Raw genomic sequence first — 52256 nt, forward strand, 5'->3', positions numbered from 1 at the left:
TTTGTCGTAAGTCGCTGCCTGCAAATGCTGGCAGCGGCGAGCTTCGTATACCCCGAATGGGTTTGCGAGGTTTCACCAGAAAAAGGAATCAGGCTTCTCATGGGCGAACTGGCCAAAGAAATCCTCCCGGTCAATATCGAAGACGAGCTGAAGCAGTCCTACCTCGACTACGCGATGAGCGTAATCGTCGGTCGGGCACTGCCCGATGCACGCGATGGCTTGAAGCCCGTGCACCGGCGCGTGTTGTTCGCAATGAGCGAGCTGGGTAACGACTGGAACAAGCCGTACAAGAAATCCGCCCGTGTGGTTGGTGACGTGATCGGTAAGTATCACCCGCACGGCGATACGGCTGTTTACGACACCATTGTTCGTATGGCTCAGCCATTCTCGCTGCGTTACCTGCTGGTAGACGGCCAGGGTAACTTCGGTTCCGTCGACGGTGACAACGCTGCGGCCATGCGATACACCGAAGTGCGCATGACCAAGCTGGCTCACGAGCTGCTGGCCGACCTGCACAAGGAAACCGTGGACTGGGTGCCGAACTATGACGGCACCGAGATGATCCCTGCGGTCATGCCGACCCGTATTCCCAATCTGCTGGTCAACGGTTCCAGCGGTATTGCCGTGGGCATGGCGACCAACATTCCGCCGCACAACCTCGGTGAAGTCATTGACGGCTGCCTGGCGCTGATCGACAACCCCGAGTTGACGGTCGACGAACTGATGCAATACATCCCGGGCCCGGATTTCCCGACTGCGGCGATCATCAACGGTCGCGCGGGCATCATAGAAGCCTATCGCACGGGGCGTGGGCGCATTTACATGCGTGCCCGCTCCATCGTCGAAGACATCGACAAGGTCGGTGGTCGCCAGCAGATCGTCATCACCGAACTGCCTTACCAGCTTAACAAGGCGCGTCTGATCGAGAAAATCGCCGAGCTGGTCAAGGAAAAGAAACTCGAAGGCATCACCGAGCTGCGCGACGAGTCCGACAAGGACGGTATGCGTGTGGTCATCGAGCTGCGACGTGGCGAAGTGCCCGAGGTTGTTCTCAACAACCTTTACGCCCAGACCCAGCTGCAAAGCGTTTTTGGTATCAACATCGTTGCCCTGATTGACGGTCGTCCACGCATCCTGAACCTCAAGGACCTGCTGGAAGCCTTCGTTCGTCACCGTCGTGAAGTGGTTACCCGTCGTACCGTGTTCGAGCTGCGCAAGGCACGCGAGCGTGGCCATATCCTTGAAGGTCAGGCCGTTGCGTTGTCCAACATCGATCCGGTCATCGCCCTCATCAAAGCCTCTCCGACACCTGCCGAAGCCAAGGAAGCGTTGATCAAGACGCCTTGGGAGTCGAGCGCAGTGGTCGAAATGGTCGAGCGGGCCGGTGCCGATTCATGCCGCCCCGAGAACCTCGATCCGCAATACGGTCTGCGTGAAGGCAAGTATTTCCTGTCGCCGGAACAGGCTCAGGCCATTCTGGAACTGCGTCTGCATCGCCTGACCGGTCTGGAGCACGAGAAACTGCTGGGCGAGTACCAGGAAATTCTCAATCAGATCGGCGAGCTGATCCGCATCCTGAACAGCGCAACGCGGCTGATGGAAGTGATCCGCGAAGAGCTGGAACTGATCCGCTCCGAATACGGCGATGCCCGTCGTACCGAAATTCTCGATGCACGTCTGGACCTGACCCTGGGTGACCTGATCACCGAGGAAGAGCGTGTGGTCACCATCTCTCATGGCGGTTATGCCAAGACTCAGCCACTGGCGGTCTATCAGGCTCAGCGCCGTGGCGGCAAGGGCAAGTCGGCCACCGGCATCAAGGATGAGGACTACATCGCTCACCTGCTGGTCGCCAACAGCCACACCACGCAGCTGATGTTCTCCAGCAAGGGCAAGGTCTACTGGCTCAAGACCTACGAGATTCCGGAAGCGTCCCGCGCTGCCCGTGGTCGTCCGTTGGTCAACCTGTTGCCGTTGAGCGACGGCGAATACATCACCACCATGCTGCCGGTCGACCTCGAAGCCATGCGCAAGCGTGCCGATGAAGAAGGCGAGGCTCTGGAAGGCGAGCTGGACGACGCGGAAAACAGCAGCGAGACCGAAGAAGAGCGCAAGGCCCGTATCAAGGCCGCCGACAAGAAGAAAGCTCCGTTCATCTTCATGTCCACCGCCAACGGTACTGTCAAGAAGACCCCGCTGGTTGCATTCAGCCGTCAGCGCAGCTCGGGCCTCATCGCCCTCGAGCTGGACGAAGGTGACATCCTGATCTCTGCGGCCATTACCGATGGCGAGCAGGAGATCATGCTGTTCTCCGACGGTGGCAAGGTGACACGCTTCAAGGAATCCGACGTACGCGCTATGGGTCGTACCGCTCGCGGTGTTCGCGGCATGCGTCTGCCAGAAGGGCAGAAGCTGATTTCGATGCTGATCCCGGAAGAGGGCAGTCAGATCCTGACCGCTTCCGAACGCGGCTACGGCAAGCGTACGGCCATTTCCGAGTTCCCCGAGTACAAGCGCGGTGGCCAGGGCGTCATCGCCATGGTCAGCAACGAGCGTAACGGTCGTCTGGTCGGCGCGGTTCAGGTGCTCGATGGCGAGGAAATCATGCTGATTTCCGACCAGGGCACGCTGGTTCGTACCCGCGTCGGCGAGGTCTCCAGTCTTGGGCGTAACACTCAGGGCGTCACCCTGATCAAGCTGGCCAGCGACGAGAAGCTGGTTGGCCTCGAGCGCGTTCAGGAGCCGTCGGAAGTCGAAGGCGAAGAGCTCGAGGGTGAGGAGATCGTTGATGGCGTCATCGTCGATGTCACCGAAGTGGACGATGCAGGTGAAGACCTGCAGGCGGATGCTGCGTCAGACGAAGACGAACCACAGAACTGAGCGATAACGTAAATCAGGTAAGGGCTGGCTCGTCTGTGCATGCATCTGCATTCCAGGCAAGTCCAGCCCTTGCGGCATTCGGCCAGCCCTGCAGCCGGATCAGAATTCCCGCAAGGAGCTATCGGTCGCTGCGGCGGCTGTCTGCTCGTGGCAAGCAACCCGAAACAAGCGCGTACAGACCCAACGTATTTGACGAGAGTGGATATGAGCAAGCGAGCCTTTAACTTCTGCGCAGGTCCTGCTGCGCTTCCTGAAGCTGTTCTGCTGCGTGCCCAGGCGGAACTCCTCGACTGGCACGGCAAAGGCCTTTCCGTCATGGAAATGAGCCACCGCAGTGATGAGTTCGTCTCCATTGCCACCAAGGCCGAGCAGGATCTGCGCGATCTGCTGTCCATCCCCTCGAATTACAAAGTGCTGTTCCTGCAAGGGGGCGCGAGCCAGCAGTTTGCTCAGATTGCACTGAACCTGCTGCCGGAAAACGGCAAGGCCGATTACATCGATACCGGGATCTGGTCGCAGAAGGCTATCGACGAGGCGTCGCGTTACGGCGCAATCAACGTCGCGGCCAGCGCCAAGGCCTACGATTACTTTGCCATTCCCGGCCAGAACGAGTGGAAGCTGTCCAAGGACGCGGCTTACGTCCACTACGCGCCAAACGAAACCATTGGCGGCCTGGAGTTCAACTGGATTCCGGACGCCGGCGACGTGCCGCTGGTTGCCGACATGTCGTCGGACATCCTCTCGCGTCCAGTGGATATCTCGCGTTTCGGCATGATCTACGCCGGTGCCCAGAAGAACATCGGCCCCAGCGGCATCGTGGTGGTGATCATTCGCGAAGACCTGCTGGGTCGCGCGCGCTCGCTGTGCCCGACCATGCTCGACTACAAGGTCGCGGCCGACAATGGCTCGATGTACAACACGCCGCCGACCCTGGCCTGGTACCTGTCCGGGCTGGTCTTCGAATGGCTCAAGGAGCAGGGCGGTGTCGAGGCGATCGGCAAGCTTAACGATATCAAGCAGCGCACGCTGTATGACTTTATCGACGCCAGCGAGCTGTACAGCAACCCGATCAACAAGCCTGATCGCTCGTGGATGAACGTGCCGTTCCGTCTGGCGGATGATCGCCTCGACAAGCCGTTCCTGGCCGGTGCCGATGCAAATGGGCTGCTCAACCTCAAAGGCCATCGCTCGGTGGGCGGTATGCGCGCGTCCATCTACAACGCGGTCGATATCAACGCGGTCAACGCGCTGGTGGCCTACATGAAAGACTTCGAGAAGGAGCACGGCTGATGTCCGAGCAAGAACTCAAGGCGCTTCGCGTCCGTATCGACAGCCTCGATGAGAAGGTCCTGGAACTGATCAGTGAGCGAGCTCGCTGTGCCCAGGAAGTGGCCAGGGTGAAGATGTCCTCACTGGCAGAAGGCGAAGCGCCTGTGTTCTATCGCCCAGAGCGGGAAGCTGCTGTGCTCAGGCGAGTCATGGACCGCAATCGCGGACCGTTGAGCAACGAAGAAATGGCGCGTCTGTTCCGCGAAATCATGTCTTCCTGTCTCGCGCTGGAGCAGCCGCTCAAGGTCGCCTATCTTGGCCCTGAGGGGACGTTCACCCAGGCCGCCGCGATGAAGCATTTCGGGCACGCAGTGATCAGTCTGCCGATGGCTGCAATTGACGAAGTGTTTCGCGAAGTGGTCGCCGGTGCCGTGAATTTCGGCGTGGTTCCGGTGGAAAACTCCACCGAAGGCGCGGTCAATCACACCCTCGACAGCTTTCTTGAACACGACATGGTGATCTGCGGCGAAGTCGAACTGCGCATTCACCACCATCTGCTGGTGGGCGAAAGCACCAAGACCGAAAGTATCACGCGTATCTATTCCCATGCCCAGTCACTGGCCCAGTGCCGTAAATGGCTGGATGCCCATTACCCGAATGTCGAACGAGTGGCGGTAGCCAGCAACGCCGAAGCCGCCAAACGGGTCAAGGGGGAGTGGAACTCGGCGGCTATCGCTGGCGATATGGCGGCAGGTCTGTACGGCCTGACCCGTCTGGCGGAAAAGATCGAAGATCGTCCCGACAACTCCACACGCTTTCTCATCATCGGTAATCAGGAAGTCCCGCCGACCGGTGATGACAAGACCTCGATCATTGTTTCGATGAGCAACAAACCGGGCGCTCTGCATGAGCTGCTGGTGCCCTTTCACGAAAACGGCCTTGACCTGACGCGAATCGAAACCCGGCCTTCGCGCAGTGGCAAGTGGACCTATGTGTTCTTCATTGACTTCGTCGGGCACCATCAGGACCCGCTGGTCAAGGCCGTGCTGGAAAAGATCAGCAGCGAAGCGGTTGCCTTGAAGGTGTTGGGCTCCTACCCGAAAGCGGTTCTCTGAGGGCGTGGTCCATGATCCGTTTGTTTTTCACCTTGTCGGGCTGTCAGGTATGTTCGCGTGGTTGATGTGATTTCAGAACAGTCCGTACGGCCTGTGATCGGTCGCCTGGTCGTAGTCGGTCTGGGGTTGATCGGCGGCTCTTTTGCCAAGGGTGTGCGTGAAAGCGGCCTGTGTCGCGAGGTGGTCGGTGTCGATCTTGATCCGCAATCGCGACAGTTGGCGGTTGAGCTGGGTGTTGTGGACCGTTGTGAGTCCGATCTTGCCGCCGCCTGTCATGGCGCCGACGTGATCCAGATGGCGGTTCCCATCCTGGCGATGGAAAAGCTGCTTGCGCTGCTGGCACCGATGGATCTGGGTAACGCAATCCTGACCGATGTCGGCAGCGCCAAGGGCAATGTGGTCAGGGCTGCGCGCCAGGCATTCGGCCACGTGCCGCCGCGTTTCGTGCCGGGCCACCCGATTGCCGGGTCCGAACAGAGCGGCGTCGAGGCGTCCAACGCAGCGCTGTTTCGGCGTCACAAGGTAATTTTGACCCCGCTGGCTGAAACCGATCCTCACGCGGTGACCATCGTCGACCGGTTGTGGTCCGCGCTGGGTGCCGATGTCGAGCACATGCAGGTCGAGCGTCACGACGAAGTGTTGGCTGCGACCAGCCATCTGCCGCATTTACTGGCATTTGGTCTGGTCGACTCGCTGGCCAAGCGTAATGAAAACCTGGACATATTCAGGTATGCCGCTGGCGGTTTTCGTGACTTCACTCGGATCGCAGGCAGCGACCCGACCATGTGGCATGACATCTTCATGGCCAATCGTGAAGCGGTACTGCGCACGCTGGACAGCTTTCGCACCGATCTCGACGCCCTGCGCGACGCAGTGGATGCCGGCGATGGCGCGCAGTTGAAGGATGTATTCACTCGCGCTCGTGCAGCCAGGGAGCACTTTGGCAGGATCCTGGCCAGTCGTGCCCGTGTCGATACAGTGCCCGGCGACCATCGCGACATTCGCAGTGTGTCGGCGGATGGCGTCAGTCACCGTATCAAAGGGCCGGTGGATGTTACCTCTGCAGTGCTGTTCATGGTCGCCACGTCGATCAGCGAAGGGTGTGACTTGCTGCTTGAGGACGTTCCCGTCAACGCCCTGTGTGAGGGGGCAATCGACATCCTGCGCCTGATGGGCGGGGACATTGTGCTGCAGAATGCCCGCAACACGGCGAGCGGGCCGGTCGCCGACCTGCATGTCCGCTCGGCGCAGCTCAAAGGCGCCGATATCCCGGATGCGCTGGTGTCGCTGGCGATCAGCACGTTTCCGGTGCTCCTTGTTGCCGCAGCATGTGCAGAAGGGCGTACCATTCTGCGCGGCGCACAGGCGTTACAAGCCGATGAAGCGGAATGCGTCAGGCTGATGGCCGATGGTTTGCTGGCTCTGGGTATCGAGGCCGAGCCTGTGCTGGATGGCATCATTATCGAAGGCGGTGTGCCGGATGGCGGCGAGGTTGATGCGCGCGGCGATCAGCGTATCGTCATGGCGTTCAAGGTTGCATCGTTGAGGGCTTCGGCGCCCATCCGTATTCAAGCGTGCGCGGATGCCGCCGCATTGTTTCCCCATTTTCTGGCGCTGTGCGCTCAAGTCGGCATGCGTGTAGCGCAAGAGGACAAAAAGTGAAAATCAAAGCTCCCGTTATCACCATCGACGGACCCAGCGGTTCCGGAAAGGGCACTGTAGCTGGCTTGCTGGCCAGAAAACTGGGCTGGTGCCTGCTTGATTCCGGTGCGCTGTATCGCCTGCTGGCCTTTGCCGCACGCAATCATGGCGTCGACCTGACCAATGAAGAGGCGCTCAAGCTTCTGGCCGCTCATCTGGATGTCCAGTTCGAAGCGACTGCGGCAGGGCAGGGGCAGCGCATCATTCTTGAAGGCGAAGATGTTACCCACGCCATTCGCAACGAGCAGATAGGCAGCGGCGCTTCGCAGGTCGCCTCGCTACCGGCGGTGCGCGACGCCCTGTTGTTGCGCCAGCGTGCTTTTCAGGAAGAGCCAGGCCTGGTCGCGGATGGGCGCGACATGGGCACCGTGGTGTTTCCGGATGCCCCGCTGAAGATATTCCTCACGGCCAGTGCCGAGGAGCGTGCACGTCGGCGTTACTTGCAGTTGAAGGCCAAGGGCGATGATGTTAGTCTGTCGAGTCTGCTAGATGAGATATGTGCACGCGACGAGCGTGACACCCAGCGAGCGGTAGCACCGTTGAAGCCGGCGCACGACGCCATACAGCTGGATTCCACCGAATTGTCCATCGAACAGGTGCTGGAACGCATTCTGAGCGAAATCGCGCTTCGCGGTATTGCCGGGTGACGAAGAAGCATGCGGGAGACCAGTCATAGTCCCGCAGGCTTTCTTTTACTTGAACGAAACCCACGTTGTCTGGAGCGTGGCAGATGGGCGTATCCTTCGCCCTTGATCAACAGGAATTAAAATGAGCGAAAGCTTTGCAGAACTTTTTGAAGAAAGCCTAAAGACCCTCAACCTTCAGGCCGGTTCGATCATCACCGCTATCATCGTGGATATCGATTACCAGGCAGGTTGGGTTACGGTTCACGCCGGTCTGAAATCTGAAGGCCTCATCCCGCTGGAACAGTTCCACAACGACGCTGGCGAGCTGACCATCAAGATCGGTGATGAAGTTCACGTTGCGCTGGACGCGGTCGAAGATGGCTTTGGCGAAACCAAGCTGTCCCGCGAAAAAGCCAAGCGTGCCGAGTGCTGGATCGTTCTGGAAGCGGCTTTCGCGGCTGAAGAAGTGGTCAAGGGCGTTATCAACGGTAAGGTTAAAGGCGGCTTCACTGTCGACGTTAACGGCATCCGTGCGTTCCTGCCTGGTTCTCTGGTTGACGTCCGCCCTGTGCGCGACACGACTCACCTGGAAGGCAAAGAGCTCGAGTTCAAGGTCATCAAGCTGGACCAGAAGCGCAACAACGTTGTCGTTTCCCGTCGCAGTGTCCTGGAAGCCGAGAACAGTGCCGAGCGCGAAGCTCTGCTCGAGTCCCTGCAGGAAGGTCAGCAAGTCAAAGGTATCGTCAAGAACCTCACCGATTACGGCGCATTCGTCGATCTGGGTGGCGTCGATGGCCTGCTGCACATCACCGACATGGCCTGGAAGCGTATCAAGCATCCATCGGAAATCGTCAACGTTGGCGACGAGATCGATGTAAAGGTCCTGAAATACGATCGCGAGCGCAATCGTGTTTCCCTGGGTCTGAAGCAACTGGGTGAAGACCCATGGGTTGCTATCAAGGCTCGCTACCCGGAAAGCACTCGCGTTACCGCGCGTGTCACCAACCTGACCGACTACGGCTGCTTCGCAGAACTGGAAGAAGGCGTGGAAGGCCTGGTACACGTTTCCGAAATGGACTGGACCAACAAGAACATCCACCCTTCGAAAGTCGTTCAGGTTGGCGACGAAGTGGAAGTCATGGTTCTGGACATCGACGAAGAGCGTCGTCGTATCTCCCTCGGCATCAAACAGTGCAAATCCAACCCGTGGGAAGATTTCTCTGGCCAGTTCAATAAGGGCGATAAAATCTCCGGCACCATCAAGTCGATCACCGATTTCGGTATCTTCATTGGTCTGGACGGCGGCATCGACGGTCTGGTTCACCTGTCCGACATCTCCTGGAACGAAGTGGGCGAAGAAGCCGTACGTCGCTTCAAGAAGGGCGACGAGCTCGACACCGTGATCCTGTCTGTTGATCCTGAGCGTGAGCGTATCTCGCTGGGTATCAAGCAACTGGAAAGCGATCCGTTCTCCGAGTACGTCACTGTCAATGACAAAGGCGCTATCGTTCGCGGTACCGTTAAAGAAGTTGATGCCAAAGGCGCTATCATCACCTTGGCCGACGACATCGAAGCGACTCTGAAAGCTTCCGAAATCAGCCGTGACCGCGTTGAAGACGCGCGCAACGTTCTGAAAGAAGGCGAAGAGATCGAAGCGAAGATCATCAGCGTTGACCGCAAGAGCCGCGTAATCAGCTTGTCCATCAAGTCGAAAGACGTTGAAGACGAGAAAGAAGCCATTCAGAGCCTGCGTAGCAAGCCTGAAGTCGCTGAAAGCACTGGTCCTACCACCATTGGTGACCTGCTGCGCGCGCAAATGGAAAAACAGAACTAAGTTCTGCTTCTCCACAAAAAAGGACGACTTCGGTCGTCCTTTTTTATTTCCGTTGCTCAAGCCTCACAGACCCGTACATTACGAATGTCGGCGGTAGGCACAGCATAGCCCGCTAAATGCCCTCAGTAGCCTCTCAAGACCGTCCTGTTTTCTTTGATTGCTCCAGCTCTGTTCCAAGAGGGTTCGGCTGTAATGCGGGTGTAATCTGCTCATGCCCTGTAGACAGGGTTGAACATAAGTCAATAGATGGGCTGTTCAAAATCATCCGGTCATGCTAAAACCTTCCAAGCGCTGATCTAGCTGCTTGAAAAAGAAGGGAAAAATATGACGAAGTCGGAGTTGATCGAACGAATTGTCACCCATCAAGGGCTGCTCTCATCCAAGGATGTCGAGCTGGCCATCAAGACCATGCTTGAACAAATGTCCCAGTGCCTGGCGACCGGTGACCGAATCGAAATTCGGGGTTTTGGCAGCTTTTCGCTGCATTATCGTGCACCGCGAGTAGGGCGCAATCCGAAGACCGGTCAATCGGTCAGCCTCGACGGCAAGTTTGTCCCACATTTCAAGCCGGGCAAGGAGCTGCGAGATCGGGTCAATGAGGATGAAGAAGAGGGCTTTTAAAGCCATCCACCACAGGATCACCAGATGCGTATTTTCAAACGAGTCATTTTGATCGTCGCCCTATTGCTTGCTGTTTTGGCAACAACTGTATTCGTGCTCGAAAACCGGCAATCCGTTGCGGTGACCTTTTTTGGCTGGTCAGCGCCTCAGCTTCCTTTGGCATTACCCGTAGTCCTTGCTTTGCTTCTGGGCATGGTTATCGGTCCGGTGCTGACGTGGATAGCCAGCTTCCGTAAAAAACGTACGCCTTCCCCTCGCTCCGTCTGAGCAGCGCAGATCAAGTGTCGCCGGAGGCATTCCTGGCGGCGTGATAGTGCGCATTCTTCACGCCCTCGTACTCAATGAGGTTGCATGCATTGTTTTGCAGTCAGCCTGCACTCCATGCATGTTTCCGTTTTTATCAAAATACAGGCCTTATAGTTGAGTCAGTTTAGTCCTCTGCTTTATAGGGGATAGTTACTTCTCTATGTAGGAATATTCTCTTTTTTAATTTGATCTCCCATTCTAAAGGGCTGGCGAGTAGTCTTCACTGACAGCATTTTTTGTTGTTGTTCTGAAGGCCTTATGTCAAGTCTTGAAAATAAGCCGTTCACGTGCAGAATGCGCCCAAACTACTGTCCAGATCCGAAGCCGGATGTTGCAAACATCAAGTACAGGCTGGCAAGAAAAGGTAACTGCATGTCTTATCCGGAAATCATTCATCACGGTGCTGTCGATACGGTGACGGGCTCTTGCCATCAGCTGAGCATGGACGCATCAAGTAGTCTGTTGATCGACTGTGGGTCGGTGCAGGAACGCGGCGAGCGTGCAGGGCCTGTCTCGTTCGGGTTAGACCCAGTGAGCATCAGGGCGCTACTGATTACCCATGTCCACAATGATCATGTCGGGCGTATTCCCGAGTTGCTGGCATCCGGTTACAAGGGGCCCATATTGTGCAGCGAGCCCAGCGCTCATCTGTTGCCACTGGTTATGGAGGACCTCTTGAAGATCGATTTTGCACACGACCCCGGGCAGGTCGAGCGCTACCTGGAAGTCATCAACAAGCGAATCATCGCCCTGCCATTCGATAACTGGTTCAGCCTGGTGGACCATGAGTCGCTGCGCTGCCGGGTTCGGTTGCAGCGTGCCGGACACATACTGGGGTCGGCCTACATAGAGTGCGATCTGCAATACCCTGCACAAGAGCGTTCGGTCAGTGTGGTCTTTTCCGGTGATCTTGGCGCAAGCCATACCCCCTTTCTGCCTGCCCCGAAGTCTCCCGGGCGTGCAGATGTGCTGATTCTTGAAAGCACCTATGGCGATCGTCTTCATCAGGATCGCAGCATTCGCCAGCAAGCGCTCGAGCGGATCATAGACAAGGCGCTAGAAGATAACGGCACTGTTCTGATACCGGCTTTCAGCATCGGTCGTACTCAGGAATTGCTCTATGAGCTGGAAGATATTCTGCAGCGTAAAATGCTGTCGAATCATTCGGCTGAACCTCGCGGGCATGTGGGTGGAGAAGAAGTGCCGACTGCTGATTGGTCAAGATTGCCGATCATCCTCGATTCTCCGTTGGCCAGCCGTTTCACAAAGGTCTATCAGTCATTCGAAGACTATTGGGACGAACATGCCCGGTTGAAGCTGGACGTCGGCAGAAAGCCGTTGGGCTTTCAGCAGCTGATTACCATCGATACGCATGAGCAACACCTGCGCACGGTCAATTACCTGTCCAGCACTGCGCGTCCGGCCATTGTTATTGCCGGCAATGGCATGTGTGCGGGAGGCAGAATTGTCAATTACCTGAAAGCCATGCTGGGCGACACTCGTCATAACGTGGTGTTTGTCGGTTATCAGGCCAAGGGAACGCCAGGTGCGGCCATTCAGTTACATGGTCCGCTGGGTGGCTATGTCGAGCTGGATCGCGAGCGCTTTTATATTCGTGCCGGCATCCATACCGCCAAAGGCTATTCTGCGCATGCGGATCAGGCCGAGCTGGTGGAGTTCGTCACAGGTATGAACCAATGGCCAGCGCAGATCCGGCTGGTACACGGCGAGGCCGCTGCGAAAAGGGCGCTGGGGAATATTCTGAATCGCAAATATGCGCTGGAAAAAAGAGCCCTGGAACTGCTTATACCCTGACAGTGTGCCGGGCACGCTAGTTACCGGCTGGGCGGGTAATAAAATCCACTGTCTGCACCGGAGCCAGATAAGCGTGTGTCACTCCGGGCAGACGACGGTATGTCGGAGAGTCTGTTAGTTCGGTAGTTATACCTCTCGGTCAGGTTTCATCGCTGCACCGTCTTTTTAAGGCAGCGGGAAAGTTATAAAATCAATTTAAGATATTTTTATTGTCAAATAGCGCCACATAAGGAATATTTGGCGCTATTTGGAGAGGCATTCTTGCATGAGTGGTGATGTTGCATTGGTTGCGATAACAGGTGCGACAGGTTTCGTGGGCAGTGCTGTGGTTCGCCGATTGATCGAGCGCACCGGCTATTCTGTCCGGGTGGCGGCTAGAGGCGCCTATGCCCGCACGCAACGTATCAATGTCGTCACCGCGCAGTCTCTGGCACCGGATAACCAATGGGCAAGTCTTGTGACCGGTGCGGATGTGCTTATTCATTGTGCCGCCCGGGTTCATGTTCTCAATGAAACTGCTGACGAGCCCGATCAGGAGTATTTTCGCGCCAATGTCACTGCGACGCTGAATCTCGCCGAGCAGGCGGCAGCGGCAGGGGTCAGGCGCTTCATTTTCCTCAGCTCGATCAAGGCCTGCGGCGAGTTCACGCGCCCCGGCGAACCGTTCAGGGCGGACGATCCTTGCCATCCTCTGGATGCTTACGGCGTCTCCAAGCAAAAGGCCGAAGAGGGCCTGCGCGCGTTGTCCGTCCGGACCGGCATGGAGGTGGTGATCATTCGCCCGGTTCTGGTCTATGGTCCCGGGGTCAAGGCTAACTTTAGAAGCATGATGCGCTGGCTCGACAAGAGGCTGCCTTTGCCCCTCGGGTCTGTCGATAATCGCAGAAGCCTTGTGGCGGTGGATAATCTGGCCGATCTGGTAGTGGTCTGCGTCGATCATCCTGCTGCGGCCGACCAGACGTTTCTGGTCAGCGACGGGGACGATCTGTCCACCACCCGGCTTCTGCGCGAAATAGGCAAGGCCCTCGGCAAACCGGCCCGGTTGCTGCCGCTGCCTGCGCCACTGCTGAAAGGCGTTGCGGCACTGCTTGGCAAGAAAGCTTTTTCACAACGGTTATGCAGCTCTCTACAGGTCGACATCAGTAAAACCTGTAGGATGCTGGACTGGCATCCACCTGTGAGTATTGAAAAGGCCATGCAGGATACTGCTCGATATTATCTGGAACATGACAAGCATGATTGAGTGGCTGTCAGTAATCGTCATTGCCTTTCTGTCTCTGATTCTAACGGCGTTGCTGCGCAAGTATGCCCTCGCCAGAAGTTTGATCGACGTACCGAATGCCCGCAGTTCGCATTCCATTCCTACGCCTCGGGGCGGCGGCGTTTCCATCGTCGTCGCGTTTGTCATGGCGGTGGTCATCCTGGCTTGGATGGGGCATTTGTCTGCCCCGGCTCTTGCCGCAATCGTCGGCTCGGGTGGCCTGGTCGCTGTGATCGGTTTCATGGACGATCATGGGCACATCGCGGCACGATGGCGCTTGCTGGGGCATTTTGTTGCCGCCGCCTGGGCGTTGTTCTGGCTGGACGGGCTTGCTCCGATTGACGTCATGGGCTGGACGTTTACGCCTGGTCCGGTCGGACAGGTACTCGCGGCGTTCTATCTGGTATGGATGTTGAATCTCTATAACTTCATGGACGGTATTGACGGGATCGCCGGTGTAGAGGCGGTCACAGTGTGCATGGGGATGAGCATCATTTATGCCTTGGGTGGCTATGTCGGCTTGTCGTGGGAAGCACTCTTGCTGGCCGTGGCTGTCGCCGGCTTCCTCTACTGGAACGTTCCTCCAGCGAAGATATTCATGGGCGATGCGGGCAGCGGATTTCTTGGAATCGTACTCGGCGTGCTATCTATTCAGGGTTCCTGGGCGTCGCCTCAGTTATTCTGGTCCTGGCTGATTCTGCTGGGTGTGTTTATTGTCGATGCTACCGTAACGCTTGTCCGGCGTCTGTTACGTAGAGAACGGCTCTACGAGGCTCATCGCAGCCATGCGTATCAGTTCGCGTCGCGCCATTACGGCAGCCATTTGCCGGTTACGCTGACTGTGGGGCTGATCAATCTGGTCTGGCTGTTGCCTGTTGCGATGTGGGTGGCGCTCGGCGGCGGTGCAGGGCTGATGTGGACGGTAATTACCTACGTGCCCTTGATTTTTCTGGCGCTCAGGTTCCGCGCCGGCGAGGCGGAAATCACGTAACGAAGCCGTTTTCCGGTTGTCTCACACATGTAGCTGTTTCATAAATGCCGGTTTAAGTGATGTTCAAACCGGTAGCACAACGGAGCATTATAGAATTGATGAGCAGGTTGCGGGCCAGTTTGCTGGCCCTACCACGCCGCAAAAAGAGAATAATTCAGGTAGCTGCTGACGTTCTTCTTGTCTGGCTCGCCCTGTGGATGTCGTTTGTCGTACGGCTGGGGATCGACGAGTTGGTCAACCCGCTCGAGAAGCACACGTGGCTGTTCATCAGTGCGCCGCTGGCGGCTATTCCGTTGTTCATTCGTTTTGGCATGTACCGCGCGGTAATGCGCTATTTTGGCAACGACGCCCTGATTGCGATCATCAAGGCGGTCACGATGTCGTCGTTGATTCTCGGCTGCATGGTCTACGTATACAGCAATCACCAGCAATTGGTCCCGCGTTCGGTCATCTTCAATTACTGGTGGCTAAGCATGGTAATGATTGGCGGCTTGCGTCTTGCCATGCGCCAGTATTTTCTGGGTGACTGGTTCGCGGCTGCGCAGCACGTACCCTTTGCCAAGAGTGACAACGGTTTGCAGAAGGTTGCCATCTACGGTGCAGGCGCAGCAGGAAACCAGCTGGTCGCTGCATTGCGAATGGGGCGTTTGATGCATCCGGTGGCGTTCATCGATGATGACGAATCGATTTCCAATCGGGTGATTTCCGGCCTTCAGGTCTACAAGCCACGAAATATCCAGCGGATGATAGATTCCACCGGTGCCCAGGAAATCCTCTTGGCGATCCCGTCTTCATCGCGCGGGCGTCGTCGGGAAATTCTGGGTTTTCTGGAAGGCTTTCCGCTTCACGTACGAAGTGTTCCCGGCTTCATGGATCTTGCCGCTGGCAGGGTCAAGGTCGACGATCTGCAGGAGGTCGATATCGCTGACCTGTTGGGGCGAGATTCCGTCCCGGCCCGAGACAACCTGCTGGAGCATTGCATCAAGGGTAAAACGGTCTTGGTGACCGGCGCAGGAGGCTCGATCGGTTCAGAGCTGTGCCGGCAGATACTGCTGCTGCAGCCCACTCAGTTATTGTTGCTGGACCATAGCGAGTTCAACCTCTACAGCATCCTCTCCGAACTTGAGCAGCGTGCAGCTCGCGAGTCTCTTTCGGTCAAGTTATTGCCCATACTCGGTTCGGTACGCAATCATCCAAAACTGCTGTCGATCATGAAAACCTGGAAGGTCGACACGGTGTACCACGCAGCGGCCTACAAACATGTACCCATGGTCGAGCACAATATTGCCGAAGGGGTCATCAACAATGTCGTCGGTACGCTCAACACCGCACAGGCAGCGTTGCAGGCAGGGGTTTCCAACTTCGTTCTGATTTCCACCGACAAGGCGGTCCGTCCGACCAACGTGATGGGCAGCACCAAGCGCCTTGCCGAGTTGATATTGCAGGCGTTGAGTCGCGAGACGGCCCCCGTGATTTTCGGTGACAAGGCTAACGTGTACCAGGTCAACAAGACGCGCTTCACGATGGTTCGTTTCGGCAATGTACTCGGGTCGTCCGGCTCGGTCATTCCGCTGTTCCACAAGCAGATTCAGTCGGGCGGGCCGCTGACGGTTACGCATCCCAAGATCACCCGCTACTTCATGACCATCCCCGAGGCTGCTCAACTGGTCATACAGGCAGGCTCAATGGGGCATGGCGGAGATGTGTTTGTTCTGGACATGGGCGAGCCGGTCAAGATTGTCGAACTGGCCGAGAAAATGATCCATTTGTCCGGCTTGTCCATTCGTTCCGAGAAAAACCCGCAAGGCGATATCTCCATCGAGTTCACCGGGTTGCGTCCTGGCGAAAAACTCTATGAAGAGCTATTGATCGGGGACAATGTCGTCGCCACCGAACACCCGATGATCATGAGTGCGAATGAAGATTGTCTGCAGTGGGATGTCCTGAAGGGCCGTCTTACAAAACTGCTGGATGCGGTAGATCGTGACGACTACAACAGTGTGCGTCAATTACTGCGGGAAACCGTCAACGGGTATGCGCCGGAAGGTGAAATCGTTGACTGGATGTATCAGGAACGCAGCGGCGAAACCTGATCTTATCAGTCATTACGGGGCCTGATCAGCCACAGACATACGTTGATTGATCTGGACATAGTCGGCAACGCTCGACTTCTTTTCCAGGACGCAGCAGTGCTCTAAGTTTCAGGCACAGCATGTGGAATGCTGCCTTGAACTGCTATGGAGCTTTAATCTATGCGAACCAGTATCTTCAGCGCCTTGATCTTTGCTTTGCTCACCAGCACCTCGGTCGCGGTCAACGCCGATCCTTCGTCTCAGCCTCCGGTGTCTCAGTCAGCCATGATGGAGAACGCAGCGCCCGCTGCTGCTCTTGAGCAACGTAACGACAGGGTCAATCTCAATACCGCTGATGCACAAACACTTCAGAAAGAACTGGCGGGTATCGGCAAGAACAAGGCCGATGCCATCGTTGCCTATCGGGACGCCAACGGCGAATTTACCTCGGTCGATGAGTTGATCGAAGTGAAAGGCATCGGCAAAGCCATTCTGGAGAGGAATCGCGAGAAACTTGCAATCGACTGACGGTCCCGGCAACTGAAAACACACAGGCCGATGGTTGATCGGCCTGTGTGTCTGGGAACTTTCAAACGGGCGTTATTGCTCCCGAGAAAGTCTTGTTTTCAATCGTCAATTGGCGCTCCTTTTTATCTCCTGTTTGAGATAGTCCCGGGTCGTGTCGAGAATGCGCAGTGACAGTTCGTCGTCAAACGCACTACGGGCCAGTACCAGGCCACCTACCAACGCAGACAGTACCGGAAGGCTTCTGGATTCCAGACCGGTCGGCGTCAGGGACTGATCGAACTGTTCCAGCAGGTGAAGGATGATTTTATCCGTCGTCGCGCTGGGTTGATCGCGCTGGCCCAGTTCCAGGCACATGGTCGGTAACGGACAACCGCCGTCCGACGCATCACGACTGGTGAGTGATAAGTAGAGATCAATGAATTCACTGAGCGAGTCCTGTCTGGCGAAAACCTCGCTGGTGATTCCTTTTACATTGTCGAGGGCGTGACTCAATGCCTGTTCAACAAGATCATCCTTGGATTTGAAATGCGCGTAGAAACCGCCGTGGGTCAAGCCTAGTGCCTTCATCAAAGGTTGTAAGCCCGTAGCACCGATGCCATCGCGACGAAAGCGCATAGACGCTTCCTTGACGATGCGTTGGTGCGTTTGGGTCTTATGATCGAGCGCGTAACGCATGCGCTGAGTCTCCAGAGATTGGCCAAGGTGTCAGCGCATTTATACATGGATAGATGAAACGATGCAGCAGGCTTTCGCTCGCAATGAGAACTTCAGCTCAATAAGTCAGGTGAATACCTGACTATTTATCCAGATAATGAGTGAGGCTGGCTCTGGACAATTCGCCCAGATGACTGCCGATCAGGCGTCCGTCAGGCGAATAGAAAAGAGTGGTGGGCAGCGCCGCTGAACCGACCTGGCGGGCGAACTCGCCGTGCGGATCCAGAAAACTGTTGCTCAGCACCAGTTGCTGTTGAGACAGATAATCGCTGACTGCCCCGGCGCTTTCGGCCTGATTGACGAATAGAAATGTAATGTCCTTGCGTTGCCGTTGCATATCGCGCAGTACCTGCATTTCGCGGCGACACGGAGGGCACCAGGTGGCCCAAAGGTTGATGACCACCGGTTTACCCTGGTAGTCGGAGGCCCTGGCCGGCTCGCCAGTCAGCGTCCGAAGCGTTGTATCAGGCAGTGCAATTCGCCTTTGATAATGGTCCAGGATCAAACCGCCCGATACCCAGATCGCCAGTCCGATGCCCGTTCCGAACGTCAGCGCGCGACGCTGTTCGGCACGGTGCCAGCCGATAATCAAGACGCCCAGCAGGGCGCAGATAAGCCCAGGCCAGGCCATAAAGCCGCCATCACGGATGTCCAGCGCCTTCCAGGGGGTGTCGCTGTACTGCGCGAAATAGGTCAGAACGAATGCGACACGTGCGGTGACGATGCCCAGAATGAAAAGTCCGAATACGGCGGTCTTTCTGGACAGGGTATGCCGGACGAGCCGCGCCTCTACCCAGGTGGCCGCTATCAAGGCGCCCAACAACAACAGGTGGGATATCGCAAGGGCGAACGGCCCGGCGCTGATGCTCAACATCGTTTTTGGTCCTTGAAGGGATTTTTGCCGGGATCACATTCAGCTGCCGGTGCGCTCATCGGCCTGACGACCATCCTTTGCGCACTGCATAGGCGCGGCATGGTATCGCTGCTAACCCCTCCAGGAAAAACGCAGAACTGTTCCCGGATGTTCGGCCGTGTGGGCGGCTGGATTGAGCTCGTAAGCTGTTTGAATACTGATTCCTCGACAAGAGGTCGACCGTCCTCCAGCCCTTTGTACAGAAGGCGTACGCTCGAATGCCGGCTTGTTGTGGAAGAAACTATTGTCCTACAAGCCTTTGACTTCTGGCGTCAATCCCGGAGAATCTCGCCCGCTGTTTTCGAGGGGAGCGCTGAACTGCCGGTTTTTTCGACGCGTTTCCCTTTTTGATAAACCGGCCACGGAGAGTCGACCGGATGAATGATCAAGCTAATGGCGTCGTAGAACGCCTGGATGTAGCTCCCGAGAGCGTTGCGTCGTGGAATCGTAATGACACCACCTGGATGCTCGGATTGTTCGGTACCGCCATCGGTGCGGGTACCCTGTTTTTGCCAATCAACGCAGGTATCGGTGGGTTCTGGCCGCTGATGGCGCTGGCGCTGCTGGCATTTCCCATGACGTTCTACGCCCACCGTGGGCTGACTCGTTTCGTGCTGTCCGGGCGCGAAGGAGCCGATATCACTGAAGTGGTCGAGCAGCATTTCGGCAAAAGCGCCGGCGCGATGATTACCTTGCTGTACTTCTTTGCAATCTTCCCGATCCTGCTTATCTACAGCGTGGCCCTCACCAATACCGTGGGCAGTTTTCTAGAGCATCAGTTGCACATGACACCGCCGCCACGCGCAGCGTTGGCGTTCGTACTGATCATGGGGCTGCTGGCGGTGGTGCGCTGTGGCGAGCGGTTCATTGTCAAGGCCATGAGCCTGATGGTTTACCCGTTCATTGTCGCACTGCTGTTTCTGGCGGTATTCCTGATCCCGCACTGGACAGGTGGCATTCTGAGTACCGCGACGACCTTTCCAGAACCCTCGGCGTTCATACCGACCCTGTGGCTGGCTATTCCGGTGATGGTGTTCTCTTTCAACCACACCCCGATTATCTCGGCCTTTGCCGTTGATCAGAAGCGCCAGTATGGTGAAAACGCCGAGGTGCGCAGCTCGAAGATTCTGGCTCGCGCTCATGGTTTGATGGTAGTGATGGTGTTGTTCTTCGTGTTCAGTTGCGTATTGACGCTGTCGCCAGACCAGTTGGCCGAAGCCAAGGCGCAGAACATCTCGATCCTGTCCTACCTGGCCAACCACTTCAACAATCCGACTATCGCCTTTGTCGCGCCGCTGATTGCATTCGTGGCTATTTCCAAGTCGTTTCTCGGCCACTACATAGGTGCCAGCGAGGGCTTGAAGGGGCTGGTTCTGAAAGCCGGTCGTCGCCCTGCGCCGAAGGCACTGGACCGTATGACAGCGGCCTTCATGCTGGTGGTGTGCTGGCTGGTTGCAACGCTTAATCCGAGCATTCTGGGCATGATCGAAACGTTGGGCGGGCCTGTGATCTCGGCCTTGCTGTTTCTGATGCCGATGTATGCCGTCTACAAGGTGCCAGCCATGCGCAAATATGCCGGTGCATGGTCCAACTACTTTGTGGTGGCCGCTGGTGTGGTGGCGATATCGGCACTGATCTTTTCGCTGACTCGCTGACTCGCTGAGCCTGACCGCCAGAGCCTAGAAGGCTGCGCCGATGTCCCGGCGCAGTCTTTGTTCAGGCTCTACGGCGATGATCAATCCACTGGTTCGGGATACAACGGCCTGGACAAGTGCATGATGCTGGCATAGTCGTAAACGTACTGACGTCCTGCATGGCTGGTCGAACGCAATTGGTCGATCAACTGTCGCTCTTTCTTGTTCAGGTATCTCAACGCCGGATCTTGACTGGACTTCAGGCGATCACGTTCATGGGCGTCAGGGAAAGCGATGACGTTCGTCATGAAAAATCTCCTTGGGTTTTAGTCCTTGTTTGCTTTGATGTTGCCCCGGTTGCGGTGGTGATGGCGACGGTTCACCTTACCCACAAAAACTTGGTGCGATCAACCCTGCAGATGCCGGGTGTGTCACATCGTGAGTGTGATTTCGTAGGATTGTCCGTTGCCGTTGATGACAATCTGTACGGCATCGTCTTCGAATTTGCCCAGCAGACTTTGCCCCAACGGCGCTTTGGCCGTGATGACCATCACCTGTTGATCCCCTGCGCTGACCTTCAGGCCAGCGGCGTCGGGGCCCAGAAACAGGCAGCGGGTCTGACCGCTCAGGGCTTCGACGACGATCAGATCACCGGTCTGAATACCGCGTGATTCATCGAATGGCTTGAGTGTCCAGTTCCGATAGGCGGCCAGTGACTGACGGATTTCCTCGACGCGTCGCGCTTGGCCTGCCGCCAGATAGGATGCCTCCAGCCCCAGCGTGTCGTACTTGTTCTCGGCAATGTTCTCTTCGTGTGTGGCTGTTTCGTAGGCGGTCTGCGCCGCCCGCTGTGCGATATCCAGATCGCTTTCCAGCTTGTCGATGATCAGTTGCAGCACATCCTGCTTGTTCATGGTTTATCCGCAGTACTGATTGATGCTGGCACGGCTTTTCTCGCTTGGTGCAGTACGATCCTGTTGTATCCAAAAATCACACTTCGAACGGTTGAAGGTGCGCTGCTGTTGTTCCTGAGCTTGCTCATGAGCCTGACGCGCCTCGCTTTCACGCAGACTTTGCTCGTACTTGCGGAACATTTCAGTCTCCGGCGCGGAGGATGGCGCAGTTTTTTGCACAGGCGGGGCAGTGATCTGTATCGCGGCGTTTTCCAGCGCCTGGGTCTGCGCCGCCGGCAGGCTTTTGTAAAACAGCAGAGCGGTCAGAAACACCGCCATTGCGCCCAGCCAGATGCCCAGCGCAATGCAGACAATCAACTTCAACGACACATACAGATCGCGACGGCGGGTAGTGGACGACATGGCTGAACTCCTTGCAGGGCAACAGATGTGATTGTGCCATGCCTTATGGCCGGGCATGAAAACTGTGCTGTCCATTGGCAGTCGGGCTGGTGACAGCAGGCCGTTCTGAACGACAATCAGCGTTTTTGCCATCCAGCCTCAGGGAGCCGGGATGAAAGCCTCATGGGACATTTTTTGCAGCGTAGTCGACAACTACGGTGATGCTGGCGTGACCTGGCGTCTGGCCCGCCAACTGGTTGCCGAGCAGGGTTTGCAGGTGCGTTTATGGATCGACGATCTGTCGGCCTTCGTTCGCCTGTGCCCCGACGCGAACCCGCAGGCGTTGCAGCAGTGTCACGAGGGCGTGAGGGTGTGCCAATGGCCGACCGAATGGGTTGGTAGCGATATTCCCGATGCCGTCATCGAAGCCTTCGCGTGCCGCCTGCCGACGCGGTACATCGAGTCCATGTTGCAGCGCTCTCCGAGGCCGCTGTGGTTGAATCTTGATTATCTCAGTGCCGAGGACTGGGTATCTGGCTGCCACGGCCTGCCGTCGCCACAGATGAACGGATTGAAGAAGTTCTTTTTCTTTCCCGGCTTTTCCGATACCACAGGCGGCCTGCTGCGCGAAAGAAACCTGATCGAGCAGCGGCAGGCGTTTCAGCGGGACACGGCCGCAAGGCGCGTTTTCTTGCAGGGCCTGGGTGTCGAACCGTTGCCTGAGGCTCGTCTGATCTCGGTATTTGCCTATGAAAACCCCGCGCTCGGCAGCTGGCTTGACGCGCTGGCCAGCAGCACTCGGCCGACTCATCTGCTGGTGCCCGAGGGGCGCATTCTTGGCGATCTGCGGCGCTGGCTGGGTCTTGGCGATGAGGTGCATGCCGGGTTCATGCAGGTAAGGAGAGGGCTTACGATTCAGGTTTTACCGTTCATCCGCCAGGAACACTACGATCGTCTGCTGTGGAGCTGCGATTTCAACATCGTGCGCGGCGAAGACTCGTTTGTCCGTGCGCAATGGGCAGGTCGGCCGATGCTCTGGCACATCTATCAGCAGGAAGACGATGCGCACCTGCCCAAGCTTGATGCGTTTTTGACGCTCTACCTGGATGGTCTTGAGGCCGCGGCAGCTCAGGCCTTGAATCAGTTCTGGCAGCGCTGGAATGCCGGCAGCGATCTGCACGAAAGCTGGGAGGCGCTCACAGAGCACTGGCCGCAGATCGACAGGCATGCCGAGCGCTGGTGCCTGCAACAAGCCGCACAGACTGATCTTGCCACGGCGCTGGTGCAGTTTTATGTAAATTCGCTATGATACGCGGCCTTGATACAAGGCTCTGTACTAAAAAGGCCTGAGCAGGCTGTTTCTCGTACAGAGCCTTTGGTTAATTCCATCCAAATTCGGATATATGCAATGAAAACTGGTAAAGAGCTGAAACCCGGTACTGTGATCCGTCTCGAAAACGATCCTTGGCTGGTTCAGAAAGCTGAATTCACCAAGTCCGGTCGTAACAGCGCGATCATGAAGACCAAGCTGAAAAACCTGCTGACCGGTTACAAGACCGAGATCGTTTACAGCGCCGACGACAAGCTGGACGACGTGATCCTGGATCGCAAGGAAGCCACCCTGTCTTTCATCAGCGGTGACACCTACACGTTCATGGACACCACTGACTACACCATGTACGAGCTGAACGCCGAAGACATCGAAAGCGTTCTGCCATTCGTCGAAGAAGGCATGACCGATGTCTGCGAAGCCGTGTTCTTCGAGGACCGTCTGGTTTCCGTAGAGCTGCCGACTACCATCGTGCGTCAGGTTGACTACACCGAAGGTTCGGCTCGTGGCGACACGTCCGGCAAGGTCATGAAGCCTGCCAAACTGAAAAACGGCACCGAGCTGAGCGTTGCTGACTTCATCGAAATCGGCGACATGATCGAGATCGATACCCGTGAAGGTGGTTCCTACAAAGGCCGTGCCAAGTAAGCACGGTTGTGTAACCCCGTTACGCAAAAAACCCGCATTGCTGCGGGTTTTTTTGTGCCTGACATTCTTGCCGCACCGCCATGCTGGCGGTGTCAGACAGTCACGTGCAGACGCACATCGACATTGCCACGCGTGGCGTTGGAGTAAGGGCAGACCACGTGAGCGGCATCGACCAATTGCTGGGCGTCAGCCTGTTCCAGACCTGGCAGGCTGACATGCAGGTCGATGTCCAGACCGAAACCGCCAGGGATCTGGCCGATTCCTACGTGAGCAGTGATCGAGGTGTCTGTCGGAATGCTGCGTTTGCTTTGACCCGCAACGAATTTCAGGGCGCCGATGAAGCAGGCCGAATAACCGGCAGCAAACAGCTGCTCAGGATTGGTGGCTGCGCCGCCAGCACCGCCGAGTTCTTTCGGGGTCGCCAGCTTGACGTCGAGAATCTTGTCGTCGGAAACAGCGCGACCATCACGGCCGCCGGTGGCGGTTGCAACTGCGGTGTAGAGAGTGTCCATGAGCTTTCCTCGTTCGATGGCGACGTTTTTGCGCAAAATACTTGCGCGCTAAGTAATTACAACGCAAAGGTAGCTTGATGATAGTTTGCGCGCAAGCTAAATTTCGAAAAATTTATTGAGGCCTGTACGAGGCAGGGAGATTGCCGTTGCGGCAGGCTGGAAATTCTCTCAGCCCCGCGGTGCATGGGGCTGGTGCGACGAGAGGCAAGCAGAGCCGAGGTATCGTTTGTCTTAAAGGCTTTGGTGCAAATGGTCACGCAAGTCCAGCAACTGGGCCTGCAGATCATGAAGTCTTTCCATGTTCAGGCCGCTCGCCGACAAAATACAGCCGGGCACGTTCAGTGCCTGGTGTTGCAGTGCACGACCTTGTTCAGTCAGATGCAGCAGCACCACGCGTTCGTCCTCCTTGCTGCGGGTACGGCTGATAAAGCCTTCGCCCTCAAGGCGCTTGAGCAAAGGTGTCAACGATCCGGGATCGGTAAGCAGGCGCGTGCTGACATCACCCACGGTAAGCCCGTCTTTTTCCCACAGCACCATCATTGCCAGATACTGCGGATAAGTCAGGCCGAGCGCCTGGAGCAGCGGTTTGTAAACTTTGGTCATCATCAACGAAGTGGAATACAGGGCGAAACACAATTGGTTGTCCAGCAGCAGCGAATCGCAATCGGCAGATGCAGCGTGGCCAAGGCCTTCGTCGGCACTCATATCAGGTCCTCAAATTCAATCGAATGAGTTTAACTTAGTGGTGCATTCTTTAACGCGCCAGATAAATCCGCTCTTGCAGGTTCACCGCGCTGGCATCGCGCGTCGTGCGCGAAAAAAACGGGATCACCGGGTGTTGGTTGCGCGCAGGACTGCGTAGCATTTGGCCATTGACCGGGTGGGGATGTAGTGTGATTGAAATTGTGATGTTTGTGTTACTGGGTGCGGCAATGGGCACCCTCGGGGGACTGTTCGGAATCGGTGGTGGTCTTGTGGCAATTCCCGCGCTGGGGGTGCTGTTCGGTCTGGATCAGCAATTGGCACAAGGGACGGCGTTGTTGATGGTGCTGCCTAACGTGTTGCTCGCCTTGTGGCGCTACAACCAGCGCAACCGGATTTTGCTGCGCAATGCGCTGATGTTGATCGTTCCCAGTTTTATGTTTGCCTGGCTGACGTCATTGCTGGCGGTGCGCATCGACCCTCAAGGCATGCGCTTGGGTTTTGTCGGTTTTCTGGTGGTCCTGACGGTATTCAATGTCGCGCAGATGTACTGGCGCAGCAATCAGGCTGCTGGCGGCTTGCGCCATGAAAAGTGGTTGTGGCTGCTTGGCGTCGGCTCCGGCGTGACCGGCGGTCTGTTCGGTGTAGGCGGCGGGGTGGTTGCAACGCCGATCCTTACCAGCGTGTTTGGCGCTACACAGGTTGTGGCCCAAGGGTTGGCGCTGTCGCTTGCAGCGCCGAGCACCGGGATCACGCTGGTTACCTATGCGTTGCACGACCACGTCAACTGGTCGATGGGCGTTCCACTGGCCATCGGCGGGCTGGCCAGTATCAGTTGGGGCGTCAGACTGGCGCACTCGTTGCCGGAGCGAACGCTGCGCCTGATGTTCTGCGTGTTTCTGGTGTTCTGTGCGGTGATCCTCGCGCTCAAGGTTTGAAGCCGTCGATGATGTAATCGGCCATGCACTCGGTGATGGGCGAGGTGGTTTTCGGATTGCGCAGCAGCACGATGCTGGCCGTTGGCAGCTCGGGCAATTGTTCGGCCTCGCCGAGGATGCGCAAATCCGCTGTGATCAGGCTTTGAAACTGTGCGGTGACTGCCAGGCCTGCGCTGACCACTGCGGTGATTGCCGCCATGCTGGAGCTGCTGTAGGCGATACGGTAATCACGCTCGACGCTGTCCAGAGCATTGCAGGCCCAGTCGCGGCAGAAGCAATGCGTATTGAACATCGCCAGCGGGACAGGCGTTCGCTCATGGGGTGCAAAGCCGATGGCCTCCATCCACACCAGACGTTCATGACGCAGCAGTGTGCCGATCTCGGTGCCGGGCTTGCGCGTCACAATGGTCAGATCAAGATCCTGGCGTTGCAGCAGAAGGTCCGAAGGCTCGCAATGCACTTCCACCTGAACCAGCGGATAGGCCTGCGCGAACTGCGCCAGAATGCCGGGCAGGAAGCGCATCACGTAATCGTCCGGGGAACCGATTTTCACCACGCCGACCATGTGCGGTTCGCGCAGCGTGTTGAATACCTCGCTGTGCAGCTTGAGAATGCGTCGCGCGTAGCCGAGCAGTACCTGACCCTCTGCAGTCAGGTTCAAAACCCGGCCTTCCCGCTGAAACAGCGGGCGCTGCACGACATCTTCTTCCAGGCGTTTCATCTGCATGCTGACCGCCGACTGTGTGCGGTTGACGGCCTCACCTGCGCGGGTGAAACCACCGTGGTCGGCAATCGCCACGAAGGTGCGAAGCAGCTCGGTATCGATGCTCGGATAGCTGGCCAATACATCAATCTCCCAGATGGACTGCATAAGAAACATTCGTTGGATTGATCTTATGCCAGGGGTGAGACTTCAGTCATCCCGTCTGGAGGGCAAGATGATGAAAGGTCAAAAAGGTTATGTATTGGTAGCGGTCCCTGCCTGGCAAGCTCGGCTCGGTGGCAGGCTGGTTGCGTGGACGCGTCGCATGCGGCGTTGGCTGGAGCTGCATCGCCAGCGCCGTTATCTGGCGCAGATGAGCGATGCGGCATTGAAAGATATGGGCTTGAGTCGTGCAGACATCCTGGAAGAGACCGAACGGCCGTTCTGGGACGATCCACTCAAGCGCTGACGGATCAGCGCATGAGTGATGTAGGTCGATTCAGCGCCTGACCTGCTTGAGTGTCTCGGCAATCAGGAAGGCCAGTTCCAGCGACTGATCGGCGTTCATGCGTGGGTCGCAGTGCGTGTGATAGCGATCCGAAAGACCGTCTTCGGTGATCGGACGGGCGCCGCCGATGCATTCGGTGACGTTCTGCCCGGTCATTTCGATATGGATGCCCCCTGCGTAAGTGCCCTCTGCCTGATGCACCTGGAAAAACTGCTTCACTTCACCAAGGATCTGCGCAAAATCGCGGGTCTTGTAGCCACTGCTGGCCTTGATGGTATTGCCGTGCATCGGGTCGGAGCTCCACAGCACGTTGCGACCCTCGCGTTCGACGGCGCGGATCAACTGTGGCAAATGATCACCGACCTTGTCGGCCCCCATGCGGGCTATCAGGTTCAGGCGTCCCGGATCGTTGTCCGGATTGAGAATGTCGATCAGACGAATCAGGTCGTCGGTGTTCATGCTCGGCCCGACCTTGACGCCTATCGGGTTGTTGACCCCGCGCAAGAATTCGACATGTGCGCCATCGAGTTGCCGGGTACGGTCACCGATCCACAGCATGTGCGCCGAGCAATCGTAATAATCATGGGTCAGACTGTCGCGCCGCACGAAGGCTTCTTCGTAGTTGAGCAGCAATGCCTCGTGGGCAGTGAAAAAGCTGGTTTCGCGCAATTGCGGCGAACTGTCCATACCGCAGGCGCGCATGAACGCCAGGGTTTCATCGATGCGTCCCGCCAGTTGGCTGTATTTGTCGGCCAGCGCCGAGTTGGCAATGAAGTCCAGATTCCACTTGTGCACCTGATGCAGATCGGCGAATCCGCCCTGTGCGAAAGCGCGCAGCAGGTTCAGGGTGGCAGTGGACTGGTTATAGGCCTGGAGCAGGCGTTGCGGGTCCGGCACTCGGCTTTTCTCATCGAAACCGATGCCGTTGACGATGTCGCCGCGGTACGCCGGAAAGGTCACGCCGTCGATGGTTTCGTCATTGGCCGAACGTGGCTTGGCAAATTGGCCGGCCATGCGCCCGACTTTCACCACCGGGCAACCGGCGGCGAAGGTCATCACGATCGCCATCTGCAGCAGCACCTTGAAGGTGTCGCGAATCTTGGCGGCGGAAAACTCCATGAAGCTTTCTGCGCAGTCGCCGCCCTGCAACAGGAAAGCGCGACCCTGAGTCACTTCGGCAAACTGGCGGCGCAACTCCCGGGCTTCGCCGGCAAACACCAGCGGCGGATAGCTGGCCAGGGTCTGCTCGACCTTCCGCAAATGCTCGGCGTCGGGATAGTGTGGTTGCTGCTGGATCGGCAGTGCCCGCCAGCTGTCGGGGCTCCAGGGTTGGCTCATTATTGGCTCTAGGGTTATGCAGTCGGGTCGGCATGTTAGCAGTTCGCAGTTGCTCTGCCAGTGTAGCGCAGAACATTGGAACGGCTTTACGGCCTACAACGTGTGACAAAGCCGTACGCTTGCCCGACAATTCGCATTTTGCGCCCGGCGCAACGATGACCAGGAACGGTGATGACGGAAGAGCGTGAGCGGGTAGAGCGGATTCTGGCTGAGGTCCATGACGACTTCGGCATGATTCGCGTGCTGGAGGTGGAAGATTACCGCTTTCTGGAGTTTGGCGAGGCAATCGAGCAGAGCTGTACCTTCACGGCGGATCCGAGCTGGCTGGAGTACGACTACACGCGGGCGATGCTGATCGGCGCACTGTGTCATGAGGTGCCGGAGAGTGCGCTGTTTCTGGGGCTGGGAGCCGGTACGCTGACCCAGGCCTGTATGAAGTTCCTGCCACTGGAAGACGTGGAAGTCATTGAGCTGCGTCCGGATGTCCCGCGTCTGGCCATGGAGTTCATGGGCCTCGATGACGATCCGCGCCTGTATATACGGATCGGCGATGCGCTGGAGTTGCTGGACAGCGCCGAGCCCGCCGACCTGATTTTTGTCGACCTGTACACCGATGTCGGGCCGGGTGTCGGGCATCTGGCCTGGAATTTCCTGCAGGGGTGTCAGGAACGTCTGAATCCCGGTGGCTGGCTGATCATCAATCAGTGGGCCACCGATGACGGCAAGCCGCTGGGTGCTGCCTTGCTGCGGGGTTTGTACCACCGCCATTATTGGGAGCTGCCTGTGAAGGAGGGCAACGTCATTCTGATCGTGCCATCCGATCTGGATCAGACACTGAATATCGAGGCATTGAATTCGCGTGCCAGGACGCTTGCGCCTCATCTGGGGTATTCGCTGGAGCCGTTGATCAGAACGATTCGTTCTGCGACCTGAGCAGGCCCGACCGTGCACCCTCTGTTCTGAAAACAGGGTGAGACAATTCGCCACACCCTGAGGGTCGGAATATCGTTCGTCGGCATCAACAGGTTAAACGTTTAAGCGGCAACGCCCGCAATCTCGGGCCCGCGCTCTGATCAGGCAGCCTTCTGCCCGGGCTCAGGGCCTGCTGCTGCTCAAGAATGGCGCAACGTTTCGTAAAAAAAGACTCACTAAGGTGCGTAATTCCGGTATAGTGCGCGCCGGCCTTAACACGGCCCTCGTCAAGGTATTGCAGTTCCCCGAAGCCAGCTTCGGTTGCTTGTTCGCACAGCGGACTAGCCTGGACGATCCATTCATCCAACGTTTTCGCAAATCCCCGCCGACAAAGCAGCCAGGGTGACCTCAAGGTCGTACACGGCACGCGCAGCTTTGAAGCATGGGTCTTTGCGGATGCACTAGAGGCAGACCCATGACCCAGGAAATCGGCGGCTTCGCCGCTCTCGAACTTCATCCAAATATCGTTGCAGCAGTTGTCGCCACCGGCTACGAAGAGCCTTCGGCCATCCAGCAGCAATCGATCCCGATTATTCTCGCCGGTCACGACATGATTGGTCAGGCGCAAACCGGTACGGGTAAAACCGCTGCGTTCGCACTGCCTATCCTGCATCGTATCGACCCGAGCAAGCGCGAGCCGCAAGCACTGATCCTGGCCCCGACCCGCGAACTGGCACTTCAGGTTGCCACCGCGTTCGAGACCTACGCCAAACAAATGCCGGGCGTGACCGTTGTAGCGGTCTACGGCGGCGCGCCGATGGGCCCGCAGCTCAAGGCCATCCGCAACGGCGCACAGATCGTCGTCGCAACTCCTGGCCGTCTCTGCGACCACTTGCGTCGCGACGAGAAAGTCCTGGCAACCGTGAACCATCTGGTTCTCGACGAAGCAGACGAAATGCTCAAGCTGGGCTTCATGGACGACCTTGAAGTCATCTTCAAGGCGATGCCTGAAACCCGCCAGACCGTACTGTTCTCGGCCACACTGCCGCAGTCGATCCGTGCCATCGCCGAGCGCCATCTGCGCGATCCGAAGCACGTCAAGATCCAGACCAAGACCCAGACCGTTACCGCGATCGAGCAGGCTCACCTGCTGGTTCACGCTGACCAGAAGACCTCGGCTGTTCTGAGCCTGCTGGAAGTCGAAGACTTCGACGCCCTGATCATGTTCGTCCGCACCAAGCAGGCGACCCTGGATCTGGCAAGCGCCCTGGAAGCCAAAGGCTACAAGGCTGCCGCACTGAACGGCGACATCGCCCAGAACCAGCGCGAGCGCGTTATCGACTCCCTCAAGGATGGCCGTCTGGACATCGTTGTGGCGACTGACGTTGCTGCCCGCGGTCTTGACGTTCCGCGTATCACCCACGTTTTCAACGTGGACATGCCTTACGATCCTGAGTCCTACGTTCACCGTATCGGCCGTACCGGCCGTGCAGGTCGCGAAGGGCGCGCACTGCTGCTGGTAACTCCTCGCGAGCGCCGCATGCTGCAAGTGATCGAGCGGGTGACCGGCCAGAAAGTTGCGGAAGTCCGACTGCCGGATGCCCAGGCCGTTCTGGATGCGCGCATCAAGAAACTGACCAACAGCCTGTCGCCGCTGGTCGCTGATGCCGAATCGACTCATGGTGATCTGCTGGATCGTCTGACTGCCGACATCGGTTGCAGCCCTCGTGCCCTTGCTGCTGCATTGCTGCGCAAGGCTACCAACGGTCAGGCGCTGACTCTGGCGGCTATCGAGCGCGAGCGTCCACTGGTTCCGAACAACGCTCCGCGCGGTGATCGTCCAGAGCGCAGCAGCGACCGTGGTGATCGTCCTGAGCGTGAGCGTCGTGCGTCGGTTCCATTGGCCGAAGGTCGTGCTCGTTGCCGTACCGCGCTGGGTGCGCGTGACGGTATCGCCGCCAAGAACCTGCTCGGTGCCATTCTCAACGAAGGCGGCCTGGCCCGCGAAGCGATCGGCCGGATCCAGGTGCGTGACAGCTTCAGCCTGGTCGAGTTGCCGGAAGATGGTCTTGAGCGTCTGCTGACCAAGCTCAAGGACACCCGTGTCGCCGGCAAGCAGCTAAAGCTGCGTCGCTATCGCGAAGACTGATCAGCCATTGAGCTGATGGGTCAATAAAAAATCCCCGACTGGTTCGGGGATTTTTTTGCGCTGTATTCAGGCAGGCGGGCGTTTTTCTGCGTCAGTCGAACCGATAGATGTCCATCCCGAGCGCGCCCATGGTGAAGCCTTGATGGGCAATGCTGAAGGCACCACCCGCGCCCCTTGCGAAATACAGCGGCAGCAGGTGTTCGTCACTCGGGTGTGCTCGTACCGCATGCGGCGCAAGAGTGCGGTAGCGGTGCAGGGCGGACTCATCGTTGTTGCGCAGCTTGTCGATCATCCAGTCACGAAACTCGACGGCCCAGGGCTCGACCCTTTCGGGTCCGGCATTCCAGTCCAGATCGTACAGGTTGTGCGTGATACTGCCGGAGCCGACAATCAGCACTCCCTGTTCACGCAGGCTGGCCAGTGCGCGCCCTACGTGTGTCTGTAACTCGGGCCCTTGGCGGCTTGGCAGCGAAACCTGCACCACCGGAATATCGGCGTCCGGGTACATCAGCGACAGTGGCACCCAGACGCCATGATCGAACGGTCGTCTGCTATCGACGCGTGTAGGCAGGCCGCTGACGGCCAGTAACTCGACTATTGTCCGGGACAGTTCCGGCAGGCCTTGCGCCGGGTATTGCACCGCAAAGAGTTCAGCCGCAAAACCGCCGAAATCATGCCATGTTTCGGGCTGCGGATTGCTGTTGATGGTGAGTTCATGGCTTTCCCAGTGAGCAGAGACCATCACGATGGCGCGCGGCCTTGGCAGGCTGGCAGCCAGTTGCCTGAGAGCGGGGCCACTTTTGCCGGGCTCCAGCGCAAGCATGGGCGAGCCATGGGAAATAAACAGGCTGGGGAACATTCAAAGCTCCAGAATAAAGGGATGACTCATAGTCGGTCATTTCTATGATCTAAATCTAATATAAGTTCTGGTGCTTTTTTATCGGATTTTCGGGAGGTTTCATGCAGGCTGATTTTTGGCTGCAACGCTGGAGTGCCGGGCAGATTGGTTTTCATCAGTCGCAGGTCAATCAGGACCTGCAGCAATACTGGTCGCTGCTGAAGGTTGCCACAGGGGCGGGTGTTCTAGTGCCGTTATGTGGGAAGAGCGAGGACATGAACTGGCTGATCGGGCAGGGCTGCCACGTGGTGGGTGTCGAGCTGTCCAGGGCGGCGGTCGAGGGCTATTTCAGTGAGCGTGGCGTGCAGCCGGATATTACTGCGCAGGGCGACTTCAACGTCTATTCTGCGCCGGGTATTGAGATCTGGTGCGGTGATTTCTTTGCGTTGACAATGCGCGACATTGGCCATTGTGCGGCTTTTTACGACCGCGCCGCCATGATCGCCTTGCCGGTGGATATGCGTGAACGCTATGTGCAGCAGCTTGAAGCGCTGATGCCGCAGACGTGCAGCGGCTTGCTGATCACCCTGGAATACGATCAGCACCTGCTCGAAGGCCCGCCATTTTCCGTGCCGTACACATGGCTGCAGAGGGTCATGTCAGAAGACTGGGAGGTAAGGAAAGTTGGCGGGCAGGACGCGTTGCACAGCAGTCCCAAGGCGTTGAAGGCCGGATTGGAGCGTATGGATGAGCACGTGTATGTGTTGGAGCGCCGCCTGTAACTCTGAGAACACAAGACTCCCGACTCTCACTTGCGTTGCTGTGCGTTGAGTCGATTTGGGGAGGCAGCACAACGTCATGCCTTGTCCCAGGTCAGTGCACGTTAACGCGCTTTTTTATCGCGAGGGCACTGATCACGCAGAGTGCGACTTGAGTAACGGCTGAGTCCTGGCGCTGATCCGGGGGATCGCCGCACCGTGCCATTCATGGCCCGACGAAGTCGGGCCGAAAACGGAGTGCCCCATCAAAGTAAGTCGCGGAAGGGCGAAAAGGTGGCCGGAGTCGAACCTCTTTTCACCTGGCAAGGATAGCCAGCGTCCAGGACTGCGCCCCCGCGCGGAGCCCGGGGACGATGATCCTTGTGATTCAACCGCGGCGGCGCAGCGCCTCGATGCGTTGCTCCAGCGGCGGATGGCTCATGAACAGGCCTGCAAGGCCTTTCTTGAGTCCGGCGTTGATGCCGAAGGCGGTCAGGCTGTCAGGCATGTTCACCGGTACGCCCTGTTCGGAGCGCAAGCGTTGCAGCGCCCCGATCATTGCACCTGTACCGGCCAGACGGGCACCGGCGTCGTCAGCGCGGAATTCACGTTTGCGCGAGAACCACATGACGATCGCGCTGGCCAGAAAGCCCAGCACCAGCTCGGCAAAGATCGTCGTGATGTAGTAGGCGATACCCTGGCCGTTCTCGGTCTTGAAGATCACCTTGTCGACGAAATTACCGATGATGCGGGCGAAGAACATCACGAAGGTGTTCACCACACCCTGCACCAGCGCCAGTGTGACCATGTCGCCGTTGGCAACGTGGCCGATTTCGTGCGCCAGCACGGCCTTCACCTCATCGGGCGAGAACCGCTCGAGCAAGCCCTGGCTTACCGCAACCAGCGCATCGTTCTTGTTCCAGCCCGTGGCGAACGCGTTGGCTTCATAGGCCGGAAAAATACCGACTTCCGGCATTTTTATGCCCGCATCGCGGGACAGTTGTTCAACGGTCTGCAGCAACCATTGCTCATGGCGGGTACGAGGCTGACTGATGATCTGAGTACCGGTGCTCATTTTCGCCATCCACTTGGAGATGAACAGCGAAAACAGCGAGCCCGCGAAACCGAACACAGCGCAGAAAACCAGCAGCTGATTGAGGTTCAGATCAACCCCGTTGGCCGCCATGAACCCATTGAAGCCGAAAAGGCTCAGGGTGATGCTGGCAATCAGCACGACCGCAAGGTTAGTGGCCAAAAACAGCAAAATGCGCATCATGGTCGAAACGTTCTCCTCAGGTAAATATGTAACTCGATGCCGGGTATATAAGGGGATGCCCGCTGCTATTCAACAGGGGGACTATTTCAAACTGTGTCCTCTTGTCGCAATCAATGTTAATCCCGCCAGGCTGAACGGCGCCTGAGCCAGAGTGGTCGATGCCTGAAGGGATGTGGGCGGGGCGGATACGCTGTTTCGGCAGGGCACAAATAAACTGCCCCGAACAGGTCGGGGCAGGGAGGCAGAGCGAGCGGCTGGGTCTGGTTACTGACGATAACCCTTCAAAAAGTTGCCGATACGGCCAATGGCCTGTTCCAGCTCGTCAACCCGTGGCAGGGTCACGACGCGGAAGTGGTCAGGGTGCGGCCAGTTGAACGCAGTGCCCTGAACTACCAGCAGTTTTTCGGAAAGCAGCAGGTCGAGGACAAACTTCTCGTCGTTGAAGATCGGGCAGACCTTCGGGTCAATGCGCGGAAACGCATACAGCGCGCCCATGGGTTTGACGCAACTGACACCGGGAATATCGTTGAGCAGCTCCCAGGTGCGGTTGCGCTGTTCCAGCAGGCGGCCTGGGGGCAGGATCAGATCGTTGATACTCTGATAGCCGCCCAGGGCGGTCTGGATAGCATGCTGGCTCGGCACGTTGGCACACAGGCGCATGTTGGCCAGAATGTCGAGGCCTTCGATGTAGCTCTGTGCGTTATGTTTTGGCCCGGAAATGGCGATCCAGCCTGAACGGAAGCCTGCGACCCGATACGACTTGGACAGGCCGTTGAAGGTCAGGCACAGCAGGTCCGGGGCCAGCGAGGCGGTGCAGACATGCACGGCGTCGTCGTAGAGGATCTTGTCGTAGATCTCGTCGGAGAACACCACCAGATTATGCTGGCGAGCCAGCTCCAGCATGCCCAGCAGTACCTCGCGGGAATACACCGCACCAGTCGGGTTGTTCGGGTTGATGATCACCATGGCTTTGGTATTCGGGGTGATTTTGGCCTTGATGTCTTCCAGGTCCGGCCACCAGTTGGCCTGTTCGTCGCACAGGTAATGCACCGGGCTGCCGCCGGACAGCGCCACGGCCGCCGTCCATAGTGGATAGTCGGGTGCCGGGACCAGCACTTCGTCGCCGTTGTTGAGCAGCGCCTGCATCGACATCACGATAAGCTCGGAAACACCGTTGCCCAGATAGATGTCTTCGATGCCGACGCCTTCCACCTGCTTCTGCTGGTAATACTGCATGACGGCTTTACGGGCGCTGAACAGGCCCTTGGAGTCGCTGTAGCCTTGCGCAGTCGGCAGGTTACGGATCACGTCCTGCAGGATTTCGTCCGGCGCCTCGAAACCAAACGGTGCCGGGTTGCCGATATTCAGCTTGAGGATGCGGTGGCCTTCCTCTTCCAGGCGTTTGGCGTGCTTGAGCACCGGCCCGCGAATGTCATAACAGACGTTTGCGAGCTTGTTCGATTTGTTGAACTGCATGGTGATGATCCCGAAAATGGACGAGCTGTTGCCGGCTTGCAATGAAGGTCGCAGCACGTTCGCCATGAAAATGGGTTTGTATGCGACAAACGCGGGTGCCAGACTGACGTCTGACCTGGCGCAATCATACGTGCCACCTGATCTGTGGAAAAGGTACAGATCGGGGTTTTTCGAATTCGGAGGTGTACCTGTGGACAAGTTGCAGAAAACGCTTGAAGAGTGGAAAGAGATGCTCGACCCGGCGCAGTACAACGTTTGTCGCCTGAAAGGGACCGAGCGGCCGTTTTCCGGCAAGTACAACGATACAAAGACCGCGGGCGTCTATCACTGTATCTGCTGCAATGAGCCGCTGTTCGATTCCACTACCAAGTTTGATTCCGGGTGCGGCTGGCCGAGTTTCTATGCGCCGCTCGAGGGCAGTGCGGTGGTCGAGGTTCGCGATATGAGCCACGGTATGATTCGTACTGAAGTGGTCTGCGCCAAATGTGATGCGCACCTGGGCCATGTGTTTCCCGATGGTCCGCCGCCGACCGGGCTGCGTTATTGCATCAATTCGGTCTGCCTGGACCTGGTACCACGCGCCTGAGGGCGATGCGGCACCGCGGCATGCAACGGTTGCGGGGCTTATCTATCCGTATCAATACCGGCAATCCGCGTGCGCCGCGTTCCGTCTCACGCTAACGTCAGTGCTCATGTTCCCATCCCGCCACTGCACCTTGAACTCGAGGCCATCCTTGATGAGCGAAAACCTGCTGAGTATCCCGGTCACTACGATCAAGGGAGAACAGAAAACCCTCGCCGATTACGCTGGCAAGGCGGTACTGGTGGTCAATACGGCCAGCAAATGCGGATTCACGCCTCAGTACCAGGGCCTGGAAAAGCTCTGGCTGGACTATAGGGATAAAGGGCTGGTGGTGCTGGGTTTCCCTTGCAACCAGTTCGGCAAGCAGGAACCGGGTGACGAGGGCGCGATCTCCGGGTTCTGCGAGCTTAACTACGGGGTCAGCTTCCCGCTGTTCAAGAAGATCGATGTGAACGGTGCCAATGCTCACCCTTTGTTCGTTCGGCTAAAACAGCAGGCCCCGGGTCTGCTGGGGACCGAGCGGATCAAGTGGAATTTCACCAAGTTCCTGATTGGCAGGGATGGCACGCTGGTCAAGCGCTTTGCGCCTTTGACCAAACCCGAGGAACTGACCGGCGAAATTGAATCGCTGCTGCGCTGAGCCCGCTCAGCCGACGCCATTGAGGGGGATCCACTGATCCAGGATGCTGGCCAGTTCGGCGCGGCGGAACGGCTTGGCCAGATAGTCGTTCATGCCCGCTGCCTTGCAGCGCTCACGCTCATCGGGCATGGCGTTGGCCGTAAGGGCTACGATCGGCAGATTTGGCCAGCGGCCGCTGCTGCGGATCTGGCGGCTGGCTTCGTAGCCGTCCATGACCGGCATGTTGCAATCCATCAACACCAGATCGAAATGGCCTTGCTCCAGTTGTTCCAGAGCCTCGCCGCCATGGCTGCTGATAATCACTTCGCATCCCAGCTTGCCAAGTATGCCCTTGGCCACCAGCTGATTGACCGGGTTGTCCTCCACCAATAAAACCCGCGCCATACGCTGAGCGGTTTGCTCTGGCGCTCTGGTGTCCCTGACGCCTGCTTCCTCCTGACCCAGTACGCGTCGCAGCGTATGGTAAAGCGCGTTGCGGGCCAGTGGTCGGGCCTGCTGTTGCAGAGGGGAGAGGGCGGTAACCTGTTCGCCTGGCATGAAGTTGCCGTAGGCAGTGACCAGCAGGATCGGCACCGGTGTGCTCGGGCGGATCGCAAACAGGCATTCGGGGCAGTCGGTAATGACCAGGTCCGGGCTGCTGTCGAGGTCCACATCCTCCGGGCGATCGTCAATGCTGCGGCGCTTGAGATCGACCCCCCAGGACGGCAGCAGACTGCCGAGAAGTTCTACCAGTCCGCTGCCTGCCGAGCTGACCACGGTAACCCGGCCCCTGAGCGCGGTCTGAGTGACCGCAGGCACGTGCACCGGCAACGGCAAATCAGCGCAGAACTGGCTGCCGAAACCGGACTGCGACTGGATACTCAACGTGCCGTTCATGGCTTCGCAAAGGTTGTTGGTCAGCGCCAGGCCCAGCCCCGTACCGCCATACTGTCGAGTGATGGCGGTTTCTGCCTGAGTGAAGGGCTGGAAGATTTTCGCCTGGGCGTCCTGCGCAATGCCGATGCCGGTGTCGCGCACTTCGATGCGTACCCGGTTCTCTCCGGAGTCGGCGTCCTTATGGTGAGTCAGGCGCACATCCACACGCCCGAAACGGGTGAACTTGAGTGCGTTGGACAGCAGGTTGCTGACGATCTGCCGCACCCGGGTCGGGTCACCGGTGACCATCGCCGGAAAGTCCGGAGCAATCAGACAAGTCAGCTCCACGCTGGGGGCTGCGTTCTGTGAGAGCAGGTTGGCGGTGTCCTCGATGAGCACTCCCAGGTCGAAAGGAATGCGCTCGATTTCCAGGTGACCGGCATCGAACTTGGACATGTCGAGAATATCGTTGAGCAGCTCGACCAGCACCTTGCCCGAGTCATGGGCGATCATCAGTTGCTGGCGTTGCTCGGCACTGAGCGGGCTGTCCAGTGACAGGGCCAGCATGCCCAGCAGGCCATTGAGCGGCGTACGGATTTCGTGGCTCATGTGCGCGAGAAAAGCCGAGCGCGCATGGGCCATGTCCAGCGCCGTACTGCGTGCTATCTGCAGTTCCTCATTGGATTCACGAAGGCGTATGTTGCTGGCCTTGAGCTCGTTGGTGCGTGCCGAAACGATATTTTCCAGCTCGTTGAGATGTTCGGTCAGTCGGTCTTCGGCCATGCGCCGTCTGGAAAACTCGCTGCTCATGGTTTCGAACTGACGATTGAACGTGGCGACCAGTACGCCGATTTCATCCTGTTCATGATAAGGCGGGCAGGTTATTTTCCCTTGGTCGGGATCGCGCGGATCGCGACTGCTCAGTTCGCGGATCACCCTCACCAGCGGCTTGGTCAGGGTGGCGTAGAACAGAATGGTCAGAATACCGGCCAGTGCCAGACTGCGAACGAAGCCGTTGAGCAGAGTGATTTCGGCACGTTGCAGAAAATGGCTGCCGAAAGCGAAGGTGTCCACGGTCAGGTACAGTGTGCCGATGGTTTCATCCGGCAGATGGTTGAGGTGCAGTTTTTCCTGAAACTGTCGGCTCTCGCCGAACAGCCAGTCGCTGAGCATCCGATAACGTCCTGTTGCCATGAGGCGGTCGACGCTGGAGAGCACCGCGTCATTGTTATCGGTCAGTCTGGCACTGACCACGGCAGGGGAACGCAGCAGCCCGAGCGTGAGCTCCTGAGCCAGCTCTGAGTCGATGTTGTAGGCAATGCGTGATGCCGGGTTCTGAATGATTTCCAGCAGCGACTTGATTTCGCGATTGATGGACGCGTCTTCGCTGGCATAATCGATCGCAATCTGGAACAGGCTCAGCAGGGTCCCCAGCGCGAAGCCGATCAGTACGGCAAGACGCGCCTGCTTGAACGAAAGCCTGTTTTTGAGCGATATATCCATGAGTACTTACTGCCACTTCTGGTTGGCCAAGCATAGCTGATAGGCACTGCTGACCAATCAGTTAAATATAAGGAGATCCCGTGGATTCTCGGTTGGATGCTTTTTTGCAACGCGCCGATGCCGTGCTGGCACGCCTGGAGCCGTTGCTGCCAGCGTTGCGCGAGCCGGTCGACTGGTCGCAGGCGCTGGCCGCGCGTTGGGTGCAAGAGGGGCGTAGCGGCTATCTGATGCCATTGCAGGTGAGCCTGGATACGCGTCTGACCGATCTGATCGGTGTCGACCTGCAGCGCGATCAGCTAGGGCGCAATACACGCCAGTTCATCGATGGCCTCCCAGCCAATCATGCGTTGCTCTGGGGCTCGCGCGGCACCGGCAAATCGTCCTTGATTCGCGCTCTGCTGGCCGAATATGCCTCGGCCGGTCTGCGCCTGATCGAGATCGAGCGTGATCATCTGGGCGACCTGCCTCGGGTGGTCGAGCAATTGCACGCACTGCCGCAGCGCTTCGTGCTGTTCTGCGATGACCTGTCCTTCGAGTCGGGTGAAGATGATTATCGCGTGCTGAAAAGTGTGCTCGACGGTTCGCTGGAGCAGGCACCTGACAACGTGCTGCTGTATGCGACGTCCAATCGCCGTCATCTGGTGCCCGAGAAGGAAAGCGATAACGTTGACTGGAAGCACGTCGACGGCGAATTGCACCCCAGCGAGGCCGTGGAAGACAAGATCGCGTTGTCTGACCGGTTCGGTCTGTGGCTGTCGTTCTACCCGTTCACTCAGGAACATTATCTGAACGTGGTCGAGCACTGGATCACGCAACTGGCAGACAAAGCCGGCTTGCAATGGCAGCGCGACGAAAGCCTGGAAAAAGCCGCGATTCGCTGGGCGACCGCGCGAGGTAATCGCAATGGCCGCTGTGCCTTTCAATTTGCACGTTACTGGGTAGGACTTGAATTGTTGGAGCAACATACATGATTGATTTGCAAACTACCGGCGCTGGCCTGGATGGCTACAGTCTGCTGGCCGCCCAGCTTGAGTCGTTGCTGGCCGATGAGCGCGACTTCATCGCCAATGCCGCGCAGTTCTCTGCGTTTCTCTATACGCAGATCGATGACCTGAACTGGGCTGGCTTTTACCTCAATCGCGATGAAGAGCTGGTGCTGGGGCCGTTTCAAGGGCAGATAGCGTGCGTACGCATTCCTTTCGGCAAAGGCGTTTGCGGAGCCGCAGCGCAAAGTCGGCAAACCCAGCGTGTTCAGGATGTTCATGAGTTTCCCGGACACATCGCCTGCGACAGCGCATCGAACAGCGAGCTGGTGGTGCCGCTGGTCAAGGACGGCCATCTGATCGGCGTGCTGGACCTGGACAGTCCAAGTGTGGGGCGTTTCAAGGAGGAGGATCAGGCGGGGATCGAACGTCTGGCCGCTATCTTTCTGGCATCGACCGACTGCTGAGCCGGTCGGCCTGCCGCTGCCCGGAACCTGGTTCCGGCAGCGGCGGTGGAGTCATCAATCGTAGATGACTTTCTTCTTCCATTCGGATTCTGTTTCGTCTGCTTTCAAGCCTTCGGTCAGCGCGTTGTCGTCGTCTTCGGAAGGCGCAGTGTTGGTCAATACCATCGAGTTGGCGCGGGCCAGTTGTTTTTCCATCGCCAGCAAGTGCTGTTGATAAGTCACCGGGTCCGGCTGATTGCGCAAATACTGTACGCCGCGTTCGAACGCCAGGCGAGCCTGGCCGGGCTGGTCCTGGCTGAGGGCCATCTGCCCGAGGTTATTGAAAAACTCGATGTGCAGCGTAACCAGAATGGTGCGGATCTCACGGATCCAGTGTTTGGCTTCGCTGGTTTGCAGGAAGCCATCATGCGCAGCGCGGGTCACCTGGCCATGCAGGGCTTCAAGCAGGAAGCGCACGTCCTTGGCCTTGGCTTCGGTCTGAATCGGCGTGACCGGGTTGGGCACGTCAATGCGCTCGCCTTTGCCGATCTGTTCTTCCAGCTCGCCAATGCGGTGCTTGAGCTGAGCGTTGCCCTTGTCCAGGTTCAGCATGCGCTGGACGACGTTGAGTTCCAGGCGGGTGAGCAGCAGCTTCAAGGCTGGTGACATCAACTGGCCGGGAAATACTTCGGTGATCTCGCTGCAGCGACGCAGGCGATCACTGAGCTCAACCTTGGTACGGGCCTTTTCCAGTTTGCCGTTTTCAGCGACGTGATTCAGGTAGCCGATCGCGATAAGCAGTGCGATACCTGCTACTACCATCAGCGTGATCATGAGTGGAGTCACTGTGCAAACCTCATTTGTTCAATTAGTTTTAGTGCGAGTGTAGTGGCTAAGCACTACTGCGCATAGATGTCCCTCCTGGAGTTTGTCGGCATCTCTTCTATATAGATTAGGCAGCCGAGCGATTGGCGACAATCGGTCGGCGTCCGAACGACATCGAAGTTATTGATTTCAATAAATTTTCAGATGGGGGTTGACGACCCCCCAAACCATCCATAGAATGCGCGCCACTTACAGCGTAAAGCACACAGCGTAGCGCAAATAAGTAGTGAATGTTGTACGTGTGTCCCCTTCGTCTAGTGGCCTAGGACACCGCCCTTTCACGGCGGTAACAGGGGTTCGAGTCCCCTAGGGGACGCCATTGCGGGAATAGCTCAGTTGGTAGAGCACGACCTTGCCAAGGTCGGGGTCGCGAGTTCGAGTCTCGTTTCCCGCTCCATTTTTAAGCAGCTTTGCTTCACGGCAGGGTTGAGTGAAACCAGAACACATCTCCGGATGATGTCTGGAACTGAAACACACACCATTGTGTTTCAGGCAGTGTCCCCTTCGTCTAGTGGCCTAGGACACCGCCCTTTCACGGCGGTAACAGGGGTTCGAGTCCCCTAGGGGACGCCATATTGCGGGAATAGCTCAGTTGGTAGAGCACGACCTTGCCAAGGTCGGGGTCGCGAGTTCGAGTCTCGTTTCCCGCTCCAAATTCACAAAAACGCCGCTCATCAGAGCGGCGTTTTTGTTTGTGCGTTTTGACATCTCTATAAAGATTTTTTCTTCCCTTATGCTTATTCCGGGTTCTGTCTCGACGCCAGTAATTCGTCGAGCTGCGGCAGCAAGGTCACGCTTTCCTGTTCATTGGAATCGGTACGTGCGACCAGAACCGTTGCTTCTCGCTTGCTACTGCGGTTATAGGGCACATGCGGCATGCCCGCCGGAATATAAAAGAAGTCGCCTTCCTCTACGATTGCATGTTTTTCCAGCGACTCTCCATACCAGCAGCCTGTCGCTCCACGCAGTGCATAAATAGCGGTTTCATGCTCCTGATGCTTGTGTGCCTTGCCTTTGCCTCCTGGCGGGATCGTCAGCAGTTGCATATGGATATGCCGGGCACCGGCACTTTGTGCAGAGATGCCGACTTGATAATCCAGCCCCTGTTTGCCTTGAGCGGTCTGAGCGGGTTTCAAAAGGACACAATCAAGTTGATCACTGGCCACGGTTTTCTCCTCGCCTGATGCTCGAACGAACTTGTCCACTGAGCCCGCTGCCCGATCAGGGCAGGGGATATCGAACAATATGCCTGATGGGCGGGAGCATAGCGCAGGTGTTGGCGTCGATCAAGTGAAAGAAACGCCATGCCTTTCTCGATGTCTGGTGTGATGCATCAAGGCATTTGCGGCAGTTCATTGGGTCGCATATCAAACACCAGCACTTCTGCGTCAACGCCCTCGCTCAGGCGTATGGCCTGTTCGTTACGCACGCGTACCCCATCTCCTTCGCCCAGTTGCTCGCCATTGAGCACTACACTGCCACGCGCAACGTGCACGTAGGCATAGCGGTTGGCCGCCAGCTCCAGGGTCGCGGCTTCATCGCCATCGAACAGGCCGGCATACACCCGAGCGTCCTGGCGCACCTTGAGCGCACCGTTCTCGCCTTCCGGCGAAATGATCAGTTGTAAACGACCGCGCTTCTGTTCGGCACTGAAATGCTCTTGCTGGTAGTTCGGCGTTGCGCCTGCAACGTTCGGCACAATCCATATCTGTAGAAAGTGCACGCCCTCGGACGGCGAGTGGTTGAACTCGCTGTGCGCCACACCGCTGCCGGCACTCATCAGTTGCACGTCGCCAGGGCGAATCACCGAACCGGTGCCCAGCGTATCTTTGTGCTCCAGAGCGCCTTCCAGCACGTAAGAGAAAATCTCCATGTCGCGGTGTGGGTGCTGGCCAAACCCCTTGCCTGCAATCACGCGATCGTCGTTGATCACCAGCAGGTCGGAAAAACCCTGCTCCTGCGGATTGCGATACCCGGCAAAGGAAAAGGTGTGAAAGGATTTCAGCCAGCCATGATTGGCTGCGCCGCGGTCGGAAGCTTTGCGAAGAGTCAGCATGATTCTTTCTCCATCCGTCTATCGACGCCGCACATTCAGCAATCGATCAAGTGAGACAGAGACTACGGGTTATCGACTGTCACAATAAGTCCTTGAAAGGCGAATGACTGTCTCGCTGTGGTTGACAGTGCGCACTGACGCGTTACGCTTTGTCGCATAGCATTCTGCGTTTATCCAGGCCACGACCATGAACCCTTTTGAAGACATGCGGATTTTCTGCCAGGTCATGGAGTCCGGCAGCTTCACGGCGGCGTCCGACAAGCTGGGCCTGTCCAAGCAATTTGTCAGTCGCCGCCTGATGCAACTGGAGGCGCGGCTGGGCGTGCGCCTGCTCAACCGCTCTACGCGACGTCTGGATGTCACGCCCTTGGGTCAGAGTTATTACGAATCAGCCGTGCGCCTGCTGGCCGAGGTCGAGCAGGTCGAGCAGGGGATTGCCGGGCAGAATAACGAGCCGCGTGGCACCCTGCGCCTGAGTGCGCCGCTGTCGTTTGCCGTCGCGCATCTGGGGTGTCTGCTGCCACTGTTCCTGGAGCGCTATCGCGATGTGGCAGTGGAAGTGGACTTGAGTGATCGTGCGGTGGATGTGATCAGTGAAGGCTACGATCTGGTTCTGCGTATCGGGGTGCTTGAAGACTCCAGCCTGATTGCCCGACGCATCGCGTCGATCGACCGGGTCTACTGCGCCAGTCCGGCCTACCTGGCCAAGCGTGGCACACCGCAAAAACCTGACGACCTGCATGCCCATGATTGTCTGCCCTATGGTCACAGCCGTCAGGCGCAATGGCGTTTTCAGTGGCAGGGCAAGCCATTGACCCTGAACGTCAGCGGGCGGATGCGCGCCAACAATGGAGAACTGCTCAGAGACTCGGCGATGGCCGGGCTGGGCATCACTTATCTGCCGACGTTCATCGTCGGCGCAGCGCTGCGCGAAGGCAGTCTGGTACGAGTGCTGGATGACCTGCGGCCCGAGCCATTGACGTTGTCGGCGGTTTACCCCCAGCACCGACAGGCCTCACGCCCGGTGCAGGCCTTCGTCGATTTCCTGCGTGAGCGCCTGGAGTCAGGTATCGAGCTCAATGATCCGCAAGGCCGAGGTCATCACTGAAGCGGCTTTAGATGATTTTTTTGCATCTTAGGCTAGAACAAAAATGAATTTAGCTAATTTTCGTCCGGGTGGTAGGGTCATTGCCGATCACGTCGATCTGTCCGATGCCTCTGGAGACCCTGCCCGTGCCGACAATCATTATCCGCTGGAGCCGACGCCTGTTGAAGGGGCTGGCCCTTGTCCTTGTGGCCGCGCTGAATACTCAGGCTGCCGATCTCATCGTCGGTGATCAGAGTTACAGCGCCCGGACCGTCATGGAAGCGGCCGGTGTACTCAAGGATCTTCCCTACGAGCTGGAATGGAAGCAGTTCACGGCAGGCTCTCCGGTTGCAGAAGCATTGAATGCCGGCAGTCTGGATATCGGCTTGCTGGGTGATTCGCCCGCGCTGTTCATGGGCGCGCTGGGTGCTCCGATCAAAGTGATCGGCGTGTCGCGGCAGAATCTCGAGGGTGTTGCGATTGTGGTGCGCAAGGATTCGCCGATCAAAACCGTCGCTGATCTGGCCGGCAAGAAGGTCGCCATCTGGAAAGGATCGTTCAGCCAGCAGTTGATGCTGACTGCGCTGGACAAGGCGGGTGTCGCCCGCGATGCCGTGGATTATCGCTACCTTGGCGCACTGGACTCTTCCCATGCACTGGACGGTGGCTCCGTGGATGCCATTGCGACCTGGGAGCCCTATATCACTCAACAGGAGCGTCAGGGCGCACGGATCATCGCGACCGCCGAGGGGCTGATCCCTGCGCAAAGCTTCATTGTTGCCAACGATCAGGCGATCAAGGACAAGCGTGCGCAGATCAGTGATTTCCTGCAACGCCTGCAAGCTGCCCGCGCCTGGTCGGTCAGTGATCCACAGCACAATGAAATCTATGCCAATGCCTGGGCCACGCTGACCAAGGCCGATGCACACGTGGCGCGCCGCTGGTTTTCCCGGGCTCAGGTCGTGGTGGTGCCGATTACCCCGCAAGTGGTGGACGGCGCACAGCAGACCATCGATTTTTTCAACAAAGCAGGGCTGACCAGGCGTTATCCTGCTGCCAGCGTATTCGACGAATCGTTCAATGCGGTGCTGGACAGCCAGACGCAGGCCGCCCGCTGAACGACTGTTTTGTCCGGGAGCCTTCACCATGAGCTTTACATCATTGCACTGGGGCACCTATCGCCCGCAGGTCAAGGGCGGAAAACTGGAAGCATTGTTGCCTGTGGAATGGGACCAGGACCCTTCACCGATTGGTGATTCGGTTGCCGACGCCATAACCTCGCCCACTCGCGTCATGCGCCCGGCGGTACGTCGCAGTTTTCTTCAACAGGCAGGCGGGCGTCCCGATTTGCGCGGGCAGGAACCGTTCGTCGAGGTCTCCTGGGAGGTCGCACTGGATCTGGTCGCCAGTGAGTTGCAGCGTGTCAGGCACGAGTATGGCAACCGGGCCATCTTCGGCGGCAGCTATGGCTGGGGCAGCGCAGGGCGCTTTCATCACGCGCAAAGCCAGCTGCATCGTTTCCTCAACTGCATAGGCGGTTATGTATTCAGTACCGACAGCTACAGCCTGGGGGCCGGACGCGTACTGATGCCGCACATCGTCGGCAACATGGACTGGCTGCTGGCGGCGCATACGTCCTGGAAGAACCTCGCCGAACACTGCGAGCTGTTCGTTGCCTTCGGTGGTCTGCCGGCCAAGAATGCGCAGACCAGCCCCGGCGGTGCCAGTGATCACCTGCTGACCGACGCGCTGCAGTGCATGTCTGACGCCGGTGTGGAGTTCGTCAATGTCAGCCCGTTGCGTGATGATCTGGTGGGCCCTGAGCATAACCAGTGGCTCGCTGTACGACCAGGCAGCGACACAGCGTTGATGATGGCGCTTGCCTGGGTATTGATCAGCGAAGGTCTGCACAACGAGGATTTCGTCCAGCGCTACACCGTGGGCTACGACCGCTTTCGCGATTACCTGCTGGGGCGTACCGACGGCCAGCCGAAGGACCCGCGCTGGGCCGAGGCATTGACCGATATCCCCGCGCAGCAGATTGTCGCGCTGGCACGGCGCATGGCCAGCAAGCGCACCATGATCAACGTCGCCTATTCCTTGCAGCGTTCGCTACATGGCGAGCAACCATTCTGGATGACCGTTACCTTGGCCGCGCTGTTGGGGCAGATCGGCTTGCCCGGTGGCGGTTTCGGGTTGGGTTACGGCTGCATGAACAATACCGGCAGTGGCCGCAAGGCGTTTTCCGGGCCGCGTTTTTCCCAGGGCAGCAACCCGGTCAAGGACTTCATTCCGGTCGCGCGGGTGACGGATATGTTGCTCAACCCCGGTACATCCTTCGATTACAACGGTCAGCAACAGACTTACCCGGATATCCGCCTGGTGTATTGGGCGGGCGGCAACATCTTTCATCATCATCAGGACCTCAATCGGCTGCTCGAAGCGTGGCAGCGGCCGCAAACCATCATCGTTCACGAACAGTTCTGGACCGCTCAGGCGCGCTACGCCGATATCGTGCTGCCGGCCACCACGGCGCTGGAGCGTGACGATATCGGCAGCTCGGCCTCTGACCGCTTCATGATTGCCATGCAACAGGCCATCGAGCCGGTGGGCGAGTCTCGCGATGACTATTCGATTCTGTCCGGGCTGGCCCGGCGGCTGGGTGTGGCAGATGCGTTTACCGAAGGTCGCGATGCGCGCGGCTGGCTGCACTTTATCTATGACGAGTCTCGGCAGCGGGCCGAAACGTTCGGTATTACGCTGCCTGATTTCGAGCAGTTCTGGCGTGACGGTTTGCTGGAAATAGACTATCCGCAAGCCGACACCGTGTTGCTCAAGTCCTTCCGCGATGACCCTGATGCGCACCCATTGCCGACACCGTCCGGACGCATCGAGATATTTTCCGAACGCATCGCAGGCTTTGGCTATGCCGATTGCCCCGGCCATCCGGTATGGCTGAACAAGCCAGCGCCGGCCCATGCACTGCACCTGCTGTCCAATCAACCGAAAACCCGCCTGCATAGCCAGTACGACCACGGCAGCTACAGCCGCGCTTCTAAAATTCAGACGCGCGAGCCGCTGACCATTAACCCGCACGACGCCCAGTCGCGCGGGCTGATCGATGGTGACGTGGTCAAGGTCTTCAACGAGCGGGGGGCGTTTCTGGCCGGGGTGATCGTATCGGATGGCATTCGGCCCGGCGTGGTGCAAATAGCCACCGGTGCCTGGTTCGATCCACTGGTGCCTGGCGAGCAGGGCAGCCTGGAAAAGCATGGGAATCCCAACGTGATCACTCAGGACGTCGGTGCGTCCAGCCTGTCGCAAGGCTGTGCGGCGCAGACTGCGTCGGTGGAAATCGTCAAATGGACAGAGGCATTGCCGCCAGTGACGGCGTTCGAGCCGCCGTCCTTGCTCTGAAAAGGCGTTACCGACCGCTTTGCTGGTCTTTGCTGCGCGCCGCGAAAGCGGCCTTGCCGACGCCCATCAGCACCGCATCGTTCTGCGGTGTATGCACCCGGCCGCACAGGACATTACGGTAATGGCGCTGCAGCGGGTTACTGCGTGAAAGTCCTGGATTTCCGGACGCTTCTATGGCCAGTTCCACCGCGCGGATCGCATTGCCGGTTACCAGGTATTTGATTTGCGCAGCATGCTGTGCCGGTGTATGGCCATGAGCCGCAGAGTGCAGCAGGCTCTGGTTGGCGAACAGCAGCGTGTCGATCTGCCCGACGGCTTCCTGAAAGCGTGGCAAGGTCGACAAGGCCGCGCCGAGGTTGGATGGCGTGCGCTGCTCAAGCCAGTGCACCAGCCAGTCGCGTGCGGAGTGGGCGATGCCGTCATAGACCGACGACAGCAATACCGACATCCACAGCATGCCTGCCCCATCAAGCTCGGATTGCGGAGCGCTCCACGGGCTCACGCTGACGGCGTGGTCGAGCGGCACCCGCACGTTGTCGAATCTGACTTCGTGGCTACTGGTGGCGCGCATGCCCAGGTGATCCCAGTCCTCGATGATTCTGATGCCCGGTGTGTCCTTGTGGACCAGCCAGCTGCCCACCAGCGGGTCATCGTCATCGCTGCGTGCCCATACGGCAAACCAGGTCAGGCCATGACTGCCGGTGGAGTAGATCTTGCTGCCGCTGATGTGCCAGCCGTCGGCGCTGCGGCGGGCGACGGTGCCTGGCAGACCGCCGCGCGCCGGTGTTCCCAGGTCGGGCTCCACGCGCAGGGCATTGATCAGCGCGCCATCGCGTACCGCTTCCTCGGCGACCTGTACGCGTAGATGGCTCGGCCAGTTGCGGTTTTCTTGCAGCCTCGAATGCTGCAGGTATTGCATAACCAGAATCAGCGCCGTTGAAGGCTCACCTTTCGCCACCGCGCTGACCACCTGCTGCGCACGCGGCAGATCGGCACCGTCGCCGCCCAGTTCGGTCGGCACGGTCAGGCCAAGCAGGCGATGGGTGTGCAGCAACTGGAAGTTGGCATGAGGGAATTCGGCGCTGATGTCGTACTGCTCGGCGGTTTCAGCCAGTGTGGCGGTCAGCGCAGCCAGCCTTTCGCTGAAGTCTTCAGCCGACTCGGGTGACGGGACATGCTGGCGCGGGGTCGGGCGCAGGGTCGAGAGTGTCATGCGGGGGTCCTTTTCGCAGCGGTTATGCAGCATTCATTGAGCAGCAGCCTGAGCGATCTGCGCGCGTGATGCGTTGAAGCTTTTGTCGAAGCCTGTGGAAACGTCAATCCGTCTGGTCAGGATGCCTTCGGCCAGGTAGGTGTCAGCGGTGTTTTGCAGGCCCTGAACAATCTGATCGTCAATCGGCGTGCGCTGCATTTTCGTCGCCTTGGCCACTGCCAGATGCACCGACAATGGCAGGCCGGTGACCTTCGCCTGGGCAGCAGCATATTCTTCGGGGTGGGCATTGGACCAATTGAAGGCGCGCTCCACGCGAGCGACGAAATCATCCAGTTGGGCGCGTTTGCTTTCGATGGCTTTGCTGGTAGCAGCGAGGTAAAGGTGATTGCTCAACAGTTCGCTGCCACTGACCAGCACGCGAGCGTCACTTTGCGTGATGGAAATCGTAGTGTATGGGTCCCAGGTCGCCCAGGCATCGGCATCGCCGCTGTCCAGCAGCAGGCGCGATTCGCTGGGCAGCAGGTTGATAAAGGTGACGTCACTGGTTTTCAGCCCGGCCTCCTGCAAGGCGCGGATCGCCAGATAATGGCCGATGGAGCCACGTCCGGTGACGATACGTTTGCCTTTCAGGTCGGCAACGGTCTTGATCGGCGAGTCTTTCGGCACCAGCACCGCCGTGGTGAAGCGCCCCTGGGCGTGAGTGATGCTGACCACCTTCAACGGCGCACCCGCGCCCAGAGCGAATACATAGGGCGCATCACCCAGTGCACCGATATCCACAGCGCCCGCATTCAGTGCCTCTCCCAGAGGTGCCGCCGAGGGGAACTCGGAAAACTGGATCTCGTACGGCACATCTTTGAGTTCGCCGGAGACTTGCAACAGTATTTTCAGCAGTGACTTCTGATTGGCGACCAACAGCGGAGCCTGTTCGGCAGCCACCGCCTGCTGGCCTGCCAGCACACTGAGCAATGCGCCCAGCAACAGGCTTTTGAGGGCCAGGGGAAATTTCAAAAAAGGCAGCATTGAGGTGTTTCTCCATTGAGTTGATCGGTCGGCCAGACACTTATCGTTCCTCACGCTCCAGCGTGGGAATGCCTTGGGTGACGCTCCGCGTCACAAATCCGCGCCGCACCGCAGGTTCACGGCTGGACGCGGAGCGTCCAGAAATGCATGCCAGCGCTGAGCATTGGCACGATAGCCATGCACACGCTCAGATCACGTGAAACCCATGTGTGCCGTCACGCCCTAGTTGTTCTACCAGGCCATACTCCCAGTCCAGATACGCCTGCATGGCTTCACGCGGCGCATCGGTGCCTTCATAGGGGCGGCGGTAGCGGTCGATGCGTGGCGAGGCCAGTCGGCTTTCGCCGTGCTCCAGTGGCTGACCGGCCTTGATCCAGCTGGCGGTGCCGCCGTCGAGCAGAAACACCGGTTTGTCGGTCAGGGCCTCGACATCGGCCACAGCAAAGCGCGCCAGACGGCTGCTGCCGCAGGTCAATACATAACGATCGGCGGCGGGTATCTTCTCCAGCGCCTGTTTGAGGTCGGCGCGCAAGGTCCACCAGGCACCGGGAATGTGCTGTTTGACATAGTTGGCGCTGGCCGTGAAGTCCAGCACCGCCACGTCCACCTGTGTCTGCCATTGAATGAGGGTCTCGACGCTGATCGCTTCCACATGTGGCGGTGTCGGGAAGGGCGCGTCCCAGTCACCCGGTTCGCTGAAATCTGTGGCCTCCAGATCATCGATCACCGCCACGTCCCAGCCCAGTTGCGCCAGCCACGAGGCCGACATGTTGGCGCGTACGCCGTCATCGTCCAGCAGGACGATTCGTGCGCCGCGTACGCTGGCGAAATGATCGGTTTCCTGCACCAACTGTCCGCCTGGAGTCGAGCGCGCACCGGGCAGATGGCCTTTGGCAAACTCTTCCGGGGTGCGTACATCGAACAGGTAGGTGGTGCGTGATGCCTCGGTTTGCCAGTGTTGCAGATCAGCGCGACTGGCCCGTTTGACACCGGCGCGGTCGGCGACCTTGCGCGCATCGGTACTGGCTGCCTCGCGGGTTTCTTCGCTGACCGCCGCAAAGCGCCGGTTCTGACCATGGTCCAGCGTCTGACCGGCGAGCAGCCAGCCAATCGTGCCATTGCGCAGGGCGCTGATCTGGTTGGGAAGCCCCGCGTTGACCAGCGACTGAGTGCCGATGATGCTGCGCGTACGGCCAGCGCAGTTGACGATGATTCGCGTGTTCGGGTCCGGTGCCAGTTCCCGCGCCCGCAGTACCAGCTCGGCTCCCGGCACGCTGATGCCGCCGGGAATGCTCATGGTCTGGTATTCGTCAAAGCGCCGGGCATCCAGTACGACTACATCGGCGTTGCTGTCGAGCAGGGCCTTGACCTGTTCAGCCGCCAGCGACGGCGTGGCACGCTGATGCTCTACCAGTTCGCCAAACGCCTTGCTTGGCACATTCACGTCGATGAACAGCTCGCCGCCCGCGTCACGCCAGCCTTGCAGGCCACCTTCGAGCAGTTTGACGTTGCTGTAGCCCAGTGCCTGCAGACGTTGCAGGGCGACGTGCGCCAGGCCTTCGCCGTTGTCATACAGAGTCACGGCGGTATCACGGCGCGGAATTCGCGAGAAAACCTCCAGCTCCAGTTTCGACAGCGGGATGTTCACGGCAAACAACGGGTGAGCCTCGGCAAAGGACGCTTCTTCACGTACGTCTACCAACGCCAATTCCTGGCGTTCCAGCAATGCCTGACGAACGTCGGCGAAAGATCGGGTGGCGGGTGTGGTCATCGGGCGGGGCTCCCTGTTGGCTGATCCTGATGGGGCGTGGCAGTACTGACGGCATTGGAATAGCCGGAGATAAAAAGCTTTTCGGTGCCGTCGAGGTCATAAACCGCACGCTTTACGGTGCCGATATCGGC

At 58.2% G+C, this 52256-nt stretch carries 47 protein-coding genes, 4 tRNA genes and 1 pseudogene; 32 read left to right on the top strand and 20 right to left on the bottom strand.

Annotation, left to right across the window (positions count from 1 at the left end; translation table 11 throughout):
- The first annotated feature begins 99 nt into the window (after positions 1–99).
- The 13 genes from gyrA (at position 100) to ALO80_RS15525 (ending at position 17019) form a co-directional block, all read left to right on the top strand.
- Positions 100–2880 (top strand): DNA gyrase subunit A, encoded by a 2781-nt coding sequence (gyrA, locus tag ALO80_RS15465; protein ID WP_055009620.1) that lies wholly within the window; start codon positions 100–102, stop codon positions 2878–2880.
- Between the two features lie 204 nt (positions 2881–3084).
- Positions 3085–4170, top strand: a complete 1086-nt coding sequence (gene serC, locus ALO80_RS15470; RefSeq protein WP_055009621.1) for a 3-phosphoserine/phosphohydroxythreonine transaminase — start codon at positions 3085–3087, stop codon at positions 4168–4170.
- Entirely contained in the window at positions 4170–5264 is a 1095-nt protein-coding gene (gene pheA / locus ALO80_RS15475; protein WP_055009622.1) for a prephenate dehydratase, read from the top strand. Before serC ends, pheA begins: the two co-directional genes overlap by 1 nt.
- Positions 5265–5321: 57 nt before the next feature.
- Positions 5322–6926, top strand: a complete 1605-nt coding sequence (locus ALO80_RS15480) for a prephenate dehydrogenase/arogenate dehydrogenase family protein (protein WP_055009623.1) — start codon at positions 5322–5324, stop codon at positions 6924–6926.
- Entirely contained in the window at positions 6923–7612 is a 690-nt protein-coding gene (gene cmk, locus ALO80_RS15485) for a (d)CMP kinase (RefSeq protein WP_010433630.1), read from the top strand. The genes ALO80_RS15480 and cmk overlap by 4 nt, the downstream gene beginning before the upstream one ends.
- 121 nt (positions 7613–7733) lie before the next feature.
- Entirely contained in the window at positions 7734–9425 is a 1692-nt protein-coding gene (gene rpsA / locus ALO80_RS15490) for a 30S ribosomal protein S1 (RefSeq protein WP_054987887.1), read from the top strand.
- Between the two features lie 324 nt (positions 9426–9749).
- Complete coding sequence (gene ihfB / locus ALO80_RS15495) at positions 9750–10046, top strand: integration host factor subunit beta (protein ID WP_002554561.1); 297 nt, start codon at positions 9750–9752, stop codon at positions 10044–10046.
- Between the two features lie 24 nt (positions 10047–10070).
- Entirely contained in the window at positions 10071–10313 is a 243-nt protein-coding gene (locus tag ALO80_RS15500; RefSeq protein ID WP_055009624.1) for a lipopolysaccharide assembly protein LapA domain-containing protein, read from the top strand.
- A gap of 411 nt (positions 10314–10724) precedes the next feature.
- Positions 10725–12167 (top strand): MBL fold metallo-hydrolase RNA specificity domain-containing protein, encoded by a 1443-nt coding sequence (locus ALO80_RS15505; RefSeq protein ID WP_055009625.1) that lies wholly within the window; start codon positions 10725–10727, stop codon positions 12165–12167.
- 265 nt (positions 12168–12432) lie between these two features.
- Positions 12433–13410, top strand: coding sequence for a UDP-glucose 4-epimerase family protein (locus ALO80_RS15510; RefSeq protein ID WP_055009626.1), 978 nt, complete (start codon positions 12433–12435; stop codon positions 13408–13410).
- Positions 13403–14419: an MraY family glycosyltransferase gene (locus ALO80_RS15515; RefSeq protein WP_055009627.1), complete on the top strand. Its 1017-nt coding sequence runs from the start codon at positions 13403–13405 to the stop codon at positions 14417–14419. The genes ALO80_RS15510 and ALO80_RS15515 overlap by 8 nt, the downstream gene beginning before the upstream one ends.
- A 98-nt stretch (positions 14420–14517) precedes the next feature.
- Positions 14518–16512, top strand: coding sequence for a polysaccharide biosynthesis protein (locus ALO80_RS15520; protein ID WP_055009628.1), 1995 nt, complete (start codon positions 14518–14520; stop codon positions 16510–16512).
- Positions 16513–16671: 159 nt separating this feature from the next.
- A complete protein-coding gene (locus tag ALO80_RS15525; protein ID WP_055009629.1) occupies positions 16672–17019 on the top strand; it encodes a ComEA family DNA-binding protein in 348 nt (115 codons plus the stop codon).
- A 105-nt stretch (positions 17020–17124) separates the two neighbouring features.
- On the opposite strand, the gene ALO80_RS15530 is transcribed toward ALO80_RS15525, so the two are convergent.
- Positions 17125–17694: a TetR/AcrR family transcriptional regulator gene (locus ALO80_RS15530; RefSeq protein ID WP_055009630.1), complete on the bottom strand. Its 570-nt coding sequence runs from the start codon at positions 17692–17694 to the stop codon at positions 17125–17127.
- Between the two features lie 121 nt (positions 17695–17815).
- Positions 17816–18607, bottom strand: a complete 792-nt coding sequence (locus tag ALO80_RS15535; RefSeq protein WP_055009631.1) for a TlpA disulfide reductase family protein — start codon at positions 18605–18607, stop codon at positions 17816–17818.
- 416 nt (positions 18608–19023) lie between these two features.
- Between ALO80_RS15535 and ALO80_RS15540 the strand changes: the two genes are divergently transcribed.
- Positions 19024–20301, top strand: a complete 1278-nt coding sequence (locus ALO80_RS15540) for an aromatic amino acid transport family protein (RefSeq protein ID WP_055009632.1) — start codon at positions 19024–19026, stop codon at positions 20299–20301.
- 80 nt (positions 20302–20381) lie between these two features.
- Here ALO80_RS15540 and ALO80_RS15545 read toward each other — a convergent pair whose 3' ends face one another.
- The 3 genes from ALO80_RS15545 to ALO80_RS15555 all read right to left on the bottom strand — a co-directional run bounded on the left by ALO80_RS15545 (position 20382) and on the right by ALO80_RS15555 (position 21596).
- Complete coding sequence (locus ALO80_RS15545) at positions 20382–20588, bottom strand: hypothetical protein (RefSeq protein WP_002554553.1); 207 nt, start codon at positions 20586–20588, stop codon at positions 20382–20384.
- A 123-nt stretch (positions 20589–20711) separates the two neighbouring features.
- The gene (locus ALO80_RS15550; protein ID WP_054987898.1) at positions 20712–21194 is read right to left on the bottom strand and encodes a GreA/GreB family elongation factor; all 483 of its coding nucleotides are present in this window, start codon (positions 21192–21194) and stop codon (positions 20712–20714) included.
- 3 nt (positions 21195–21197) lie between these two features.
- Positions 21198–21596, bottom strand: a complete 399-nt coding sequence (locus tag ALO80_RS15555) for a hypothetical protein (protein WP_055009633.1) — start codon at positions 21594–21596, stop codon at positions 21198–21200.
- A gap of 151 nt (positions 21597–21747) precedes the next feature.
- Between ALO80_RS15555 and earP the strand changes: the two genes are divergently transcribed.
- The gene (gene earP / locus ALO80_RS15560; protein WP_055009634.1) at positions 21748–22884 is read left to right on the top strand and encodes an elongation factor P maturation arginine rhamnosyltransferase EarP; all 1137 of its coding nucleotides are present in this window, start codon (positions 21748–21750) and stop codon (positions 22882–22884) included.
- A 99-nt stretch (positions 22885–22983) separates the two neighbouring features.
- On the top strand, positions 22984–23553 hold the full coding sequence (locus ALO80_RS15565) for an elongation factor P (RefSeq protein WP_002554550.1): 570 nt from the start codon (positions 22984–22986) through the stop codon (positions 23551–23553).
- A 92-nt stretch (positions 23554–23645) separates the two neighbouring features.
- Here the strand turns inward: ALO80_RS15565 and ALO80_RS15570 are convergent, their stop codons facing one another.
- Complete coding sequence (locus tag ALO80_RS15570; RefSeq protein WP_054987901.1) at positions 23646–24065, bottom strand: organic hydroperoxide resistance protein; 420 nt, start codon at positions 24063–24065, stop codon at positions 23646–23648.
- Positions 24066–24296: 231 nt separating this feature from the next.
- The gene (locus ALO80_RS15575) at positions 24297–24770 is read right to left on the bottom strand and encodes a MarR family winged helix-turn-helix transcriptional regulator (RefSeq protein WP_055009635.1); all 474 of its coding nucleotides are present in this window, start codon (positions 24768–24770) and stop codon (positions 24297–24299) included.
- A 188-nt stretch (positions 24771–24958) separates the two neighbouring features.
- On the opposite strand from ALO80_RS15575, the gene ALO80_RS15580 reads away from it, so the two are divergent.
- Positions 24959–25705 (top strand): sulfite exporter TauE/SafE family protein, encoded by a 747-nt coding sequence (locus tag ALO80_RS15580; RefSeq protein ID WP_055009636.1) that lies wholly within the window; start codon positions 24959–24961, stop codon positions 25703–25705.
- Here ALO80_RS15580 and ALO80_RS15585 read toward each other — a convergent pair.
- A complete protein-coding gene (locus ALO80_RS15585; protein ID WP_211372063.1) occupies positions 25695–26549 on the bottom strand; it encodes a LysR substrate-binding domain-containing protein in 855 nt (284 codons plus the stop codon). The two genes, ALO80_RS15580 and ALO80_RS15585, sit on opposite strands and share 11 nt — an antisense overlap.
- Before the next feature lie 94 nt (positions 26550–26643).
- Between ALO80_RS15585 and ALO80_RS15590 the strand changes: the two genes are divergently transcribed.
- Entirely contained in the window at positions 26644–26877 is a 234-nt protein-coding gene (locus tag ALO80_RS15590; protein ID WP_055009638.1) for a DUF1127 domain-containing protein, read from the top strand.
- A gap of 30 nt (positions 26878–26907) precedes the next feature.
- Here ALO80_RS15590 and ALO80_RS15595 read toward each other — a convergent pair whose 3' ends face one another.
- Entirely contained in the window at positions 26908–28254 is a 1347-nt protein-coding gene (locus ALO80_RS15595; protein ID WP_054987906.1) for a class II 3-deoxy-7-phosphoheptulonate synthase, read from the bottom strand.
- A 171-nt stretch (positions 28255–28425) separates the two neighbouring features.
- On the opposite strand from ALO80_RS15595, the gene ALO80_RS15600 reads away from it, so the two are divergent.
- Both ALO80_RS15600 and ALO80_RS15610 read left to right on the top strand, forming a co-directional pair.
- Positions 28426–29187 carry a spermidine synthase gene (locus ALO80_RS15600; RefSeq protein ID WP_055009639.1) on the top strand — a complete coding sequence of 254 codons (762 nt, stop codon included), beginning with the start codon at positions 28426–28428 and terminating at the stop codon, positions 29185–29187.
- A 421-nt stretch (positions 29188–29608) separates the two neighbouring features.
- The gene (locus ALO80_RS15610; RefSeq protein ID WP_174518956.1) at positions 29609–31315 is read left to right on the top strand and encodes a DEAD/DEAH box helicase; all 1707 of its coding nucleotides are present in this window, start codon (positions 29609–29611) and stop codon (positions 31313–31315) included.
- Positions 31316–31406: 91 nt separating this feature from the next.
- Here the strand turns inward: ALO80_RS15610 and ALO80_RS15615 are convergent, their stop codons facing one another.
- Positions 31407–32174 (bottom strand): DODA-type extradiol aromatic ring-opening family dioxygenase, encoded by a 768-nt coding sequence (locus ALO80_RS15615; protein WP_055009642.1) that lies wholly within the window; start codon positions 32172–32174, stop codon positions 31407–31409.
- Between the two features lie 101 nt (positions 32175–32275).
- Between ALO80_RS15615 and ALO80_RS15620 the strand changes: the two genes are divergently transcribed.
- Positions 32276–32935: a thiopurine S-methyltransferase gene (locus tag ALO80_RS15620; protein ID WP_055009643.1), complete on the top strand. Its 660-nt coding sequence runs from the start codon at positions 32276–32278 to the stop codon at positions 32933–32935.
- Between the two features lie 364 nt (positions 32936–33299).
- On the opposite strand, the gene htpX is transcribed toward ALO80_RS15620, so the two are convergent.
- Complete coding sequence (gene htpX / locus ALO80_RS15625; protein ID WP_003369784.1) at positions 33300–34187, bottom strand: protease HtpX; 888 nt, start codon at positions 34185–34187, stop codon at positions 33300–33302.
- A gap of 264 nt (positions 34188–34451) precedes the next feature.
- Positions 34452–35663: a pyridoxal phosphate-dependent aminotransferase gene (locus ALO80_RS15630; protein WP_054987914.1), complete on the bottom strand. Its 1212-nt coding sequence runs from the start codon at positions 35661–35663 to the stop codon at positions 34452–34454.
- Positions 35664–35853: 190 nt separating this feature from the next.
- On the opposite strand from ALO80_RS15630, the gene msrB reads away from it, so the two are divergent.
- Complete coding sequence (gene msrB / locus ALO80_RS15635; protein WP_055009656.1) at positions 35854–36249, top strand: peptide-methionine (R)-S-oxide reductase MsrB; 396 nt, start codon at positions 35854–35856, stop codon at positions 36247–36249.
- A 151-nt stretch (positions 36250–36400) separates the two neighbouring features.
- Positions 36401–36886 (top strand): glutathione peroxidase, encoded by a 486-nt coding sequence (locus ALO80_RS15640; RefSeq protein WP_054987911.1) that lies wholly within the window; start codon positions 36401–36403, stop codon positions 36884–36886.
- Between the two features lie 6 nt (positions 36887–36892).
- On the opposite strand, the gene ALO80_RS15645 is transcribed toward ALO80_RS15640, so the two are convergent.
- The gene (locus ALO80_RS15645; protein WP_055009644.1) at positions 36893–39244 is read right to left on the bottom strand and encodes a hybrid sensor histidine kinase/response regulator; all 2352 of its coding nucleotides are present in this window, start codon (positions 39242–39244) and stop codon (positions 36893–36895) included.
- A gap of 80 nt (positions 39245–39324) precedes the next feature.
- Between ALO80_RS15645 and ALO80_RS15650 the strand changes: the two genes are divergently transcribed.
- Positions 39325–40215, top strand: coding sequence for an ATP-binding protein (locus ALO80_RS15650; RefSeq protein ID WP_055009645.1), 891 nt, complete (start codon positions 39325–39327; stop codon positions 40213–40215).
- The gene (locus ALO80_RS15655; RefSeq protein ID WP_055009646.1) at positions 40212–40694 is read left to right on the top strand and encodes a GAF domain-containing protein; all 483 of its coding nucleotides are present in this window, start codon (positions 40212–40214) and stop codon (positions 40692–40694) included. Before ALO80_RS15650 ends, ALO80_RS15655 begins: the two co-directional genes overlap by 4 nt.
- Before the next feature lie 54 nt (positions 40695–40748).
- On the opposite strand, the gene ALO80_RS15660 is transcribed toward ALO80_RS15655, so the two are convergent.
- A complete protein-coding gene (locus tag ALO80_RS15660) occupies positions 40749–41507 on the bottom strand; it encodes a hypothetical protein (RefSeq protein WP_054986344.1) in 759 nt (252 codons plus the stop codon).
- A gap of 294 nt (positions 41508–41801) precedes the next feature.
- On the opposite strand from ALO80_RS15660, the gene ALO80_RS15665 reads away from it, so the two are divergent.
- The 4 genes from ALO80_RS15665 (at position 41802) to ALO80_RS15680 (ending at position 42211) form a co-directional block, all read left to right on the top strand.
- Positions 41802–41877 (top strand) — tRNA-Glu (locus tag ALO80_RS15665).
- Between the two features lie 2 nt (positions 41878–41879).
- Positions 41880–41955 (top strand) — tRNA-Gly (locus tag ALO80_RS15670).
- A 100-nt stretch (positions 41956–42055) separates the two neighbouring features.
- Positions 42056–42131, top strand: a tRNA-Glu gene (locus ALO80_RS15675).
- A gap of 4 nt (positions 42132–42135) precedes the next feature.
- A tRNA-Gly gene (locus tag ALO80_RS15680) sits at positions 42136–42211 on the top strand.
- 84 nt (positions 42212–42295) lie between these two features.
- On the opposite strand, the gene ALO80_RS15685 is transcribed toward ALO80_RS15680, so the two are convergent.
- Together ALO80_RS15685 and ALO80_RS15690 are read right to left on the bottom strand one after the other, a co-directional pair.
- On the bottom strand, positions 42296–42724 hold the full coding sequence (locus ALO80_RS15685; protein ID WP_055009647.1) for a cupin domain-containing protein: 429 nt from the start codon (positions 42722–42724) through the stop codon (positions 42296–42298).
- Between the two features lie 167 nt (positions 42725–42891).
- Positions 42892–43614 carry a pirin family protein gene (locus ALO80_RS15690; RefSeq protein ID WP_055009648.1) on the bottom strand — a complete coding sequence of 241 codons (723 nt, stop codon included), beginning with the start codon at positions 43612–43614 and terminating at the stop codon, positions 42892–42894.
- 187 nt (positions 43615–43801) lie between these two features.
- Between ALO80_RS15690 and ALO80_RS15695 the strand changes: the two genes are divergently transcribed.
- The 3 genes from ALO80_RS15695 (at position 43802) to ALO80_RS15705 (ending at position 48118) form a co-directional block, all read left to right on the top strand.
- Complete coding sequence (locus ALO80_RS15695) at positions 43802–44722, top strand: LysR family transcriptional regulator (protein WP_055009649.1); 921 nt, start codon at positions 43802–43804, stop codon at positions 44720–44722.
- Positions 44723–44826: 104 nt separating this feature from the next.
- Positions 44827–45819, top strand: a complete 993-nt coding sequence (locus ALO80_RS15700; protein ID WP_174518957.1) for an ABC transporter substrate-binding protein — start codon at positions 44827–44829, stop codon at positions 45817–45819.
- Positions 45820–45847: 28 nt separating this feature from the next.
- Positions 45848–48118 (top strand): molybdopterin guanine dinucleotide-containing S/N-oxide reductase, encoded by a 2271-nt coding sequence (locus tag ALO80_RS15705; RefSeq protein WP_055009651.1) that lies wholly within the window; start codon positions 45848–45850, stop codon positions 48116–48118.
- Positions 48119–48125: 7 nt separating this feature from the next.
- Here the strand turns inward: ALO80_RS15705 and ALO80_RS15710 are convergent, their stop codons facing one another.
- The 4 genes and pseudogenes from ALO80_RS15710 to ALO80_RS29650 form a co-directional block, all read right to left on the bottom strand.
- Complete coding sequence (locus ALO80_RS15710; RefSeq protein ID WP_055009657.1) at positions 48126–49331, bottom strand: acyl-CoA dehydrogenase family protein; 1206 nt, start codon at positions 49329–49331, stop codon at positions 48126–48128.
- 33 nt (positions 49332–49364) lie between these two features.
- The gene (locus ALO80_RS15715) at positions 49365–50354 is read right to left on the bottom strand and encodes an ABC transporter substrate-binding protein (RefSeq protein WP_055009652.1); all 990 of its coding nucleotides are present in this window, start codon (positions 50352–50354) and stop codon (positions 49365–49367) included.
- 187 nt (positions 50355–50541) lie between these two features.
- On the bottom strand, positions 50542–52125 hold the full coding sequence (locus ALO80_RS15720) for a rhodanese homology domain-containing protein (RefSeq protein ID WP_055009653.1): 1584 nt from the start codon (positions 52123–52125) through the stop codon (positions 50542–50544).
- Positions 52122–52256 (bottom strand): annotated as a pseudogene (locus ALO80_RS29650) (cysteine dioxygenase); the annotation flags it as partial. The pseudogene ALO80_RS29650 and the gene ALO80_RS15720, both read right to left, overlap by 4 nt.

The sequence above is a fragment of the Pseudomonas caricapapayae genome (genome assembly GCF_001400735.1).
In the GTDB taxonomy this organism is placed as follows: domain Bacteria; phylum Pseudomonadota; class Gammaproteobacteria; order Pseudomonadales; family Pseudomonadaceae; genus Aquipseudomonas; species Aquipseudomonas caricapapayae.

Bases quoted from the DNA above. Each gene is read 5' to 3' on its own strand.
- gyrA (WP_055009620.1), top strand. From the start codon at position 100: ATGGGCGAACTGGCCAAAGAAATCCTCCCGGTCAATATCGAAGACGAG.
- serC (WP_055009621.1), top strand. From the start codon at position 3,085: ATGAGCAAGCGAGCCTTTAACTTCTGCGCAGGTCCTGCTGCGCTTCCT.
- pheA (WP_055009622.1), top strand. From the start codon at position 4,170: ATGTCCGAGCAAGAACTCAAGGCGCTTCGCGTCCGTATCGACAGCCTC.
- rpsA (WP_054987887.1), top strand. From the start codon at position 7,734: ATGAGCGAAAGCTTTGCAGAACTTTTTGAAGAAAGCCTAAAGACCCTC.
- ihfB (WP_002554561.1), top strand. From the start codon at position 9,750: ATGACGAAGTCGGAGTTGATCGAACGAATTGTCACCCATCAAGGGCTG.
- ALO80_RS15500 (WP_055009624.1), top strand. From the start codon at position 10,071: ATGCGTATTTTCAAACGAGTCATTTTGATCGTCGCCCTATTGCTTGCT.
- ALO80_RS15505 (WP_055009625.1), top strand. From the start codon at position 10,725: ATGTCTTATCCGGAAATCATTCATCACGGTGCTGTCGATACGGTGACG.
- ALO80_RS15510 (WP_055009626.1), top strand. From the start codon at position 12,433: ATGAGTGGTGATGTTGCATTGGTTGCGATAACAGGTGCGACAGGTTTC.
- ALO80_RS15515 (WP_055009627.1), top strand. From the start codon at position 13,403: ATGATTGAGTGGCTGTCAGTAATCGTCATTGCCTTTCTGTCTCTGATT.
- ALO80_RS15520 (WP_055009628.1), top strand. From the start codon at position 14,518: ATGAGCAGGTTGCGGGCCAGTTTGCTGGCCCTACCACGCCGCAAAAAG.
- ALO80_RS15525 (WP_055009629.1), top strand. From the start codon at position 16,672: ATGCGAACCAGTATCTTCAGCGCCTTGATCTTTGCTTTGCTCACCAGC.
- ALO80_RS15530 (WP_055009630.1), bottom strand. From the start codon at position 17,694: ATGCGTTACGCGCTCGATCATAAGACCCAAACGCACCAACGCATCGTC.
- ALO80_RS15535 (WP_055009631.1), bottom strand. From the start codon at position 18,607: ATGTTGAGCATCAGCGCCGGGCCGTTCGCCCTTGCGATATCCCACCTG.
- ALO80_RS15540 (WP_055009632.1), top strand. From the start codon at position 19,024: ATGAATGATCAAGCTAATGGCGTCGTAGAACGCCTGGATGTAGCTCCC.
- ALO80_RS15545 (WP_002554553.1), bottom strand. From the start codon at position 20,588: ATGACGAACGTCATCGCTTTCCCTGACGCCCATGAACGTGATCGCCTG.
- ALO80_RS15550 (WP_054987898.1), bottom strand. From the start codon at position 21,194: ATGAACAAGCAGGATGTGCTGCAACTGATCATCGACAAGCTGGAAAGC.
- ALO80_RS15555 (WP_055009633.1), bottom strand. From the start codon at position 21,596: ATGTCGTCCACTACCCGCCGTCGCGATCTGTATGTGTCGTTGAAGTTG.
- earP (WP_055009634.1), top strand. From the start codon at position 21,748: ATGAAAGCCTCATGGGACATTTTTTGCAGCGTAGTCGACAACTACGGT.
- ALO80_RS15565 (WP_002554550.1), top strand. From the start codon at position 22,984: ATGAAAACTGGTAAAGAGCTGAAACCCGGTACTGTGATCCGTCTCGAA.
- ALO80_RS15570 (WP_054987901.1), bottom strand. From the start codon at position 24,065: ATGGACACTCTCTACACCGCAGTTGCAACCGCCACCGGCGGCCGTGAT.
- ALO80_RS15575 (WP_055009635.1), bottom strand. From the start codon at position 24,770: ATGAGTGCCGACGAAGGCCTTGGCCACGCTGCATCTGCCGATTGCGAT.
- ALO80_RS15590 (WP_055009638.1), top strand. From the start codon at position 26,644: ATGATGAAAGGTCAAAAAGGTTATGTATTGGTAGCGGTCCCTGCCTGG.
- ALO80_RS15595 (WP_054987906.1), bottom strand. From the start codon at position 28,254: ATGAGCCAACCCTGGAGCCCCGACAGCTGGCGGGCACTGCCGATCCAG.
- ALO80_RS15600 (WP_055009639.1), top strand. From the start codon at position 28,426: ATGACGGAAGAGCGTGAGCGGGTAGAGCGGATTCTGGCTGAGGTCCAT.
- ALO80_RS15610 (WP_174518956.1), top strand. From the start codon at position 29,609: ATGGGTCTTTGCGGATGCACTAGAGGCAGACCCATGACCCAGGAAATC.
- ALO80_RS15615 (WP_055009642.1), bottom strand. From the start codon at position 32,174: ATGTTCCCCAGCCTGTTTATTTCCCATGGCTCGCCCATGCTTGCGCTG.
- ALO80_RS15620 (WP_055009643.1), top strand. From the start codon at position 32,276: ATGCAGGCTGATTTTTGGCTGCAACGCTGGAGTGCCGGGCAGATTGGT.
- htpX (WP_003369784.1), bottom strand. From the start codon at position 34,187: ATGATGCGCATTTTGCTGTTTTTGGCCACTAACCTTGCGGTCGTGCTG.
- ALO80_RS15630 (WP_054987914.1), bottom strand. From the start codon at position 35,663: ATGCAGTTCAACAAATCGAACAAGCTCGCAAACGTCTGTTATGACATT.
- ALO80_RS15640 (WP_054987911.1), top strand. From the start codon at position 36,401: ATGAGCGAAAACCTGCTGAGTATCCCGGTCACTACGATCAAGGGAGAA.
- ALO80_RS15645 (WP_055009644.1), bottom strand. From the start codon at position 39,244: ATGGATATATCGCTCAAAAACAGGCTTTCGTTCAAGCAGGCGCGTCTT.
- ALO80_RS15655 (WP_055009646.1), top strand. From the start codon at position 40,212: ATGATTGATTTGCAAACTACCGGCGCTGGCCTGGATGGCTACAGTCTG.
- ALO80_RS15660 (WP_054986344.1), bottom strand. From the start codon at position 41,507: ATGATCACGCTGATGGTAGTAGCAGGTATCGCACTGCTTATCGCGATC.
- ALO80_RS15690 (WP_055009648.1), bottom strand. From the start codon at position 43,614: ATGCTGACTCTTCGCAAAGCTTCCGACCGCGGCGCAGCCAATCATGGC.
- ALO80_RS15695 (WP_055009649.1), top strand. From the start codon at position 43,802: ATGAACCCTTTTGAAGACATGCGGATTTTCTGCCAGGTCATGGAGTCC.
- ALO80_RS15700 (WP_174518957.1), top strand. From the start codon at position 44,827: ATGCCTCTGGAGACCCTGCCCGTGCCGACAATCATTATCCGCTGGAGC.
- ALO80_RS15705 (WP_055009651.1), top strand. From the start codon at position 45,848: ATGAGCTTTACATCATTGCACTGGGGCACCTATCGCCCGCAGGTCAAG.
- ALO80_RS15710 (WP_055009657.1), bottom strand. From the start codon at position 49,331: ATGACACTCTCGACCCTGCGCCCGACCCCGCGCCAGCATGTCCCGTCA.
- ALO80_RS15715 (WP_055009652.1), bottom strand. From the start codon at position 50,354: ATGCTGCCTTTTTTGAAATTTCCCCTGGCCCTCAAAAGCCTGTTGCTG.
- ALO80_RS15720 (WP_055009653.1), bottom strand. From the start codon at position 52,125: ATGACCACACCCGCCACCCGATCTTTCGCCGACGTTCGTCAGGCATTG.